Genomic DNA, 57,671 nt, shown 5'->3' with positions numbered 1-57,671 from the left:
ATCCCGGCCCGGGTGAGCAGCTTCACGGTGCGCACGTCGCCCGCCCCGAGGTCCAGGGCGTCGCGCACGGCACCGGCGGTGACCTCCTCGCAGCGGCAGACCACGGTGTCGTCGGTGATCTGCTCGGGCCAGTGCGCGGGCGGCGCGTAGGCGGCGTCGAGAGCGGCGGCGGATCTCCCGAGCTTCGTACGGGCCTTGAGAGCGGCGGGCGCCGGGTCGGGGGCGGTGCCGTGCAGGTGCGCGGCGGCGGAGCACCCGGCGATGTGGCCCTCGGCGAGCGCGAGGGCAGCGCCGCCGATGCCGGTGGCCTCACCGGCCGCCCACACGCCGGGCACGTCCGTGCGCTGCTCGGTGTCGACGGCCACGGTGAGCCCGTCGAGGCCGCAGCCGAGGCCCTCCGCCAGGTCGGTGTGCGGGAGCATGCCGTGCCCGACGGCCAGGGTGTCGCAGGGCAGGTGCCGCTCGGTGCCGGTCCTGACGCGTCCGTCGCTGTCGAGGGCGGCGACGGTGACGCCGCTCAGCCGGTCGTCGCCGTGGGCGCGGACGACGGTGTGCCGGGCGAGGAACGGCACGCGGTGGCGCAGCAGCCGGGCGGCGTATCCGGCGCCCTCGGGGAGCTTGCCGGCCAGGGCCGGTCCGTGGCGGGCGAGGCGCCCCGGGTCGACGGCCTCGACGAGCGCGGCGACCTCCACCCCGGCCGCGGCGAGCCCGGTCGCCACGGGCAGCAGCAGCGGCCCGGTCCCGGCCACGACGGCTCGGCGCCCCGGCACCACCAGGCCGCCCTTGAGCATGGCCTGGGCACCCCCGGCGGTGACGACGCCCGGCAGGGTCCAGCCGGGGAAGGGCAGCACCTGCTCGTAGCCGCCGGTGGCCAGCAGCACGGCGCGGGCCCGCACCTCGGCCGGCTCCTCCTGCTCCGGCCCGAGCAGCGCGTGCACGAGGAAGCCGTCGGACACCTTTTCGACGCACCACACATGATGATCGGTCAGCACCCGTACGGCACTGGCGGCGAGTCCGTCGCGCAGCCGCTCCCAGGTCCGCCACTGATGGTGGAGCGCCTCGGGGCGCCCGGCGCCGAGTCCGGCGGCGGGCTGCCGGTAGAACTGCCCGCCGGGCTCCGTCGCCGCGTCGACGAGCGCGACCCGCGTGCCCCGCGCGGACGCCGCCAGGGAGGCGGCGAGGCCGGCCGGTCCGGCCCCGATCACGACCAGGTCAGTCCGCATGGCGCACCCCCTCATGGCCCGTCCCCTCCTGGGTGCCGATCACGTCCCCCGGCCGTACCGGCACCAGACAGGCACGTCGGTTGGGGCGGCCGTTGACGGTCACCAGACAGTCGAAGCAGACGCCGATCCCGCAGAACACCCCGCGTGGACGGCCCTCGGCCCGGGTGGCGCGCCAGGAGGTGACGCCCGCCGCCCACAGCACGGCGGCGACCGTCTGCCCGGGCAGCGCCTCGACGGGGCGCCCGTCGAACGTGACCGTGAAGGCGGGGCCGGGCCTGGCCCCCGCCAGCTCCAGCGGATTCACTCGGCCTCCTCGGTGAAGCGGTCGGGCCGGAACGGGCCGAGGTCCAGGTCCGGCGCCTGCCCGGTCAGCGCCTGGGCGATCAGCCGGCCCGTGCCGGTGGCGAGACCGATGCCCGCGCCCTCGTGCCCGCAGGCGTGGAGCAGCCCGGGTGCCCGGGGGTCCGGGCCGATCGCGGGCAGATGGTCCGGCAGATACGGCCGGAAGCCCACGTACGTGCGCAGGGCCCGGACTTCGGCGAGGAAGGGGAAGAGGTCGGTCGCGCCCGCCGCCAGCGCGCGCAGTGCCGGGAGCGACAACGACCGGTCGAAGCCGACCCGTTCGCGGCTGGCGCCGATCAGGACCGGCCCGGCGGGTGTGCCCTCCACCACCGGGGAGGTCTGCAGCGCCGACGAGTCGCTCGCGACATCGCCCACGTAGTCGGCGGCGTACACCTTGTGCCGGATACGGGGCGGCAGCGGCTCGGTGACCAGGACGAAGCCGCGCCGGGGCAGCACGGGCAGGGACACGCCCGCGCGGGCCGCGACCTCGCCGCCCCAGGTGCCGGCCGCGTTGACGACGGCCGGGGCGTGGAGGTCGCCCCGGTCGGTCCGCACGCCGCGCACGGCACCGCCGGGCCCCCGCAGCACCGCGGTCACCTCCCGGCCGGTGAGCAGCCGGGCGTTCGAGGCGCGCAGCAGGTGCGCCGCCGCGAGGGCGGGCATCACCTGGGCGTCCTGCGGGTAGTGCATGCCGCCCGCGAGGCCGGGGGCCAGGTACGGCTCCAGGTCGGGAAGCCGGTCGGGCGGCACGGGGACGGCCTCGACCCCGGCCGCGCGCTGCCCGGCGGCGAGTTCCTCGAGACCGGCCAGTGCCCCGTCGGTGCCGGCGACGACGACACCGCCCTTGGCCTCGTACTCGACCGCCTTCCCCAGCCCCTCCCGGGCCAGTTCGGCCCAGAGCCGGGCGGACAGCAGGGCGAGTTCGAGCTCCGGTCCGGGTTCCTTGTCGGAGACGAGGAGGTTGCCCTCCCCCGCGCCGGTCGTGCCGCCGGCCACCGCGCCCCGGTCCACCACGACGGCATCGAGGCCGGCACGGGCCGCGTACAAGGCACAGGCGGCGCCGACCACTCCGGCTCCGACCACCACGACATCGCAGGTCAGCGACTCGCTCACGCCAGTACTATGTCACACATCACATCGTCTGGGAATGGGGCGAACGCCGGTCGGGCGAGGCCGGAAGCGCTCAGTCGGCCGCCGGTACGACCCTCAGGTGGGAGGCGGTACGACGGGTCCCGCGCTCCCTGGACGGGGTGCGGCGGGTCTCGCGCGGCACGAACGTGAACCGGGTGCAGCCCAGTTCCTCGAGCGTCCTGGACGTCTCGACGACGACCCGGCACTCGGTGGCACCCCGGCGCGGGTCCGGGTGCAGCAGCGGGCGTACGGCACCGTCGTGCTCGACGGCGCCCTCGCCGACCGAGCGGATCCAGTGCGGCAGGCCCTGCCGGTACGCCGCCTCCATGATCGGGTCCTGGGCGATGTCACGGCGGATGGCCTGGAGCCCGTGGTCGGGGCCGTGGCTCTCCACGGTGCGCGCGAAGTGCGCGAGCATCGGCAGACACCAGCTCGACTCGTGCTCGCCGAGCACCGTGGGGGCGTCGGGGTGGAACAGCACGAACCTGAGGAAGTTGTCGCCCGGCATGGCCGTCGGGTGCGGACCCACGCCGACGAAAAGTGACCGGAACGCGCTATTGGTCAGCGCCACGTCCCAGCCGTGGTCGACGACGAGCGAGGGGGAGGAGACGGCCTCCAGAAGCCCGGCGTAGTCCTCCAGATAGGCCTGGGCCTCTGGAGTCTCGGCGACGGGCCGCGGTGCCGGCCGCTGCCCTCCTGCCTGATATGCCATCGGGAGGTCACCCCTCTTGCCTGTGCGGCCTTGACGCGGCGCCCCGATCCTGCTGCCCGGAGCTGAGGCGTGTCAACTATCGTGGCATTTCGTGCCTGTTGACGGCTGAAATTGGCCACAGTTGTGGCGAGACCTGGATGTGAGTTCGAAGCACCGGCTACGCTCCGGGAAGTTCACGCCGGGGAAAGTCACGGCATCCACTTGTGAGAAGCCTGTGAGAGACGTAGGAGATCTGTCGGTGACGGGTGGCTTCGTCGAAAGTCCGGGCGCCACGCAGACGGCCGTGCTACCGGCCGTCGCCTCCCGTGTCACCGCGCTCGCGGACCGGCTCGGCGTGCCGCACGCCGAGGTCTTCGGCATCGGCCGGCTGTCCGTCGCCTCCGGGGTTCCGGAGCCGGTGGTGAAGGCCCTGCTCTGCGGCAGGCCCGCGGGCGAGCCCGATGTGCAGGCCCGGTTCCTGCAGCGCCTGGACCTGCTGCGCCGGACCCGGCTCAAGCCCACCGGCCGCAGGTACACCCAGCAGGAGATCGCCGACGGCGCGGGCATGTCCCGGCAGCAGGCCGGCGCCCTCATCAACGGCGACCGGCGGCCGACCATGGAGCACTGCGACGCCCTCCAGCGGTTCTTCCGGGTGCACGCCGGTTTCCTGACGGCGGAGGACCCCGAGGCGCTCGTGAGCGCCCTCCAGCACATCGAGCAGGAGCTGTTGCAGAAGCTCGCCGACCGCGAGCGGGAGGCGGCCGCGGCGGCCGACGACCCGCTGGAGCGGCTGTTGCAGGACCACGGCGTGCGCGGCATCGCCTGGCGGGCCGCGCAGCTGCCCACCGACCAGCACCGTGACAAGGTCGCGGAGTGGCTGGACATGCTCCTGGAGAGCGTCAAGCGGCCCGATTCGTGACCGTGGGGAGAACTGTGGGCATCGGTAAGGAAATGCGCCGCCTGTGCGGCGAGCTGGTCGCGGAGCTGACCCTCCCCGCGCCGGCACGGCCCGACGACCTGTACGCCGCGCTGTGCGACGCCATGAGCAGACGCCGCGGCCGGCCGGTCCACTTCCGTACGGCCGCCTTCCCGATCGGGACCGCCAGCGGGCTGTGGCTCGACATGGCCGAGCAGGACCTCGTCGTGATCGAGGAACGCACCGCGCCGGACCACCAGTTGGTGATCCTGGGCCACGAGCTGTGGCACATGAACGCCGGGCACTGCTCCCACCACGTCGAGGGCGCCGCGGTCGCGGCCCGGCTGCTCGACGACACCGCCGATCTCCAGGCGACGGTCCTGAAGGTCGCGGCACGCACCCGCTTCGACCAGGACGAGGAGAAGGAGGCCGAGAGCTTCGGTCTGCTGCTGGCCAGCAAGTGCCGTGCGTGGCTCGCCGGTTCGTCGTCGCGGGGGCCGGTGCAGCGGGATCATCTGGCGGGGCGGATCGAGGCGTCGCTGGGGTACCGGGGACCGCAGGGCTGACGGGGCGTCCGGGTTCTTCCGCCGAGCGGGCGAACCGGGGGGCGGCGGGGCCGGATTGTCAGTGGTGGACGGCAAGCTGGAGGTGCGCCCTTTCTGTGCGGGGCGTGCGTGCCGCATGGCGCGGGACCGATGACGCCGACACGGGGAGAGCCGACCGATGCAGACCGCCGTACTGACCGACCGTGAGCGCACCGCCGTCCAGGCCTATCTGCGACTGCTGCACACCGTCCGGGCCGCGTTCGACCTGGAGACCGGCAGCCGTCCCGCGATGGTGCCGCCCGCCGTTCTCGCCGAGGCGGAGGCGGCTCTCGAGCGGGCGGGGCTGACCGGGAACGAGGAGGAGTTCTTCCGGCTGCTGCGGAGTTGGTGTCCCGAGTCGTAGCAGGTGCGAGGTGCGGGCTGTTCGGGGTTGTTCGCGCAGTTCCCCGCGCCCCTGAGAGGCTCGCGGCGCCTCAGGGGTGCGGTACCGCGACGGCCGTTGCCACCAGGCCGCGAGACGTCGTCCAGCGGCCCTCGAAGCGGTCGACTCGGCGGCCGCCCACCAGGGGCCCGGGGACGAGGAGTGCCGCGCTGAAGCCGCCGTCGACGGAGATCTCGATGTCCGCCTCCATGAAGTCCAGCCACTTCCCGGTGAGGGGGAACCACGCCTTGTAGACGGACTCCTTCGCGCTGAACAGCAGCCGGTCCCAGTGGACGTCGGGCCGCTCGGCCGCCAGCCGGCGCAGCCGCTCCGCCTCGGACGGCAGGGACACCGACGGCAGGACCCCCTCGGGCAGCGGCCCGTGGAACTCGGCGTCGATACCGAGGGAGGCCAGGTCGGCGGCGCGGACCAGGGCGGCGGCACAGTAGCCGTCGCAGTGCGTCATGCTGCCGGCCAGCCCGGCCGGCCAGCCCGGGGCGCCGCGCTCCCCGGGCAGGATCGGCTGCGGCGGCACACCGAGCTTCTCCATGGCGCGCCGGGCGCAGGAGCGTACGACGGCGAACTCCCGCCGGCGCTTGGCGACCGCCCGCGCCACGAGCGCCGCCTCCTCGGGGTACAGCGGGGTGTCCGCGCCGTCCTGGCCGTAGGCCTCGACGGTGACCACGCTCGCGGGCAGCAGTTCCTCGATCACCTCTCCTCGCCCTCCCTCGGCAGGATGCGCCGCAGCCGCCCCGGCGGCTCGGACCGCTTGCGCCACTCGCGGGGATAGCCCACCGACACCTCCTCGAAGCGCACGCCCTCGTGCCAGGTGGTGCGAGGGATGTGCAGGTGGCCGTAGACCATCGTGTGGACGCGGAACCTGCGGTGCCAGTCGGCGGTCAGGCCGGTGCCGCACCACATGGCGAACTCGGGGTGCCACAGGACGTCCATCGGGTGCCGGTCCAGTGGGTAGTGGTTGACGGGGATCACGGGCAGGTCGACGGGCAGCTCGGCGAGTCTGCGCTCGGTCTCGGCGACCCGGGCCCGGCACCAGGCCTCCCGGCTCGGGTACGGGTCGGGGTGCAGCAGATACTCGTCGGAGCACACGATCCCCGTGCCGTGGGCGTACTCCAGGCCCTGCTCCTTGGTCGTGCACCCGGCCGGCAGGAACGAGTAGTCGTACAGGAGGAACAGCGGGGCGACGGCCACCGGGCCGCCGGCGCCCTCCCAGACGGGATAGGGGTCCTCGGGGGTCGTCACGCCGAGTTCCCGGCACAGCTCGACCAGATACTCGTATCGGGCGACGCCCCGCAGGGTGACGGAGTCGCTCGGATGGGTCCACAGCTCGTGGTTCCCGGGCACCCAGACGACCTTGCGGAAGCGGCCCGCGAGTGTCTTGAGGGTCCAGCGGATGTCGGCCACGGTCTCCGCGACGTCACCGGCCACGAGCAGCCAGTCGTCGTCCGTCACGGGCGCCATGCGCTCGACCAGGGCGCGGTTGTCCGGATAGCCGATGTGCAGATCGCTGATGGCCAGCAGCTGTCCGGCACCACCGGCCGTCGATGTCACCCTTCATCCCCCTCCGCACACACGAACGCCACCAAGAGATCACATCCCGGCGTCCGGGGACAAGACCGGCCGGATGGCCGCGCCGGGAGGAATCCTTCACACGCGCGTTGCACGGGAGAGCCCGCCGAAGCCGTATGATCGGCCGCAACACCACCGCTGAGAACATCCCTTCACAGGGGCGGTTTGGTGTACCCACATTCCTCCTGCCCGGGCACGGGCTGCTCAGCCCTGCCCGCGAACCGTGAAAGGCGGCCTGCATGGTCTCTCGCGTACGCGTCTGGCTCAACCGCACGTACGCGGAGAACGTGTTCTTCATGGATCAGCTGCGGAGAAATCCCAGCGACCGGGCCGTCGAGATCCATGCCACCCACGGCGACCCCGACTCCCCCGTGCTGGCCGCCGCCGACACCGCCGAGCTGGAGCCCGAGGGCCTGTCCCCGGCCGGGTACGTCGAGTACGCGCTGGCCCAGTGCGCGCGGCGCGGCATCGACGTGTTCGTGCCCCGGCTGCACCAGTCGGCGATCGTGGCCCACCGCGCCGAGTTCGAGGCGGCCGGCACGGCGGTGCTGGCGCCCCCGCCCGAGGCGGTGGCCGTCTTCCACGACAAGGTGATCGCCTACGAGGCGGTCCAGGCGATCGGCGTGCCGGTGCCGCCGTGGTACCGGGTCCGCTCGGAGGACGAACTGGTCGCCGCCGTCGAGGAGTTGGAGGCAGGCGGGCACAAGGCGTGCTTCAAGCCGGCGTCCGGAGCGGGCGGTGTGGGCTTTCGCGTGATCACGCGCTCGTCCTTCTCGCTGTCGCAGCTCGACGGGTTCCCCAGCCCGTACGTGCCGCTCGATCTGGTGCTGGAGGCGCTGCGGCAGGCCGAGGAGCCGGTGGACTGGCTGGTGATGCCGCGCCTGGAGCAGCCCGAGGTCTCCGTGGACTGCCTGACCGGTCCGGACAACCGGGTCCGTATGGCCGTGGGCCGCACCAAGAACGGCCGCCGCCGGGGCTTCACGCTGCACGAGCAGTGGCTGGACCCGGCCCGGCGGCTCGCGGAGAGCTTCGGTCTGCACTACCTGTCCAACATCCAGTTCCGGATGTTCGGCGACCGTCCGGTCCTGATGGACGTCAACACCCGCCCGGCCGGCGGCCTGCACCAGCTGTCCCTGTGCGGGATCAACGCCCCCTGGGCGGCTGTGCGGCTGGCGCTCGGCGAGGATCCGGGCGAGGTGGTTCCGCCGTTCCTGGGCCAGGACTACACGGTGGTGTCGGGGCCGCGCCCGCTCCGTCCTGTGGCGCTGCCGCAGCAGCGGGCGGAGGCGGCCGAGCCGCTGCCGCCGGTGCCGGTCGACTCCGTCGGGGCGGCCCCACAGGCCGCGGTCGGGGCGCTGCCCCTCTAGGCCCCGCCGGCTTCCGCTACGCGCTGTACCCCCATGCCTGGGCCAGTTCCTGCAGGCGTGGGGGCAGTTCGACGTCCGGGTCGGCGGTGCGGGCCGTCTGGATGCGGCCGGACTTGATGGTGCTGGACCAGTCGCCGAGCTGGGGGCGGAAGGTGCCGTGGTCCTTGCTGCCGTAGTCGAGCATGCCGGGCTCCCAGGACACGCCGAGGTGGTCGCAGATGCCGCGGGTGACCTGCTCCGGTTCGGCGGTCAGCTCCTCGTACGTGATCACGTGCGGGTCGAGGTTCCGGCGGGCCTCCTCGAGCTTCTCGCTGTACTCGAGGACCTCGGCGCGGACGGCCTCGTGATCGGGGTCGGCGCGGCGGCTGGTGAGGGAGGCGACGACCGCGCCGGGGTGGCGGAGCAGCAGGATGTAGCGGGCGTTGGGCCAACATCGGCGCAGGCGGGGCCAGATGAGAGTGTTCGGCGGGGTCTTGTCGACGATGACGTCCTTGCCGCTGCGGGTGAGTTCGAGGTGCAGCACCCGGTCCCACAGCACGTGTTCCAGTTCGTCCTTGTCGAGGTGCAGTGCCTGCATGGCGTCCGCCGTGAAGTCGCGGGACAGGCTGACGTGCACGGTGCGCAGATGCATCTCGTGCGGGGCGCGGATGCGGCTGTGGCTGTTCAGCAGGACGCGCAGCAGGGTCGAACCGGAGCGCACCGACGACAGCACGAAGACGGGCGAGTCCACGAGCCGGGGAGCGGTCGGGGCGGTGTAGGTGTCGGTGTCGGTGTCCGGGCGGGGGCCGGGGATGGCGTCGAGGTTCCGGCGCGGGGGACTGACCGCCTCTATCACCAGCCTTCCGCGACGCTTCAGTCCCTTGCCGATGACGGACATACGCGGGTCTCGCACGGTGACACCTTTCTTTCGCTGTACGTTCCGATCCCAGGGGGACCGGGCGAACCGCAGGTGTCGGGCAGGCGAACCGGCCTGCTCGGGGACGTCCACATACCGTCCGTGAGCAGGCCTTTTACAGCTTTCTTAAACTTTCGTCAGAACCGGCCAGCACCGCGGTACAGCTCCAGTTCCCCTTCCAGTTCGACGGCCAGCACCGTGGCGTACGGGTCGAGGTCCGCGGCCGCCGGAGGTTCGATCCAGAGGATGCCGGGTGTCTCGTGCAGGCCGCCGGTGACGCGGTGGGGCAGTTCCGTGCCGCTGCCCAGGACCGAGACCCGGCGGACCTTGCTGAGCAGACCGCGGACGTTGATCTCGGCGCGTGGGGCGTCGAACACGGTCAGGTAGAGGGTGCGGCGGTCCGGGGAGAGGGTGCTCGGGCCGTAGTGGTGGCCGGGCGGGAGCCCCCGGACGGTGCCGTACACCGCTTCGGCGTGCCGGGCGATCCAGGCGCCGAGTCCTTCCAGCCGCTCCGCCTGCTCGGCGGGGATGGTGCCGTCCTCCCGCGGGCCGACGCTGAGGAGCAGATTGCCTCCGCCGCCGATGGTCTCGGTGAAGTAGCGGATCAGCTGGTCGACGGACTTGTGGTGGTGGTCGTGGTGCTGGTGGCCCCAGGAGTCGTTGATCGTGAGGCAGAGTTCCCAGGGGCCCTCCGGCGGGATGACGGGCGCGCCCTGTTCGGGGGTGGCGTAGTCGCCCTCGCTGAGCATGCGGGCGTTGAAGACGACGTCCGGGACCTCGGAGCGGATGAGGGCGGCGAGTTCGGGGATGCGCCACTGCTCCTCGCTGCGGTCCCACTCGCCGTCGAACCACAGCAGGTCGGGCTTGTAGCGTGACGTCAGCTCCCGCAGCTGGCCGTCCCGGTAGGCGAGGAAGCGTTCCCAGGCGTCCAGGTCCTCGAACTCGGCGGCGACCTCGGAGTAGCGGTTGTCCTCCAGCTCCGGCGGGCGGCCGGGCTTGCGGGTGGAGGCGTAGTCGGGGTGGCTCCAGTCCGAGTGCGAGTAGTAGAGGCCGACCTTGAGACCCTGCTCGCGCAGGGCGTCCGCGTAGCCGGCGATCAGATCGCGGCCCACGTTCAGGTCGCCGTGGGCGCTGTCCCACAGGGCGACGCCGTCGTGGTGGCGGCTGGTCAGCACGGCGTACCGGGCACCGGCCCGCGCGAAGAGCCCGGCCCAGTCGCGCGGGTCGTAGCGGGAGGCCGTGAAGCGGCCGAACTGGGACATGTACCGGTCGTAGGGGACGATGTCGTCGTAGAACGACCAGGACTCCTGCACGCCGTCGACGGCGTAGATGCCCCAGTGGATGAAGATCCCGAGCTTGGCGTCGCTGAACCAGGGTTGTATGGCCATGGGTCAGCCCCTGCGCAGACGCAGTGTGAGGATCTGGAAGGGCCGCAGGGTGACGGAGACACCGCCGTCGGCGAGGTCCGCGTCCTCGGTCGGCCGCTCCAGCAGGTCGGTGATCTGTGCGCCGGCGAGCGGGAAGCCGGTGCGCAGGACGCCCTGGGCGCGGCCGCCGCGGGACTCGTAGAGCCGTACGACGACGTCGCCCGAGGTGTCGTCGGCGAGCTTGACCGCCTCGACGGTCACGCCCTCGCCCTCGACGGAGACGACCGGTGCGGGGGCGCCCTCCGCTTCGGCCACGCGGAGCGGCAGGTTGAGGGCGTAGCCCTCGGCGACGGCGTCCTCGATGGTCGCGCCGGGCAGCAGCGCGTAGGTGAAGCGGTGGCGGCCCTGGTCGGCCTCGGGGTCCGGGATGCGCGGGGCGCGGACCAGGCTGAGGCGGACGGTGGTCGTGGTGCCTCCCCCAGCCTCCGGCCGGGGGGACCCCCAACTCGCTTCGCTCGCCTCGCGGACCGTGCGGGAGACGTCGTGGCCGTAGGTCGAGTCGTTGATGACGGCGACGCCGTAGCCGGGTTCGCCGAGGTGCACCCAGCGGTGACCAGAGACCTCGAAGCGGGCCGCCTCCCAGCTGGTGTTGGTGTGGGTGGGCCGCTGGATGTGGCCGAACTGGATCTCGGCGGAGGAGTGCGGGGCGCGGATGTCGACCGGGAAGGCCGCCTTGAGGATCTTCTCGGTCTCGTGCCAGTCGATGTCCGTCTCGATGTCGATCCGGGGGCTGCCGGCGCGGACGGTGATCGTCTGGGTGATCGTGGAGCCCTGGCCGAAGGACCGCTCGACGCGGACCGCGCCGACCAGCGGGTCCTGCTCGACGACCGTGACGGACGAGGCGTCGAGGAGGTCCGTGTAGCGGTTCTGGTAGTGCTTGTCGATGTCCCAGGCGTCCCAGTAGTTGGGCAGGTCGGTGTGCAGGCGCAGCAGGTTGCCCGCATCGGCCAGGACCTCGCGGTTCGCGCGCAGGTCGCGCACGGACGACAGGGTGCCGTCCTCGGCGATCTCCACCCGGACCAGCCCGTTGTCGAGCACCCGGCCGCTCACCGTCACGGGCTGCGCGGGCCGGGCGTCGGCGAGGGGCGCGGAGCCGCTCGCGGGGACCTCCACGTACACCGGCGTGCCGTCGGCGGTGCGGACCACCTCGGCACGGTCGTAGGGGCTGGTGTTGAAGGCACGGGGTCCGCCGGCGCCGAGGGCGGCGAGGGCCGCGGCCGTGAGCTCCTTGAGCTCACCCGCCACACGGGCGTACTCGGCCTCGGCCTCGCGGTGTACCCAGGCGATGGACGAGCCGGGCAGGATGTCGTGGAACTGGTGCAGCAGCACCGTCTTCCAGAGCCGGTCCAGCTTCTCGTGGGGGTAGGCGTACCCGGGTGCGTGCAGGGCGGCCGTCGTCGCCCACAGTTCGGCCTCGCGCAGGAGGTGCTCGGAGCGGCGGTTGCCCTGCTTGGTGCGGGCCTGGGAGGTGTAGGTGGCGCGGTGCAGCTCCAGGTAGAGCTCGCCGACCCAGACGGGCGCGTCGGGGTACTCCTCGCGGGCCTTGGCGAAGAACTCGTCGGGGTGTTCGACGACGACCTTCGCGGAGCCCTCCAGGTCCGCCAGCCGGCGGGCGCGTTCCATGATCTCGCGGGTGGGGCCGCCACCGCCGTCGCCCCAGCCGAAGGGGGCCAGGGAGCGGGAGGCGCCGCCCTTCTCCGAGTAGTTGCGGACCGCGCGGGACATCTCCTCGCCGCTGAAGCGGGCGTTGTAGGTGTCGACGGGCGGGAAGTGGGTGAAGATGCGGGTGCCGTCGATGCCCTCCCACCAGAAGGTGTGGTGGGGGAACTTGTTGGTCTGGTTCCAGGAGATCTTCTGGGTGAGGAACCACTCGTTGCCGGCGAGCTTGGCGATCTGCGGGTAGGCCGCGTTGTAGCCGAAGGAGTCCGGCAGCCACACGCCCTTGGTCTCGATGCCGAAGTGGTCCATGAAGAACCGCTTGCCGTGGACGAACTGGCGGGCGACGGCCTCGCCGCCGGGCAGGTTGCCGTCGGACTCGACCCACATGCCGCCGACCGGCGCCCACTGGCCCTTCTTGACCGACTCCTGGATGCGGGCCCACACCTTGGGGTAGTTGTCGCGCACCCATTCGTACTGCTGGGCCTGGGAGCAGGCGAAGATGAAGTCGTCGTACTCGTCGGCCAGGGACGTGACGTTGGAGAACGTGCGGGACGTCTTGCGCTTGGTCTCGCGGATCGGCCAGAGCCAGGCGGAGTCGATGTGGGCGTGGCCGACGCCGGAGATCGTGTGCGCGCTGGCGTGCGCGGGCCTGGAAAGGACCGGCTGCAGCGCTTCACGCACCGAAGAGGCGGAGCCGGAGACGTCGTCCAGGTCGAGCAGGTCCAGCGCCCGGTCGAGCGCGTGGGCGATCTCGTGCCGGCGCGGGTCGTGCTCGCCCAGCTCCAGCATCAGCTCGCGCAGCACCTGGACGTCGAGGTCGAGGTGCCAGACCTCCTCGTCGAGGACGGCGATGTCGGCGGCACGGAAGGTGTAGAGCGGCTTGTCGCCGGCGGTCAGCTTGTCGCCGAGCGGGGTGATCTTCGAGAAGTTGTCCGCGAGGATGTCCGGGTTGGAGGCGGCCTCGACGAGGTAGTCGACCGTCTCCCCGCCCGTCGCCGGGTTGGCGATCGCCACGTACTGGTTGAGCGGGTTGACGGCCTTCAGCGGGGTGCCGTCCGTGAGGTGCACGAGGGCCTCGGCCTGGTTGCCGGGCCAGTCGCCCACGAACCCGAGGTCGATGACGGCCTCGACGCGCTTGCCGGCCCACTCGGCGGGCACCTCGCCGCGCATGCGGAACCAGGTGGTGCCCCAGGGCGGGCCCCAGGGGGTGCCCATGGCGAAGGGCTCGTAGGAGGCGGCGGCGGCCTCCTCGAACGGGACCGGCTCCCCCGGTGCCTGCCAGGCCTCCACCTCGAAGGGGACGGTGGCCGCGTAGATCGCGGTCTTGATGCGCTGGTCGTGGAGGCGCTGCACGCGCTCCTCGATGCGGCGGCTTTCGTCGTGCATGAAGTGTCTCCAGGAAGCGGGAAGAGCGGGAGGGAAAGCGCTTACCGAACGGCTCTCACCTAAGGTACGTGAGCCCCGGGTGGACCTCGGTGTAGCCCTCGACCAGCCGGCGGGCCACATTGACGGAGTCGACGAGCGGGTGCAGCGCGAAGGCCTTCACGGCGCTCGCCCGCGAGCCGGAGTCGGCGGCGGACAGCACCTCGCGCTCGACGGCCTTGACCGCGCAGACCAGCCCGGTGGCGTGGTCGGGCAGCGGCTCGACGGTGACGGGGTGGGCGCCGTTGGCGTCGACGAGGCAGGGCACCTCGATGACGGCGTCGGTGTCCAGGACCGACAGGGTGCGCCGGTTGCGGACGTTGAGGATCAGGGTGGTGCGCTCGTCCCGGGCGATGGCCCGCATCAGGGCGAGGGCCACCTTCTCGTAGCCGCCGGACAGATCGTCCTCGTCGCGTTCGCCGGCGCCCGCCGTCTCACGGTTCTCGGCCATGTAGGTGGCCTCGCGTTCGGCGCGGGTGTCGTCCCAGACCTTCCACGCGGGGGCGTCCGGGTTCCTCATCTCGGCGTAGAAGCGGGCCTGCTGGTCGCGCAGGAAGGCGCCGCGGGTCTTCTCGGCCTGCTGGTAGGCCCGTACGGCCTCACGGTTGAAGTAGTAGTAGTGCAGGTACTCGTTGGGGATCGCGCCCAGGGACCGCAGCCAGTCGGGGCCGAAGAGCTTGCCCTCCTCGAAGGAGCCGAGCAGGTCGGGGTCGGCGAGCAGCCGTGGGAGTTCGTCACGGCCGGCCACGTGGAGGCCGCGCACCCAGCCGAGGTGGTTGAGACCGACGTAGTCGATCCAGGCTTCCTTCGGGTTCGCGCCGAGCACGCGGGCGATGCGGCGGCCGAGGCCGACCGGGGAGTCGCAGATGCCGATGACGCGGTCGCCGAGGTGGCGGGACATGGCCTCGGTGACCAGGCCGGCCGGGTTGGTGAAGTTGATGACCCAGGCGCCCGGCGCCAGGCGGGCGACCCGCCGCGCGATGTCGACGGCGACCGGGACCGTGCGCAGGCCGTAGGCGATGCCGCCCGCGCCGACCGTCTCCTGGCCGAGGACGCCCTCGGCCAGGGCCACCCGCTCGTCGTTCGCACGGCCCTCCAGGCCGCCGACGCGGATCGCGGAGAACACGAAGTCGGCGCCGCGCAGGGCCTCGTCCAGGTCGGTGGTGGCGGTCACCTCGGGCGCGTCCTGAACACCTGCGGCCTGCTCGGCGAGCACGCGGGTCACCGCGGACAGCCTGCCCGCGTCCAGATCGTGCAGGACGACGTGCGTCACCCGGCCCTCGGCGTGGTCCTGGAGGAGCGCCCCGTACACCAGTGGCACGCGGAATCCTCCGCCGCCCAGAATCGTCAGCTTCACCCTTGCACCTTTCCCGCCACGACGACCTCGACGCCCGCCTCCTGCAAGGAGGCCCGCGTCGCCGTGTCGACCGGCGCGTTCGTCACCACCACGTCCAGGTCCTCGGGACCGCAGACCTTCGCCATCCCGTGTCCGGGGAACTTCGCCGTGTCCGCGAGCAGGGCGACCTTCTCACTGGCCTTGATCATGGCTCGCTTGACCGGCACCTCCACGACCGTCGTGTCCATGACCTGCCCGCCGGGCCGTACACCGCTGGTGCCGAGGAAGAGCCAGTCGGCGTGCAGCTGGCGCAGGTTGTCCTCGGTGAGGAAGCCGACCAGGGAGCGGTACTCGCGGCGGACCATGCCGCCGAGCAGGACCAGTTCGATGCCCTCGTCGTCGGCGAGTTCCTCGTAGACCACCAGGTTGCTGGTGATCACGGTCAGCCGGCGGCCGTGCAGTTGCCGGGCCAGGCGGTAGGCGGTCGTCCCGATGTCCAGCAGGACCGACTGGCCGTCCTCGACGAGCGCCGCGGCGCGCTCGGCTATGGCGTCCTTCTCGGACACGCGCACCTCGGCGACCTCGGCGAAGGGCTGGTCGCCCTCCTCCACCACGGCGCCTCCGTGCACGCGGGTGAGAAGACCGTCTTCTTCCAGTTTGACCAGGTCACGCCTGATAGTGGCGGGGCTCACACCCAGCCGCTCGGAGAGGTCGGTCACAGCCGCGGGGCCTCCGGAGCGAAGGGCCCGCAGGATGAGTTGGTGTCGTCGTTCTGCCAGCACGGCCGGAACACTACTCGTCATCTTCAATCATTTCCATGCTCAGTTCTGCTCGGGTATTGACCAATCTCCCGGAGCAGCGCACGATTCCGGTCACGGAAATGAAGAGTTTTGACGATCTCCGTCGAACTCGAGCGAGAGGACACATCCGTGGACGACGACCGGCCCGATGTGCTGCTGACCGGGCTGCTCTTCTACGACCTCGTCCTCACGGGGCTCGGCAAGCCGCCGACGCCCGGCGAGGAGATCTGGACCGAGGGCATGGGCTGCGGCCCGGGCGGCATCGCGAACCTCGCGGTGGCGGCCTCCCGCTTCGGCCTCAGGACGTCCCTCGCCACCGTGTTCGGCGACGACTTCTACGGCGAGCACTGCCGTGACGTCCTGTGCGACCAGGAGGGCATCGACCTCTCGCTCTCCCGGACGGCGGACGGCTGGCCGACCCCGGTCACCGTCTCCGTCGCCTTCGGCCACGACCGCGCCCTGCTCACCCATGGCCAGGAGCCGCCGTACTCGCAGGACGTGCTGATGGGCGACCCGCCCGCGGCGCGTACCGCCCTGGTTCACCTCGAGGCCGAGCCGCGCGAGTGGCTCGCCAAGGCCGCCGCGAACGGCACGCAGGTCTACGCCGACGTCGGCTGGGACCCCACCCAGGAGTGGCCGACCGCTCTCCTGGAGCAGCTGGCCCTGTGCCACGCCTTCCTCCCGAACGAGACGGAGGCCATGGCCTACACCCGCACCGACAGCGCGGTGGCCGCGCTCGGCACGCTGTCCGAACTGGTGCCGGTCGCCGTGGTCACCCGGGGCGGGGACGGCGCGCTGGCCGTCGACCAGATCACCGGCGAGTACGCGGACGTGCCCGCCCTCGACGTCGACGTGCTCGACGCGACGGGTGCCGGGGACGTCTTCGGCGCCGCCTTCGTCACCGCCTCGCTCGGCGGCTGGCCGCTGGCGGAGCGGCTGCGGTTCGCGGTCCTCGCGGCCGGGCTGTCCGTCGGACACCACGGCGGGGCGCTGGCCGCCCCCGGCTGGTACGGCGTGCACCGCTGGTGGCACTCCCTGACCGATCCCGAACTGAAGCGGTCGTACGGCTTCCTGGCCGACCGGCTCCCGGTGAACCCCGGGCCGGCGGTCGCGTACGCCCCCCTCACCCCGCCGGCCCCTCACACGTCCGTCGGCCCACGCGCCTCCGAACGGCGGCACTGATCCCCGCACCCCTCTCCACGTCGAACAGCAACAACAGGAGTGACCCGTGGACCTTTCCCGCAGACGCTTCCTCCAGGCCGCCGCGTTCACCGCGGCCGCCTCCGGTCTGACCGTGGCATGCGGCAACGGCTCGGATTCGGCCAGCGGCAAGAACGGCAAGAACCTCACCTTGTGGTACTGGGGAGGCGGGCTCAGCGACAAGGTGGTCGCCGAGGCGAAGACGCACTTCGGCAAGGAGGTGAAGCTGACCGTCGCCTCCATCGGCGGCGACTTCAAGTCGAAGCTCACCACCACCCTCGCGGCGGGCACCTCCGTGCCCGACATCACCGGCGTCAAGGGCGAGGACATGGCGTCCTTCCTGCCGAACGCGGGCCGCTTCCTCGACCTGAACGACCTGGGCTTCAAGGACGTCTCGTCCCAGTACCTGGACTGGAAGACCAAGCTCGCCCGGACCGAGGACGGCAAGCAGATCGGCTTCCCGATCGACATCGGCCCCACCGCGCTCTTCTACCGGGCGGACCTGTTCGACAAGGCCGGGCTGCCCACCGACCCCGACAAGGTCGCCGCTCAGGCGGGGACCTGGGAGGACTACTTCGCGCTCGGCACCGAGCTGAAGAACAAGCTGCCGGGCATCTACCTGGTCAACAACATCAGCTCAGTGTTCGACATGGTGGTCGGGCAGGGCACCGAGCGGTTCATCGACAAGGACAACCGCTTCATCGGCGACCAGGACCACATCCGCAAGGCGTGGACGACCGCGGTCCGCCCCTACACCCTCGGGCTCGACGCCAAGATCAACGACAACACCTGGAACGCCGCCGTCGGCAAGAGCCTCGGCACCGAACTCGGTGCGGCCTGGCACGCGCTGGACATCGAGCAGGCGGCCCCGAAGACCAAGGGCAAGTGGCGGGTCTGCGCGATGCCCGGCGGTCCGGCCAACCAGGGCGGCTCCTACCTGGCCCTGCCCAAGCAGTGCCGGAACCCCGAAGAGGCGTTCAAGATCATCAGCTGGATCCTCAGCCCGGAGAACGACGCCCGCGGCTTCGCCGACGCCGCGATCTTCCCCGCCGCGCCGGCCGCGTACTCCATGCCGGCCATGACGGGCGGCGACCCCTTCTTCGGCGGGCAGAAGGTCATCGAGGTGTTCGGCCCGGCCGCCAAGGCCATACCGGCCAGCTACGAAGCACCCGCGGACGCCGCCGTCATGGCTCCCTTCAAGACCGAGCTGACCAGCATCGAGGCCAAGGGCAAGAAGCCCGACGCCGCCTGGCAGGACGCGGTCAGCCAGGCCAAGCAGATCGCCCGCCGCCAGGGGGTGAGCTGAGCGATGGCCTCACCTCCGGTCACCGGCCCCGCTGCGGTGCCCCGGCGCCACGGCGGGCCGGGCCCGGCCCGCTTCCGCCCCCGGCGCACCCCGCCGGCGGGCGCCGTACGGCCGAGACGTCGCGGTGTGCTGTCCTACTGGCGGCAGTACCTGGCGATCTCGCCCTTCTTCCTGATCTTCGGCGTCTTCTCGTTCGTCCCGGTCTTCTACTCGCTGTACCTGGCCTTCCAGCGCTGGGACGGCCTGGGCACCATCCAGTTCGTCGGTCTTCAGCAGTTCCGTTTCCTCTGGGACGACCCGGTCTTCTGGATGTCGATCCGCAACACCCTGGTGATCTGGGTGCTGTCCACCGTCCCCACCCTGTTCGGCGCCCTGGTGCTCGCGACGCTGCTGCACTCGGTGCGGCGCTTCAAGGGCTTCTACCGCATCGCCCTCTACATCCCGAACGTCACCTCGATCGTCGCCGTGTCGATCTTCTTCGGCGCGGTGTTCAGCAACAACTTCGGCCTGGTCAACGCCATTCTGGGCACGGTCGGCATCTCACCCGTGCCGTGGCTGAGCAATCCGTGGCTGATCAAGCTGGTCATCGCACTGCTGATGACCTGGATGTGGACCGGCTACAACATGATCATCTACCTGGCCGGCCTCCAGGCCATCCCCACGCAGATCTACGAGGCGGCCAGGCTGGACGGCGCCGGTCCGATCCGTACGTTCTTCCAGATCACCATGCCGATCATGCGGCCCATCATCCTGTTCACGGTCGTCATCTCGACCATCAACGGCCTGCAGAGCTTCAGCGAGCCCCAGGTCCTGTTCGGCAGCAACGCCGCCAACCCGAACCTCGGCGGCCCGGGCCAGGCGGGCCTGACCACGCTGCTGTACTTCTACCAGTCGGCCTTCGTCAACAACGACTACGGCTACGGCGCGGCCATCGTGTGGGCCTTCTTCGTACTGATCATGGTGCTGGTCGTCATCAACTGGCGCGTCGTCCAGCGCGGGAGGAAGTCATGACCGCAGTGGTCAAGAGGCGGTCCCCGCGTCCCAAGGGGCTGACCGCGCACATACTCCTCGGCCTGGCCGTGCTGATCTCGGTCTTCCCGTTCATCTGGACGATCGTCATGGCGACGAACACCACCGAGGACATCTACAAGAGCCCGCCGAAACTGACATTCGGATCCCATCTGCTGGAGAACGTCCGGCACGTGCTCGACACCATCGACTTCTTCGGGTCGATGCTGAACACGGTCCTCGTCGCCTCCGTGACCACTGTCCTGGTGCTGTTCGTCGACTCCCTGGCGGCGTTCGCCTTCGCCAAGTTCGACTTCCCCGGGCGCAGGGTGCTGTTCGCCATGCTGGTGGGGTTCATGATGCTGCCGCTCCAGCTGGCCGTCCTGCCGCAGTTCATCCTGATATCCGACATCGGCTGGGTCGGCACCCTCAAGGCACTGGTCCTGCCCGCTCTCGCCAACGCCTTCGGCATCTTCTGGCTGCGCCAGTACATCGAGAACGGCGTCCCGGACGAACTCCTCGACGCCGCGCGCATCGACGGCGCCGGCTTCTTCCGCCAGTACTGGAACATCGTGCTGCCGATGATCAAGCCCGCGCTGTCCTTCCTCGCGATCTACGCCTTCGTCGGCGCCTGGAACGACTACATCTGGCCCCTCGTCGTGCTCACCGACCCCAGCCACCTCACCCTCCAGGTGACGCTCGCCCAGCTCCACGTCGGCCACACGACCGACTACAGCATGGTCATGGCCGGTGTGCTCATGGCGTCGCTCCCGCTGGTCGTGGTGTTCACCATCTTCGCCCGCGGGTTCATCGCGGGCGCCACGGAGGGAGCGGTCCAGGGAAGCTGAGGGCCGCGCCCCCCGAAGGGGCGCGGGGAACTGCGCGACAAGCCACAGCGGGCGCGCAGCCGAGAACCGGCAGTCGGTCCCGAGCTCATAGGAGAGGCCCCGTGACGGAAGTCAACGCCAAGGTCCTCGTCGTCGGCATGGACGGCCTGCGCTACGACCGGCTGACCCGCTCCCCTTCCACCGCACCCGTGCTGCACGACCTGATGGCCACGGGTGCCCACGGCACGAGCCTGCTGCCCTACGGCCGGGCCGACGACGAGCCCTCGTCCGGCACGGCCTACACCGACTCCGGCCCCGGCTGGTCCAGCATCCTCACCGGGGTGTGGCCCGACCGGCACGGGGTCACCGGCAACGACTTCAAGGGCGCCGACTACTCCCGCTACCCCGACTTCCTGACCCGCGCCGCAGCCGTACAGCCCGATCTGCGCACAGCGGCCGTCGTCTCCTGGCCCGCCCTGGTCCGGCGCGGCACCCTCGGCCGGGGCATCGGCCGACGGGTACGCCACAACGGCGAATTCTGGGGGTACGGAACCGCGGACCGCCGCGTCGCCCGCACCGCCCTCCGCTGGCTCACCACGTCCGGCCCGGACGTGCTGTTCGTGTACTTCGGCGCCACCGACGAAGCCGGGCACTCCACCGGCCCCCTCTCCCCCGCCTACGACGACGCCCTCCTGGCCCAGGACGCCCACCTCGGGCGGCTCCTGGACGCGATCGACGCGCGGCCCGCCCCCGAGCGCTGGACCGTGCTGATCACCACGGACCACGGCCACCTGGACTCCGGTGGCCACGGCGGCGGCACACGCGCCGAGCGGGAGGTCTTCGTCATCCTCGCCGAGCCCGGCATGACAGGGGGCACCCGGCTCGACACACCCCGCCTCGTCGACATCGCCCCCACCGTCCTGGACCGGCTCGGCATCCCCCTCGATCCCGCCTGGGAGCTGCCGGGCCGCGTCCTGCCCCGCCCCACCGCACCGACTCCGGAATGGCCATGACCGACGCATCTCTCGATCCCCTGCTCGCCCTGCGCCCCTGGGAGGCACCCGAGGTCACCTCCTGGGGACGTCTGCCGATGAACGCCGTCGACCGGCGGGCGGGAGCCGTCTCCCTGGACGGCGACTGGCGCTTCCAGCTGCTGCCCGCGCCGGACGCCCCGCTCGGGGAGGTCTGGTCGTCGTCGTACGTACCCGGCGTGTGGACCATGCAGGGCACGGACGACCTTCCCCGGTACCTGAACATCCGCATGCCGTTCGCCGAGTTCCCGCCTCAGGTGCCCGCCGCCAACCCGACGGGCGTGTACGAGCGGGCGCTGGACGTGCCGGCCGAGTGGGCCGGGCGACGGATCGTGCTCCAGGTCGGGGCCGCCGAGAGCGTGCTGCTGGTCCATGTGGACGGGCGGCCCGTCGGCATCTCCAAGGACTCCCATCTGGCCGCCGAGTTCGATCTGACGCCGGTGCTGCGCCCCGGCGAGCGAAGCGAGATGGGGGTCCCCCCGGCCGAAGGCTGGGGGAGGGCCACTCTGCGGCTGACGGTCGTGAAGTGGTCGGACGCCTCGCACATCGAGGACCAGGACCACTGGTGGCACGGCGGGATCACCCGCTCGGTACTGCTGTACGCGCGGGAACCGCTGCATCTCGCGGACGTGGCCGTGCGGGCCCGGCGGGACGGTGACCTGCGGGTGGACTGCCGGGTGCGGGACACGGGAGGGGCCCTGCCCGAGGGCTGGTACGTCAGCGGGGAGCTGGACGGGCACCTGCTCACGCAGGACACGGAGTTCGACCACGCCAACGCCGAGGACGAGCGCGTCTCCGACTTCCTCGGCGAGGCCCGGCTGCGGACCGCCGTGCCGGACGTGCGCACCTGGACCGCCGAGACGCCCGAGCTCTACGGGCTGACCGTACGGCTGCACCGCGCCGACGGCACGGTCGCCGACACCTCGCACCACCGCATCGGCTTCCGCGACGTCGAGATCTCCGGCCGGGACCTGCTGGTCAACGGCGAACGCGTGTTCATCCGGGGCGTCAACCGGCACGACTTCCATCCGCTGACCGGCCGGACGGTGTCGTACGACGACATGCGCGCGGACCTCGTCCTGCTGAAGCGGTTCGGCTTCAACGCGATCCGCACCGCGCACTACCCGAACGACCCGTCCCTGTACGACCTGGCCGACGAGCTCGGCTTCTACGTCGTCGACGAGGCGGACCTCGAGTCCCACGACCACGCGCACGAGATCGCCGACGACCCGCGCTATCTGGGCGCCTTCGTCGACCGGGTCGCGCGGATGGTGCTGCGGGACAAGAACCACCCGTCGGTCATCATCTGGTCGCTGGGCAACGAGTCCGACTACGGGGCGAACCACGACGCGGCGGCGGGCTGGGTGCGCCGGCACGACCCGGCCCGGCGGCCGGTGCAGTACGAGGGCGCCGCCAAGCTCGGCTGGGCCGATCCGGACCTGGCCTCCGACATCGCCTGCCCGATGTACGCACCCCTTCAGGAGTGCGTCGCGCACGCCATGTCCGGGACCCAGACCAAGCCGCTCATCCAGTGCGAGTACTCGCACGCCATGGGCAACAGCAACGGCACGCTGGCCGACCATTGGGAGGCCATCGAGGCCACCCCGGGTCTTCAGGGCGGGTTCATCTGGGAGTTCTGGGACCACGGCATCCTCCAGCGTGTGAACGACGGCAGACCGGCCGGGCGTGGGGGCGCCGGGCTCTATGACAACGGTGTCGCCGCGCCCGGGCATCGCTGGGCGTACGGCGGCGACTTCGGCGAGAGCGACCACGACGGCGCCTTCATCGCCGACGGGGTGGTCTTCCCCGACCGCACCCCCAAGCCCGTGATGTTCGAGCACCGGGAGATCGCCGCGCCGGTGCGGATCGAGTGCTTCCGGCACGAGGGCATCGTCCTCGGCAACCACCAGCACTTCCGCGGCCTGGGCTGGCTGTCCGGCGAGTGGGAGCTGTCCCTCGCCGACGGCGGCACCCTCACCGCTCCCGCCGAGCTGCCCGATCTGCGGCCGGGCGAGACGGCCGCCGTGCCGCTGCCGTTCGACCTGCCGGAGGACGGCGGCGAGGCCTGGCTGACCCTGCGCGTCACGACGGCCGGGGACGAGACCTGGGCGCCGCGCGGCACGGTCGTGTGCCTGCCGCAGGTGCGGCTGCGGGCGGCGGAACCGGCACGGCACACCCCGGTCGCGAACCGCCCGGTGGAAGTCGACGAGGACGGGCTGCTGGTCCATCCGCTGCTGGCGGCCGCGCCCACGCTGTCGCTGTGGCGGGCGCCCACCGACAACGACGAACTGGGCGGTATGGCGGGCCGCTGGCGGGACTGGGGGCTGGACGCGCCCGCCCGGAAGCTCGTCGCCGTACGGCGTGACCCGGGCCGGGTGGCCGTCGTCGCCGACCTTCTCTGCCCGGGCGGGACGGTCCGGCACGAGCAGGTGTTCACGGCCGTCGAGGGCGGGCTGCTGGTGGAGGAGAGCGCCGAGCTGCCCGAGGCGCTGGACGACGTGGCACGGGTCGGGTCGGTCTTCGAGACGGTTCCCGGGCTGAACCTGCTGGAGTGGTTCGGGCAGGGCCCCTGGGAGTCGTATCCGGACCGGGGCGCGGGCGCGCCCGTGGGCCACCACGGTCTGCCGGTGGACGAGCTGTTCACGCCGTATCTGCGGCCGCAGGAGAGCGGCGGGCGGCACGGCGTAAGGCGGTTCACGCTGTCCGCGCCGGACGCCACCGGGCTGGCGGTGCGGCTGGACCAGCCGTGCCAGGTGTCCGTGACCCGCCATCGCGCGGCCGACCTGGCTTCGGCGGCGCATCACGACGAACTGGTGCCGCGTGCCGGGTGCGTGGTGCACATCGACGCGGCGCACCGGGGTCTCGGCACGGCGTCGTGCGGGCCCGACACCTTCGCTTCCTATCTCGTCGCGGCCGGAGTCCATCGCTGGAGCTGGACGCTGCGCGTTCTCTGAGTTCCTCTCCCTGTCTCCCCTTCTCTCTGTCACCTCATGGAGCACCCGTGTGCACTTCGCATGACCACGACCTGGGCGAGGCGCCCCAGGCCGGTGCCGGAAGACGCAGTTTCCTCCGTGCCACGGCGCTGCTCGGCGCGACCGCCGGGGCGGTGGCCGCGCTGCCGGCCGTCACCGCCGCTGCGGCGCCGTCGAGTCGGCGTCCCGATCCGCACAGCCGCCGCTTCACGCTCGCCGTGATGCCGGACACCCAGTACCTCTTCGACGGACCGAGCATCGACAAGGCACCGGTGGAGGCGTCGCTGCGCTATCTGCTGGAGCACGGCAAGGAGGAGAACCTCGTCTTCCTGTCGCATCTCGGGGACCTCACGCAGAACGGCGCGAAGGCGGAGTTCGCGGCGATCGGCGAGGCGTTCCGGCTGCTGGACCGGCGGGGCGTCGGCTACAGCGTCCTGGCCGGCAACCACGACGTGAAGTCGTCGACGACCGACCAGCGCGGAGCGACGCCGTACCTGGACGCCTTCGGTCCGCGGCGGTTCCAGGGGAAGCCGACGTTCGGCGGCGCCTCCCCGGACGGCTACAACACCTTCCACCTGTTCACGGCGGGCGGCCGGGAGTGGATGGTGCTGGCCCTGGACTGGCGGCTGTCGCCGCAGGGCTACGCGTGGGCGAAGCAGGTGCTGGCGAAGCACCCGAAGACGCCGGTGATCCTCACGACGCACGAACTGGTCGTCGAGGACGACTCCCTGTCGGAGTACGGGCAGCAGCTCTGGGACCAGCTCGTCGAGGAGCACGACCAGATCTTCCTCACCCTCAACGGGCACTACTGGCCCGCCGCCCGCGCGACGCGGAAGAACGCGGCCGGGCACGACGTCCATCTGCATCTGACGAACTACCAGAACCGCTACTTCGGCGGCGCGGCCATGATCCGCCTCTACCGCTTCGACCTGGACCGGAACGTCATCGACGTGGAGACGGTCTCCCCGTGGATCCTGGGCCGGGCCGGGAAGGGGCTCAACGAGCTGGAGCGGCAGGAGATGGAGCTGAGCGGCGACGCCGACCGGTTCTCCGTCGAGATCGACTTCGAGAAGCGCTTCTCCGGCTTCGCCCCGGTGCCCGCACGACCGGCCAGGCCCGCCGCGAAGCTGCTGGTCCCGGGCACGATGGCGTACTGGCGCTTCGAGAAACCGGTGAACGGCACGGTCCGCGACCTGTCCGGGCGCGGCAACAACCTCTCGCTCGTCACCGTGGGTGGCGGCGCGCTGGGCTGGTCGGCGGACCACCACCCCGACCAGCCGGGCCACGGCAGCCTGGAGTTCCAGGGCTTCAAGTCACCGCTGAAGGGCGCCTATCTGCGCACGGTCGACGGCGCCCCGCTCAACGCGGCCACCTTCGAGGACGGCTACACCATCGAGGCGTTCTACCGGCTGCCCGCCGACTGGGACCCAAACCACAACGCCTGGTCGGGTCTGGTCTCGCGCACGGGTACGGGCGGCGCCGCCGGCAAGACCGCCGACGACCCGGACGAGCCGCTGGCCACCCTGTCGCTGTCCAACGACCGTGAGCCGCAGTGGGCGATGCGCCCGCTCAACCAGCAGGGCATCGCCACCAACTGGGCCCAGGAGACCCCGCTGGAGACCTGGTGGCACCTCGCGGTCGTCAACGACGGCAGGCACAGCACGCTGTACGTCGAGGGCTGCCCGGTGCTGCGCAACCCCAAGGCGGCCTCCGTCGGCATCACCTCCGTCGGTCTGCCGTGGCTGCTGGGCGGCTACGAGTACGGCGGCAAGATCGACCAGATCTTCCACGGCCGGCTCGGCGACGTCCGGATCGTCGCCCGGGCGCTGCCCGTCACCTCGTTCATGAACCACTGAGATCCCGAAGGGCTTGTCGATCATGTCCGAGCAGCAGTTGCCCGCCTGGGCCGATCCGTCCGTCTCCCCCACCGTCCTCGATCCGCAGGGCGTCTCCCGCCGCGGGCTCCTGCGCCGCGCGGGCCTGTTCGGCGCCGCGTTCGCCCTGGGCTCGGCGGCGAGCGCGCAGACCCCCGCCCTGGCCGCCGGTGACAGACGGCTGGGCGGCGAGGACCCCCGCCTCGCCTACCTCGTCGGCGACCATCACATCCACACCGTCTACAGCCACGACGCCAAGTACACGTTCTCCCAGCTCGCCGCGGCGGGCGCGAAGTACGGCCTGGACTGGATGGTGTTCACCGAGCACTCCAACTTCGGGCACGCCGACTTCGGGGCCTCGCTGGAGCACAAGGAGATCCTGAGGGCGCGGGCCGAGAACCCGCGGCAGCTCATCTTCCAGGGCCTGGAGTGGTACATCCCGGCCGCCGAGCACTGCACGGTGTTCACCACGCCCGGCCGGCACGAGGTCGACCTGCTCACCCGCTTCGAGCGCGCCTACGACGGCAAGCTGCTCGGCTACGACAAGGGCGGCCCCGCCGACGCGGACACCGCCCGCAACGAGGCCCACGCCGTCAAGGCGCTCAAGTGGCTGGCCCAGCAGCGTCGTTCGGGCTACGTCGACGACGTGCTGGTCCTCGCCAACCACCCCCTGCGCCTGGGCATCGACTCCCCGCACGAGATGCGCGCCTGGCGGGACGCGGCCCCCGAGATCATGATCGGCATGGAGGGCGCGCCGGGCGCCCAGGGCGCCGCCATCCCCGGCTGGCGGGGTGCCACCTCGATCCGCGGCGAGTACGAGAACAAGCCGTCCGCGCAGTCCTGGCCCGGCTACCCGGCGGAGGCCTATCTGACGTACGGCGGCTTCGACTGGGCGACCGCGACCGTCGGCGGCCTGTGGGACTCGATGCTCGCCGAGGGCCGGCTGTTCTCGATCACCACCAACTCCGACGCCCACCGGATCGTCTTCGACACCTGGAAGAACGGCGACTGGCCGGCCGGGCAGAACTTCGACAGCACCGGCAGGCTGCCCGACCCGGTGAACACCGACACCCCGCAGCCCGGCAGCGACTTCTGGCCCGGGCAGTTCAGCCGCACCCACGTGGGCGTGACCCGCTACGGCTACCGCGCGGTCATGGCGGGCCTGCGCGCGGGCCGGGTCTGGCTGGACCACGGGCATCTGCTCGACGGGCTCGACGTACGGCTGACGCGGGACCGCGACCGGGGCCGGGGCGTGACGCTCGGCGGCCGGCTGCGCGTCCGCAAGGGCGAGAGGCTCACGCTGCACATCACCGTGACGACCGCCTCGCGGCCCAACCCCCAGGGCATCCTGCCCGAGTTGGCGCACGTGGACGTCATCCGCGGGGCGGTGCGCGGCCCGGTCGGCGACCGCGACACCTGGAAGGCCCCGGACACCCGCGTCGTCCGGTCGCAGGACGTCTCCGGCCGCAAGGGCACCTACACCCTGCGCGTCCCGCTGACGGCGGGCGAGGAGTCCTTCTACGTCCGGCTGCGCGGCAGCGACGGCAACCGGAACGGCACCGGCTACCTCGGTGCGTCGGTCGACCCGCACGGGCCGGTCCCGCACGCGCCCGGGGACGGTGACCCGTGGGCGGACACGTGGTTCTACTCCAACCCCGTGTTCGTCGACGTGGCAGGCTCCTGACCGGACGACACGTCAATTAGGCGCCGTACATGCCTCATCGCTGGGCGCCGGCAGGGCCTCGGCCGCCGGCGCGCAGCGGTGGGACGCCTCGGGCAGCCCCCTCCCGGCGCTCCGGCCGCTCCTCCAGGTCGGCCCGTCCGGCGTCCGCTCCGTGACGACGGCCTTCACGCGTACCAGCAGGTCACGGACTGATCCGGCGGAGGTACGGTGGGCCGCGTGACCGGTGAAGAGGCGCTGCGGCCCCAGTCCCTCATGCTGACCTTCCTGGGCGACCAGGTGCTCGGGCGTGAGGTGTGCGTGTACTCGGGCAGCGTCATCGACGTGTTCGCCCGCGCCGGGATCGGCGAACAGGCGACCCGCTCGACGCTGACCCGGATGGTGGGCCGTGACCTGCTGCGCCGCCAGCGCGAGGGCCGCCGGATGTACTTCGGGCTGACGGAGCGCTCGGAGGCGGTGCTGCGCGACGGCGAGCGGCGCATCTGGCAGACCGGCGCCGTCAACCGGCACTGGGACGGCACCTGGACCCTGCTCGGCTTCTCCCTGCCGGAGTCCTGGCAGCGCCAGCGCCACGACCTGCGCTCCCAGCTGACCTGGAGCGGCTTCGGACCGCTGTTCAACGGCCTGTGGATCGCCCCGGGCGAGGTCGACGTGTCGGCGCTGGTCGCCGAGCTCGGCCTGTCCGCCCATGTGAAGGTCTTCCGGGCCCACGCGGACACCGGCATGGACATCGGCCAGATGATCGAGGAGACCTGGGAGCTGTCCGACCTGGCCGGGCAGTACGAGGCGTTCGTACGGCGCTGGCAGCCCTGGGAGGACGACCTGCCGGACGCCGACGACGCGCTCGTCCTGCGCCTGCGGCTCCAGACCGAGTGGCTGCGCATCGTCCGGCGCGACCCGCGCCTGCCCGTCAGGCACCTCCCGGACGACTGGCCGGCGGACCGGGCCGAGAAGACGTTCCGGTCCGTGCACGACCGGTTGTCACCGCTCGCGCGCGACGCCTCGGAACGTCTGCTCGACCTGGTGCCCGCGCGGCCTCAGGCGTAGAAGCGCGACAGGCTCTGCAGCACCGCCGCGGGCTTGGCGCCGCCCTCGATCTCGATGGCGCCCTCGACGGTGATCTGTACGCCGCCGGGCACCTCCTCGACCTCGGCGAGCCTGGCCGTCAGGCGGATGCGGGAGCCCACCTTCACGGGGGAGGGGAAACGCACCTTGTTGAGCCCGTAGTTGACCTTCGTCGTCACGCCCTGGACGTCCAGCAGCTCGGTGAACAGCGGGATGAAGAGGGAGAGCGTGAGGTAGCCGTGTGCGATGGGGGCGCCGAAGGGGCCCTCCTTGGCCTTCTCGGGGTCCACATGGATCCACTGGTGGTCCCCGGTCGCGTCGGCGAAGGTGTCGATCCGCTCCTGGGTGACCTCGATCCACTCGCTGGTGCCGAGGTCGCTGCCCGCGAGCTTCTTCAGTTCGCCGAGACCGTTGACGGTGATGCTCATTCAGCTTTCCTTCGCTAGGAGTCGGTGCCGTAGCGCTTGCGCACGCGGGACTTGAGGAGCTTTCCGGAGGCGGTGCGCGGGAGTTCGTCCGCGACGACGACCGACTTCGGGATCTTGTACTTGGCGAGGTGGCCCGCGAGCGACGCGAGCACCTCGTCGGGGTCGAGGTCGGAGCCCTCGCGGGGGACGACGACCGCGCGCGGTACCTCGCCCCACTTGTCGTCCGCCACGCCGATGACCGCGCACTCGACGATGTCCGGGTGGGCGAGGAGCCGGTCCTCGATCTCGGCGGGGTAGATGTTCTCCCCGCCGGAGATGATCATGTCCTTGATGCGGTCGACGATGTGGACGTAGCCGTCCTCGTCGACCTGGGCCGCGTCGCCGCTGCGGAACCAGCCGTCCGCGAAGGACGCGGCCGTCTCCTCGGGCAGCCCCCAGTAGCCGGGCATGACATGCGGTCCGCGCACCACGACCTCCCCGACCTCGCCCACGTCGGCCGGCCCGAGGTCCGGCCGTACGACCCGTACGTCGCTGAAGAAGTGCGGCACGCCCGCCGAACCCGCCTTGCTGACGGCGTGCTCGGCGTCGAGGAACAGCGTGCCGGGCGCGGCCTCGGTCATGCCGTAGCCCTGGAGGAAGGTCAGTCCGCGCTCCTGGTAGGCCGCGATCAGCGGGGTGGGGACCGGGGAGCCGCCGCAGGTCAGGATCCGCAGCGAGGAGAGGTCCGCCGCCGGCCAGCGCGGGTGCCTGGCCACCTGGTCGAACATCGTCGGCACGCCGAACATGAAGGTGATCCGGTGCCGCTCGATCAGATCGAAGGTGGCGTCCGGGTCGAAGGCCTCGACCAGGACGCAGGCGCCGCCCTTCAGCAGGACCGGGAGCGTCAGCATGTTCAGCCCGGCGGTGTGGAAGAGCGGGGCGGAGACCAGGGCGCGTTCGTCGGCGATCAGATCGGTGTCGACGAGGACGTTGACCGCGTTCCAGGTGAGGTTGCCATGGGTGAGCATGGCGCCCTTGGGGCGGCCGGTCGTGCCCGAGGTGTACATGATGATGCAGGTGTCGTCCGGAGTGACCGGTGTGTCGATGGGCTCTTCGGAGGCCGACGCCAGCGCCTCCTCGTACTCGGCGCCCACCTCGGCGTACGTACGCACATCCGTGCTGCCCGGGAGTCCCGCGACCAGACCGGCGTGCGAGGGGCCGTAGACGAGGGCCTTGGCGCCGGAGTCGGCGAGCTGGTAGGCGATCTCGGGGCCGGCCAGGCGCGTGTTGAGGGGGACGAAGACCGCGCCGAGGGTGCCGGCCGCGAACAGGGTCTCCAGATAGGAGGGGTGGTTCGGGCCGAGGTAGGCGATGCGGTCGCCGCGCCGGATGCCCCGCTCGCGCAGGGCGTGCGCGAGGCGGGTGGTGCGCTCGTACAGACCGGCGTAGGTGCGGGTGGTGTCGCCGTGGATCAGGGCGGTGCGGTGCGGGGTCTTGCGGGCCCGGCGTGCGGGCCATGACCCCAGTCCCTCGTTGCGCATGTCACGCCCCTTACGGTTTCGTCAGCCCGAGCAGGCGGGCGGCGTTCTCCTTGAGGATCTTCGGCCGGACCTCTTCCTTGATCGTCAGCTTGTCGAAGTCGGCGAGCCAGCGGTCGGGAGTGAGGACGGGGAAGTCGGAGCCGAAGAGGACCTTGTCCTTCAGCAGCGTGTTCGCGTACTGCACGAGCTGCGGCGGGAAGTACTTCGGCGACCAGCCGGACAGGTCGATGTGCACGCCCGGCTTGTGTGTGGCGACGGCCAGGGCCTCGTCCTGCCAGGGGAAGGACGGGTGCGCCAGGATGATCTTCAGATGCGGGAAGTCGGCGGCGACGTCGTCCACGTGGAGGGGGTTGGAGTACTTGAGGCGGATCCCGCCGCCGCCGGGCACACCGGCGCCGATGCCCGTCTGGCCGGTGTGGAACAGGGCGATGGTGCCGGTCTCCTCGATGACCTCGTAGAGGTCGTAGGCCACCGAGCGGTCGTTGGGGAAGAAGCCCTGGATGCTGGGGTGGAACTTGAAGCCCTTCACCCCGTACTCCTCGACCAGGCGGCGGGCCTGCCTGACGCCCGCCTTCCCCCGGAAGGGGTCGATGGAGGCGAAGGGGATGAGGACGTCGGCGTTGGCGGCGGCGGCCTCGGCGACCTCCTCGTTGGGGACGGGCGGGGTGCCGGTGGCGGACTCGGCGTCGACCGTGAAGATCACGGCGGCCATCCTCCGCTCGCGGTAGTACGCGGCGGTCTCCTCCAGGGTCGGCTTCCGCTTGCCCTCGACCTTGAAGTAGGCGGAGGAGGCGTCGTGCAGGTCGTCGTCCAAGGAGGAGTGGCCCTTGGAGGACACCTCCGCGTGGGTGTGGACGTCGATCGCGACGAGGTCGTCTGCGTTCATCGAGGGGGCCATCACGCCTCCGGGAACTTCGGCGCCGGGATGCCGACCGACTGGGGTTCGGCACCGACCGAGGTGGGCCAGGCGTCGGCCAGGGCGCCGGGGGTCCAGCCGCCGTCGGCGTACGCCGCCCTGATCTCCTGCGGATGCGACCAGAGTGCCACCTTGTCGCCGCCGATGCCGATGGCCTGGCCGGTGACGCCCCGGGCGGCCTCGGAGGCGAGGAAGGGGACCAGGGCCGCGCAGTCCTCCGGGGTGCCGAAGCCCTCGCCCTTGCGCAGGAAGTCCGGCAGCGGCTCGCCGCCGCGCATGGCGTCGATGTACGGGGCGAAGGCCGGGATCGTCTCGGTCATCGCGGTCGCCGCGACCGGCACGATCGCGTTGACGGTGATGTTCGCGCGGCCCAGCTCCATGGACCAGGTGCGGGCCATGGCGGCGATGCCGGCCTTGGCGGCGGCGTAGTTCGTCTGGCCGAAGTTGCCGCGCTGCCCGGCCGGGGAGCCGACCAGGATCAGCGAGCCGCCCTCGCCCTGCTCGCGCATCCGGACGGCGGCGGCGCGGGCGCAGGTGAAGGTGCCCTTGAGGTGGGTGGTGATCACCGCGTCGAAGTCCTCGTCGGTCATCTTCCACAGCACCTTGTCGCGCAGGATGCCCGCGTTGGTGACGAGGACGTCCAGCCGGCCGAACTCCTCGACCGCGCGGTTCACCAGCCGCTCCGCGGCCTCGGAGGTGCCGACCGGGACGACCTCGGCGACGGCCCGGCCGCCCGCTTCCGCGATGGACTTCACGGCCGCCTCGGCCACGGCCTCGTCGACGTCGTTGACCACCACGGACGCGCCGTGGGCGGCCAGGGCATGCGCGTAGGCGAGGCCGAGGCCCCGGCCGCTGCCGGTGACGACGGCGACCTTGCCGGAGAGATCGATGCTGGGCACGGGTGGGTCCCTTCACGAGCTGATGCGGGGTGGTGCGGCTTCCTGACGCGAGTGGTGCGTCTTCGAGATCGAAGCTAAGAGCAATAATTGTTGACGTCAATAGTTGTTGATGACCCACGGGTGCGAGATGCTGGAATCCCAGGAAGCACCGAGCACAGGGAGCCCGCCATCGCACGCCAGAACGTCACCCCGAAGCCCATCGACGCGCACGAGCCGTGGATGCGCGGGCTGCACGCCGACACGGGCTACCTGCTGTACCGCCTGGGCCTGCGCTCGGGGCAGCTCTTCAACGCCTGCCTCCAGGAGTCGGGCGTGCGTCTGCGCCACTACGCGGTGCTGCGCTTCCTCGCCACCACCGAGGGCGCCCTCCAGCGCGAGCTGAGCACCCGGCTCGGCTACGACCCGAGCGCCATCGTCGGCCTGGTCGACGACCTGGAGAAGCTGGGTTTCGCCGAGCGCCGCCCCTCCCCCGACGACCGCCGCAGCCGGATCGTCGTGCTGACCGAGAGCGGCCGCGCGTTCCTGCGCGACACCGACGAGGCCGGACTGAGAGTGACCAACGAACTGCTGGGCCCGCTGGAGGAAGCCGAGCGGGAGGCGCTGCACGCGCTGCTGCTGCGGATCGCGGAGGACGGCCTGAACTGATGTTGTGCAAATGATTGACTGCTGCACGATGGATGCATAACTTCACGGGCTATCCGAGACCCGTCCCCAGGGAGCTCCCCGTGCAGCCATCCCCCTCAGCCGCTCAACCCGCCCCGGATTCAAAGCAGTTGCGCCGTGTGGCCGTCTCCGGCCTGCTCGGCACGACCGTCGAGTTCTACGACTTCCTCGTCTACGGCACGGTCGCCGCGCTCGTCTTCGGCGACCTGTTCTTCCCCCAGGCCGACCCGGCCGTCGGCACCATCGCGGCGTTCGGGACCTTCGCCGCGGGCTATCTCGCCCGTCCGCTCGGCGGCATCGTCTTCGGCCACTTCGGCGACCGGATCGGACGCAAGTCGATGATGCTGCTGACCATGGTCCTGATGGGCCTGGGCAGCTTCCTCATCGGCCTGCTGCCCACCTACGACGCGATCGGCGTCTGGGCCCCGGTCCTGCTCGTCGCCCTGCGCGTCGTGCAGGGCATCGCGATCGGCGGCGAGTGGGGCGGCGCCATGCTGATGGTCGTCGAGCACGCCGAGAAGACGCAGGGCTCCCGGCGCGGTCTGTGGTCCAGCTTCACCCAGCTCGGCGCCCCGCTCGGCTCCGTGCTGTCGGCCGGTGTGGTCACCCTCGTCGCCGGCCTGCCCGACGACGACTTCCGCTCCTGGGGCTGGCGGGTGCCGTTCCTGCTGAGCATCGTGCTGCTGGCCGTCGGTCTCTTCGTGCGCCTCAAGGTCGCCGAGAGCCCGCTGTTCGCGCAGGCCAAGCGGGAGCCCGTGGACAAGCCGCCGATCGTGGAGGTGCTGCGCCGCCCGAAGCCCGTGCTGCTCGCCGCCTGCGTCGGCATCGGCGCCTTCACCACCCAGTCGCTGCTGACGAGTTTCATGATCTCCTACGCCGTCGGCGAGGGGTACACCCGGCCGCAGGTGCTGACCGCGGTGACCGTCGCCTCCTGCGTGGCCCTCGCCGTCCTGCCCGCCGCGTCCGCGCTGTCGGACCGGGTCGGCCGCCGGCCCGTCGTGCTCGCCGGCGCCCTCGCCTCGGCCGCGCTCGCCTTCCCCGTACTGGCCCTGGTCGACTCGGGCTCCCCCGGTCTGCTCATCCTCGCGCTCGCCCTCGGTCACGGTGTCGCCCAGTCCACGATGTACGGGCCGCTCGGCGCGCTGCTCACCGAGATGTTCGGCACCCGCGTCCGCTACACCGGCGCCTCCCTCGGCTACCAGGCGGCCACCCTGGTCGGCGCCGGTTTCTCCCCGCTGATCGCCGGCAGCCTCCTCGCCTCGTACGGGGGTGGCAGCACGCCCGTCTCGCTGCTGCTGTGCGCGGGCGCGGCGATCACCGCCGTCACCGTGTGGCGGCTGCGCGAGACGCACACGGACGCCCTGGACTCCCCCGCCGCCACCCCCACTCTGGAAGGAACCCCGCGTTGAGGATCCGCCTCGCTCTACTGACCACCTGCCTGTCCCTGGCGACCGCCCTGCCCGCGCAGGCCGCCGACGCCACCGACAGTCATCTGGAGGGCAAGCTCCCCTCGGGCGCCGCGTACGTGATGGACGTACCGGCGTCCTGGAACGGCACGGTGCTGCTGTACAGCCACGGCTACTCCCCGGCCGGGGCCCCCAACCCGGCCCAGAACACACCGGGTTCCGCCGCCCGGGACAAGTTGCTGGCCGAGGGCTACGCGCTGATCGGCTCCTCGTACGCGACGAACGGCTGGGCCATCACCGAGGCGGTGCCCGACCAGCTCGCCACGCTGGACCTGTTCACCGAGAAGTTCGGGCAGGCCCGGCGGACGCTGGCCTGGGGCACCTCCTACGGCGGCTTCGTCACCACCATGCTCGCCGAGCGGCACGCCGACCGCTTCGACGGCTCGCTGTCGATGTGCGGGCTGGTGCAGGGCGGCGTCGCCAACTGGAACAGCACCCTGGACCCGGTGTTCGCGCTGCGCACGCTGCTCGCCCCGGGCTCCGGCATCCGGCTGGCGGGATTCGCGGACCAGGCCGAGGCGGTCGCCGCCGCGAAGTCGCTCACCACGAAGGTGGACGCCGCCCAGCAGACCCCGGGGGGCCGGGCGCGCATCGCCCTCGCAGCGGCTCTGCACAACATCCCCGGCTACAACGACGCCTCGCAGCAGAAGCCGGGCCCCACCGACTGGGGCACCCAGCAGTCCAACCAGTTCACTGCCGTCCGGGGGCTCATCCAGAGGCCCGCCTTCAGCTGGCGGCAGGAGGCCGAGAGCCGGGCGGGCGGCAACCCGTCCTGGAACACCGGTGTCGACTACACCGCCCTGCTCGCCCGGTCCCCGCTGTACAAAGAGGTGACCGAGCTCTACAAGGAGGCCGGACTGTCCTTGCGCGGCGACCTCTCGGCCCTCGGCCGGGCACCCCGGATCTCCGCCGACCCCTCGGCCGTGGGGTGGATGCGGAACACCAGCGTGCTCTCCGGCCGGCTCACCGACCCCCAGCTGAACATCCACACGACGGGTGACGCGCTGATCCCGGTGCAGGCCGAGAGCGCCTATCGGCGTGCGGCCACGGCCGGCGGCTCCGCGGGGCTGCTGCGCCAGGCGTACGTCGACGGCCCCGGCCACTGCACCTTCACCACCGGCGAGACGCTGGCCGCCCTGGACACCCTGGAGGACCGCCTGGACACGGGCCGCTGGGACGTGTCGCCCGGCACGCTCAACTCCCGTGCGGGGCAGGAGGACCCGACGACCGCGGCCCGCTACGTCCCCTACCGCCCGAGCGCCTACCCCCGTCCCCACGACCTCGCCCACCCGGGAGACATCCGGCCATGACCGGCCCCACCGCGCCCGACCGGCTGCTGTCCGTGCTCGCGGCCTTCGACCACGAGCACCCGGCGCTGTCCCTGACGGACATCAGCCGGCGGGCCGGGCTGACCCTGACCACCGCCCACCGGCTGGTGGGCGCGCTCACCGAGTGGGGCGCCCTGGAGCGGGACGACTCCGGCGTCTACCACGTCGGGCTCCGGCTGTGGGAGCTGGCCGCGCTGGCGCCGCGCGGCCTCGCCCTGCGGCAGATCGCGCTGCCGTATCTGGAGGACCTGTACGAGGCGACGCACGAGAACGTGCAATTGGCCGTGCGGGACGGGTCGGACGTCGTCTACATCGAGTGGCTGTCGGGCCGGTCGGCGGTCGGCGTGCACATACGCGTCGGCGCCCGCTGGCCGCTGCACGCCACCGGCGTCGGGCTCGCCCTGCTGGCCCACGGCGACCCGCGGTTCCAGACGGAGTACTGCGCGGGCGAACTCGCGTCCTTCACGCCGTACACGATCACCGATCCGGCGCGGCTGCGGCGGGAACTGGCCGAAGTACGCCGCACCGGCGTCGCGGTGAGCGACCGTCAGATCACGGACGACGCCCTGTCGGTGGCCGCCCCGGTACGGGCCGCGGACGGCACGGTGACCGCCGCCGTGTCCATCGTGGTCCCGCATATCGACGCCCAGGTTCCCGTACTCGCCCCCGCGGTAAGGGTGGCGGCGCGGGGGATCTCACGGGCCCTGGGGTGGCAGCCGGAGCGGGCCCGGGGCGGCGGGCTCCGCGATGTCGGAGAAAGCACTCGTGCGAGTGAACTTCCGTCCGCTCAGGGGCGATCGACCGCATAGTGAGGTGACAGGGAGGCGCGGAATCGGGACGCGACCAGTGCCCCGCCCTCCCGACGGGGGGTCACCATGGAGCCGCTCTTCCGCCTCGCCCTGCTGCGACCCGCGATCGCACCGGAACCCGACGACACCGGCATCGAACTGGCGCAGCAGACGGACTTCCAGCGTGCGCTGACCGCCGCGGCCGGCGCGGCGGACCCACGGACCGAACTGCGGCGCGTGGTGGGCGAGTACGTCGCAGGTCCGCTGTTCATCGGAAAGCCCGAGCAGGCTCCGCTGGCCAAGGAGACGGCCAGGTTCGTGGCCGCGCTGGACCGGCTGCCCGCTCTGGCGAGGGCTGTTGCCGGCACCCGCCCGGAAGCCGCCGCGCCTCCCCCGCCCTCGCTGCGGGACACGGTGATCGCCGCCGTCCGGGACGCGTTCGGCGCGGCCCCGGCCGATGTCGTGCAGGGCGCGCCGTACAAGGACGCGGTGGCCCGGCTCCGGGACAGCGTGCTGGCCGTCAAGTACCTGCCCGCCGAGCACACCAGGCCCCTGGAGGAACTGGTCCGCCGGCTGCGCCACCTGGAGATCGTCGCTCGCCTCGTGACGCACACCGCCTTCCCCGCCGCCCCGCGGGAGCTGCGGCGGGCCCGCAGGCGTCCCCTGCGGCTGCCGGGTGCCACGGGCCTCGAACCCGTGCTGTCCACCGTCGAGGCCGAGCGCCGGCGGCGGGAGAAGGAGGCCGAGGCGGCCGGGGAGCGACGGCAGCGCGCCGAGCGACTGCTCACCGTCTTCCGGCAGTTGCGCACCGCCATCGACGAACTGGCCGGACTCGGCGGTGAGCACTTCAGCATCTCCCCGCAGAACCGGTCGGAGCAGGTGCTGCCGCCGCCCGAGTACACCCCGCCCGCCGAACTGGCCCGCCAGATCACCTTCCACACGCTCCTCTCGGAGGCCAACCTGCGGGCCCTGGCCCCAGGCACCGGCACAGGCGGCGGCACGGGCGGCGGTACGGGCGGCGGTACTCCGGAAGCGGCGGCCGAGGAACCCGCTCCGAACCCCCCGGAGCCCACCGCCGTGGCGGGAGCCGCCCAACTCGCCGGGCAGGTCTTCGGGGCCAGGCCCGACCTCCTCGCCGGCACCCCCGGGTTCGTCCCGGCCCTGCTTGCAGATCTCGGTTTCCGGCTCCTGCCGGAGGCGGTGCAGCAACTGTCGGAGGCCACCCGGGCCCTGCTCACGGCACGCGGCGTCGACGTCACGGCCCAGCCCCTGGACCGTGTCGTCGCCCTCCTCCAGGGCGAGGCCGACCGGACGGCGGCAGAACTGGCGAGACTGTTCGGCAAGCCGGTCAAGCGCAGCGTGCGACGGCTCGGGGACACGCTGGTCACGACCTCCACACCGGTGCCGTCCGTCTGGAACGCGATCAGCATCGGGGACCTGGACCCGATCGAGCAGATCCCCCTGGAGGCCGACCCCATCCCCACCACGCGGGGCAGTGTGAAGCCGTCCGGGGTCGCCGACCTGCTCGTGGTCCGCCAGCAGCTGATCGGCTACGAGGGCGCCGACGTCGCCCACATCGAGAACGTCCTCAAGGGCGAGACCAAGCTGCGCGAGCACACCCGGCGTGAGGAGACCGAGCAGACCACCGTGACCGAGACGGAGACGATCACCTCCGAGGAACGTGAGCTGGAGTCGACCGACCGGTTCGAGATGACCAGGGAGGCCAGTGCCGTCATCAAGGAGGACGCGGCGCTGAAGGCAGGGCTGACCGTCACCGGCAAGTACGGCCCCACGGTGGAGTTCTCGGCCTCCGTCGAGGGCTCCGTCTCCCGGTCGAAGGAGGAGGCGACCAAGTCGGCGTCCACCTTCTCCCAGGACGTCACCCAGCGCAGCGCCTCCAAGATCTCCGAGCGGGTGCTCCAGCGCACCACCCTGCGGATCACCACCGAAGTCACCGAGAAGAACACCCACACCCTCGACAACAGCCCCGGCATCGACCACATCTCCGGGGTCTACCAGTGGGTCAACAAGGTCTACCGGGCGCAGATGTACAACTACGGGCTGCGCACCATGTTCGACTTCATGATCCCGGAGCCCGCCGCCTTCCTCATCCACACCCTGCAGTCGGCCCACGCGGGAGCCGTCCAGGTGGACAAGCCGCCGGCGTTCACGCTCCATGCCAACAAGATCGACGAGACCAACTACCACTACTGGGTGCAGGTGTACCAGGCCACGGATGTCACTCCGCCGCCCGAGATGTACCTGACCAAGTCCTTCGACTTCAAGGCGGGCGGCGGGGACAGCAGGACCAACTACAACCACTCCGGCCAGGTCACCCTCGACGAGGGCTACCAGGCGTTCCAGGCGTCCGTGGCCCGCCTGTGCAACATCTGGGAGGGCCACCACTCCCTCGACGTCGCCGTGGGCCGCCGGACGCATCGGTTCGGCCCGGACGACAACTGGGTGTGGATCACCATGCTGGACGAGGAGCAGAGTTCGATCCCGGTCGCCGTGGACAGCTTCCGCCTCTCCCAGGTCGCCGTCGCGATCGAGATCAAGTGCCGGCGCACCGAGCGCGCGATGGAGAAGTGGCGGGCGGAGACCCACGCCAAACTGACCACCGCCTACCGCGCCCGGCTCGCGGAGTACGAGGAGAAGGTCGCCGCTCTGACCTTTCAGGCGGGCGTCGCCATCGAGGGCCGCAACCCGCTGGCCAACCTGGACCTGATCGCCCACGAACTGCGCAAGAGCTGCGTCAGCATCCTGACCAAGCAGCACTTCGACCTCTTCGACGCGATGAAGGGCGAGCCCGGCGAGGTCCCGCGGTTCGACATCGACGAGGCCGCGGCGGAAGGCGCCTACGTCCGCTTCTTCGAGCAGGCCTTCGAGTGGGAGCACCTGACGTGGGTCGCGTACCCGTACTTCTGGGGCCGTAAGAGCGAATGGGACGAGCGCCTCGCCTACGACGACCCCGACCCGTTGTTCAACCAGTTCCTCAAGGCCGGCTACTGCCGGGTCACGGTCCCCGCCCGCCTCGGCTTCGAAGGCGCCATCGACCACTTCATGCAGTTCGGCGAACTGTGGCACGGCGGCCCGCTCCCCACCGTCTCCAGCCCCCTCTACCTGCCGATCGCCGACGAGATCGCCGAGCGCCTCGACCGCCCCGGCGACGAGATCCCCCAGGGCGACCCCTGGACGGTACGCATCCCCACCAGCCTGGTGCGGCTGCGCGCGGACGACCGGTTGCCCCGGTGGGTGCAGAACGCGCAGGGCGAGTGGGTCGAGGACTGAGGCGATGAAGCGCTTCGTCCTGGTGGCGGGCTATGAGCAGCCGCCCCACAACCTGCCGTTCCGGGCCTACTGCGAGAACCGGGTCCGACAGCATGTGGCGGCCAACAAGGCCATGGAGGAACTGGTCTTCCAGATCTTCGACGTGGGGAGCGGGGAGGTCGTCGTCCGGACCTTCACCTATCCGGCGGGCCGGCGGACCGAGTCGGTCACCACGGCCCGCCCTTTCCACCGCGTCACCCGCGCCCACTACGACGGCAACGCCTTCAAGGACGGGGTGCGCGGCGTGATGTCGGTCCTGAACATCTACGCGGCGGTGCGGACCATCGGTGTGACCGCGCCCGGCACCCTGATGGAGCTCAGCTTCTTCTCCCACGGCTACGACGGCCCGGTCCTGGTCAACAGCTTCGACTACCGGCAGACCACCGACATGCTCCGTGATCCCGGCGACATGGATCCGCGCCCCAAGGACTTCCACACCGCGAACATGCCGCCCGCGGAGCTCGCCGCCTTCCAGGCCGCCTACCACCCCGACGGCATCAACTGGAGCTGGGGATGCAACTTCGAGGAGCCCTACCACCGCATCCTGACCAAGCTGGAACTCCATCCCGACTACCGGTCCCTGGGCCTTCCCGACAGCAAGGTCCTGGTCTTGCGGAACCTCGGCTCCGGTGACGCTTCCCTGCTCGGGGACCACCTGGGCAGGACCTTCCCGGACCACCGGACGGTGGAGGTGAGCTTCGGCGAGATGAAGTGGTTCTTCCGCAGGCACATCCTGGCCGGCTACTGCCACACCCTCGCGGTGAACTCCGGGCGGAAGACCTTCGGCGGACTCCTCGGCACCTACGCCGAGCGCGACACCACCGGCCCTCGCCCGCTCATGCACGTCAACAGAGGCTTCGGCAGGCATCTGACCTTCTACCGGAACTACTTCGGCTTCGCCCTCGACCCCGAGCGCCGGTGGTACGGCCTCTACGATCCGGCTTTCACCTGATTCCCCGCGCCGGTGACGGGTGGCGTCGCCGGCCCTCGTTCAAGCTGTGCACTCATCGACCGGCCCGTACTTTTCCCGGCTTTACCTCTTGACGACCTGAGTGACGTGGAGCACATTGGCGGCACTTTGAGAGCGCTCTCACCCCTCCACTCGAGAGGCATCCCCCCATGAGCGATACCTCCCGCACCTCCCCCAGACGCCGCCCCTTGCGGCGGGCGTTCGTCGCCGTCGTCAGCACGCTCGGCCTCGCGGCGGCGGCCACCACCGCCTCCGCCCCGGCCGCGAACGCCTCCGCCCCGCCGCCCCCGTCGGGCTGGACGCAGCTGTTCGTGGACGACTTCAACGGCGCCGCGGGCAGCGGCGTCAACACCTCCAACTGGCAGTACGCCACGGGCAAGGGCTATCCGGGCGGCCCGGCCAACTGGGGCACCGGCGAGATCGAGACGATGACGAGCAGCGCGGACAACGTCGCGCTCGACGGCAACGGCAACCTGCGCATCACCCCCCGGCGTGACGCCGCGGGCAACTGGACCTCCGGCCGCGTCGAGACCAACCGCACCGACTTCCAGCCCCCGGCCGGCGGCACACTCCGCGTCGAGTCGCGCATCCAGGTCCCGAACGTCACCGGGGCCGCGGCGAAGGGCTACTGGCCGGCCTTCTGGATGCTGGGCGCCCCCTACCGCGGCGACTACTGGAACTGGCCGGCCGTCGGCGAGCTGGACATCATGGAGAACACCCAGGGCATGAACACGGTGTTCGCGACCATGCACTGCGGCACCTCGCCGGGCGGCCCCTGCAACGAGACCAGCGGTATCGGCGGTTCGACCACCTGCCAGGGCACCAGTTGCCAGGCCGGCTTCCACACCTACCGGATGGAGTGGGACCGTTCGACGAGCGTGGAGGAGATCCGCTTCTACCTGGACGGCGCCAACTTCCACACCGTGCGCGCCAACCAGGTCGACGCGACGACCTGGCGGAACGCCACCGACCACGGCTTCTTCGTCATCCTGAACGTCGCGATGGGCGGCGGCTTCCCGGACGCGTTCGGCGGCGGCCCGGACGCGGGGACGCAGCCGGGCCACGCGATGGTCGTCGACTACGTCCAGGTGCTGTCCTCCGGCGGCGGCACCACGCCCCCGCCGACCGGGAACCGCGACGCCTACTCCGCCATCCAGGCCGAGTCCTACGACGGCCAGTCCGGGGTGAGCACCGAGACGACGACCGACTCCGGCGGCGGCCAGAACGTCGGCTCGCTGGCCAACGGCGACTGGCTGCACTTCAAGGGGGTGAACTTCGGCTCCACGGCGGCACGGCAGTTCAGCGCCCGGGTCGCGAGCGGTGCGACGGGCGGCGTCAGCGGGCTGGTCGAGGTGCGGCTGGACAGCCGGAGCAGCGCGCCGGTCGGGAGTTTCGCGGTGGGCGGCACCGGGGGCTGGCAGTCCTGGCGGACGATCCCGGCGAACATCAGCTCCGTGACGGGCACGCACGACGTGTATCTGACCTTCACCAGCGGTCAGCCGCAGGACTTCGTCAACGTCAACTGGTTCACCTTCGGGCGCTGACTATCCGCGACAGGGGGCTCCACATGCGCGTGGGGCCCCCTTTTCGCTGCCTTCAGCGCAGGTCCGCCCGGAAGACCGCCGGGGTCTGGTCCGTGTGCTGGTGGAAGAACTTGGAGAAGTTGGCGGCGTCGGGGAAGCCGACCGCCGCGCCGACCCGGCCGATCGGCAGGTCGGTGTGGGCGAGGAGCCGCTTGGCCTCCAGCACGACGCGCTTGTCGATGAAGGCCTTGGGGGTGTCGCCGGTGGCGGCGCGGACCGCGCGGACCAGGGTGCGCCGGGAGTAGCCGAGCGCGTCGGCGTAGGCGCTGACGCTGTGGTTGGTGGCGAAGTCCCGCTCCACGGCGTCCCGGAAGAGGGTGAAGGTGGAGTCCGACTGCCGGCGTACCGACTCCGCCGCACTCGCGGCCAGATGGGCGAGCCGCAGCAGAAACGCCGTCAGCGAGTGTCGCAGGACTGCGGTGTGCAGGCTGAGCGGCAGCGTGGCCGTGTCCTCGTACTCGCGCCGCAGGTGGTCGAGTGCGGCGCGCAGACCGGCGAGCTCGGCCGGGTCGGGACGGAGCAGCGGCGGCAGGTCGTAGCGGTACAGGCCGGTGGCCTCCACGGTCGCGCGGGGCAGGAAGCCCGGCTGCATGGTGAGCACCGTTCCGCGGTACTCGCTCGTCCGCGAGAAGCGGTGGACCTGCCCCGGGCGGATCCAGAGCAGGTCACCGGCGCCGGCCTCGTGCTCGGTGAAGTCGACCATGTGCCGGACCGGGCCCTCGGCGAACAGCATCACGACATGGAAGTCGATGCGGTGCACGCGCTCCAGCGGCGCGTCGGCGTGCCAGGTGCGGCCGGTGCCCATCGGGCCGACCTGCATGCCGACACCGCCGACGCTCAGCTCGACCGGAAAGGGGAACGTTCTGATCCCGTCGCCGTCTTCGATGGTTCTGTCCGCCATGTCCACCATGTCTGCCTCGTCTTGCCCCGTCCGCGCGCCGCGCTGCCGCCGGGTGTCCCACTTTCACCACACCCTGGCACACGGCGACCTTCCGTCGAAAAAGTCAGACTTTTAATTTTGAACACGTCAGACCAGCCCCTTCGCTCCTATCGAGGACTTCTTGAAGATGAGCACGCAGACAGCGGACAGCTTCGAATGGACCGAACTCGACCGGCGTGCCGTCGACACCGCCCGTCTTCTGGCGGCGGACGCCGTCCAGCGGGTCGGCAACGGCCACCCCGGCACCGCGATGAGCCTCGCGCCGGCCGCCTACACGCTCTTTCAGAAGGTGATGCGGCACGACCCCGCCGACCCGGAGTGGGCCGGCCGTGACCGCTTCGTCCTGTCCCCCGGCCACACCTCGCTGACCCTGTACACGCAGCTGTACCTCGCGGGCTACGAGCTGGAGCTGGGCGACCTGAAGGCGTTCCGCACGCACGGCTCGAAGACGCCGGGCCACCCCGAGTACGGGCACACGGCGGGCGTGGAGACCACCACGGGCCCGCTCGGCCAGGGCGTCGCCAACGCGGTCGGCATGGCGATGGCGGCCCGTTACGAGCGCGGCCTGTTCGACCCGGAGGCCCCGCAGGGCGAGTCGCCCTTCGACCACACCGTCTGGGCCATCGTGTCCGACGGCGACCTCCAGGAGGGCGTCTCCGCCGAGGCCTCCTCGCTGGCCGGCCACCAGAAGCTCGGCAACCTGGTCTTCCTCTACGACGACAACCACATCTCCATCGAGGGCGACACCGCGACCGCCTTCTCGGAGGACGTGCTGAAGCGGTACGAGGCCTACGGCTGGCATGTGCAGCGGATCGAGCCGCAGGAGGACGGCGACGTCGACGTGCGGGCGCTGCACGCGGCCCTGAGGGCGGCTCAGGCCGAGACCGGGCGCCCCTCGATCATCGCGATGCGCACGATCATCGCCTGGCCCGCCCCCAACGCGCGCAACACCGAGGCCTCCCACGGTTCGGCGCTCGGCGAGGACGAGGTCGCCGCGACCAAGCGCCTGCTCGGCTTCGACCCGGAGCAGACCTTCGAGGTCACCGACGAGGTGCTGGCCCACACCCGCGGGGCCCTGGACCGGGGCGCCGAGGCGCGCACCGCCTGGGACAAGCGGATCGCCGCCTGGCGCGGTGACAATCCGGAGCGCGCCGTCACCTTCGACCGCGTCAGCAAGGGCGAGCTGCCCGAGGGCTGGGAGGACGCCCTGCCGGTGTTCGAGCCGGGCAAGGGGGTCGCCACCCGGGCCGCGTCCGGCAAGGTCCTCCAGTCGCTGGGCACGGTCGTCCCCGAGCTGTGGGGCGGCTCCGCCGACCTGGCCGGTTCGAACAACACCACGATCGACAAGACGTCGTCGTTCCTTCCGAAGGGCAACCCGCTGCCGGAGGCCGACCCGTACGGCCGGACGATCCACTTCGGCATCCGCGAGTTCTCCATGGCCGCGGAGATGAACGGCATCGCCCTGCACGGCAACACCCGCGTCTACGGCGGCACCTTCCTGGTGTTCTCCGACTACATGCGCAACGCGGTGCGGATGTCGGCCCTGATGCAGCTGCCGGTGACGTACGTGTGGACGCACGACTCGGTCGGCCTGGGCGAGGACGGCCCGACCCACCAGCCGGTCGAGCACCTGGCCGCGCTGCGGGCCATCCCGGGCCTGAACGTCGTACGCCCCGCAGACGCGAACGAGACGGCGATCGCCTGGGCCGAGATCCTCAGGCGGCACACCACCGACCCGGCCCCGCACGGCCTCGCGCTCACCCGCCAGGGCGTGCCGACGTACGAGCCGAACCCGGACGCGGCGCGCGGCGGCTACGTCCTGGCGGACTCCTCGACCGAGGTGCCGGACGTGGTGATCGTCGCCACGGGCTCCGAGGTGCAGCTCGCCGTCGCCGCCCGCGAGGCCCTGGAGGCCGAGGGGGTCGGCACCCGGGTGGTGTCGATGCCGTCGGTGGAGTGGTTCGAGGAGCAGCCGCGCGAGTACCGCGAGCGGGTGCTGCCGCCGTCCGTGAAGGCCCGGGTCGCGGTCGAGGCCGGTATCGGCCTGACGTGGCACCGGTTCGTGGGGGACGCGGGACGCATCGTCTCCCTGGAGCACTTCGGCGCCTCCGCCGACGCCAAGACGCTGTTCGCCGAGTTCGGCTTCACCTCCGAGAACGTCGCCGCCGCGGCCCGCGAGTCCCTCGCCGCCGCGCGTGACTGATCCGAACGCCCGAAAGAAGATGATCACTGTGACCGAAGCCACCGCGAGCGCGGGAGCACTCAAGCGCCTGTCCGACGAGGGCGTGTCGATCTGGCTCGACGACCTGTCGCGCCGGCGGATCGAGTCCGGCAACCTGGCCGGGCTCGTCGCCACCCGGAACGTCGTCGGCGTCACCACCAACCCGTCCATCTTCCAGGCCGCCATCGGCTCCGGTGAAGGCTACGAGGCGCAGCTCGCCGACCTGGCGGTGCGGGGCGTCACCGTCGACGAGGCCGTCCGGATGATGACCACCGCCGACGTCCGCGCCGCCGCCGACGTCCTGCGGCCGGTGTACGACGCCACCGGCGGCCGGGACGGCCGGGTCTCCATCGAGGTCGACCCGCGCCTCGCCCACGACACGACGGCGACCGTCGCCGAGGCCCGGCAGCTGGCCTGGCTGGTGGACCGCCCCAACGTGATGATCAAGATCCCGGCGACGAAGGCCGGCCTGCCGGCGATCACCGAGGTGATCGGCGCGGGCATCAGCGTGAACGTGACGCTGATCTTCTCGCTGGAGCGCTACCGCGAGGTCATGGACGCCTATGTCGCCGGCCTGGAGAAGGCCCAGGCGGCCGGTCTCGACCTGTCGGCCATCCACTCGGTGGCGTCCTTCTTCGTCTCCCGCGTCGACGCCGAGATCGACAAGCGGCTGACGCTGCTGGGCACGGACGAGGCCCTCGCCCTGAAGGGCCGGGCGGCCCTGGCCAACGCGCGGCTCGCCTACGAGGCGTACGAGCAGGTCTTCGCCGGTGCCCGCTGGCAGGCGCTGGGCGGGTCCCGCGCGAACCGGCAGCGCCCCCTTTGGGCCTCCACCGGTGTGAAGGACCCGGCATACAAGGACACCCTGTACGTGGACGAACTGGTCGCCCCCGGCACGGTCAACACCATGCCGGAGGCCACGCTGAACGCCGTCGCCGACCACGGTGACGTCCAGGGCGACACGGTCACCGGCGGTTACGCCCAGGCCCGCGCCGACCTGGCGGCCGTCGAGCGGCTCGGCATCGGGTACGACGAGGTGGTGCGGCAACTGGAGAACGAGGGCGTGGCCAAGTTCGAGGTGGCCTGGCAGGACCTGCTGGACGCGGTCACCAAGTCCTTGAACGACAAGGGAGTTGACGCGGAATGAGCGAGGGCATCCCCCGTACGGCCATCCCCCAGACGGCCGAACAGGAGACCAAGGGGACCAAGGAGGAGAAGGAGGCCGTGGCGGCCCAGGAGGCGGCCGGGGTCGAGCGGACCGGGGTGAGCGGCACGGCCGGGACCGGCCCGCGCCCGGAGTTCACCGAGGCCGATTTCGTCAATCCCCTGCGCGACGCGCGCGACCGCCGGCTGCCCAGGATCGCGGGCCCCTCCGGGCTCGTCATCTTCGGCGTGACCGGCGACCTGTCCCGCAAGAAGCTGATGCCGGCCGTGTACGACCTGGCCAACCGCGGTCTGCTGCCGCCGGGCTTCTCGCTGGTGGGCTTCGCCCGCCGGGACTGGGAGGACCAGGACTTCGCCCAGGTGGTGCACGACGCGGTCCGTGAGCACGCCCGGACCCCGTTCCGCGAGGAGGTCTGGCAGCAGCTCGCCGAGGGCATGCGGTTCATCCCCGGCGACTTCGACGACGACATGGCGTTCAAGCAGCTGCGCTCCGCCGTCGAGGAGCTGGACGCGTCCCGGGGCACCAGCGGCAACTACGCCTTCTACCTCTCGGTGCCGCCGAAGTTCTTCCCGAAGGTCGCCCAGCAGCTCAAGAAGCACGGGCTGGCGAACGCCCCCGAGGGCTCCTGGCGCCGCGCGGTCATCGAAAAGCCGTTCGGGCACGACCTGGAGTCGGCCGAGGAGCTGAACACGATCGTGCACGACGTGTTCGACCCGGAGCAGGTCTTCCGGATCGACCACTACCTCGGCAAGGAGACCGTCCAGAACATCCTGGCGCTGCGCTTCGCCAACCAGATGTTCGAACCGATCTGGAACCGGTCATACGTCGACCATGTGCAGATCACCATGGCCGAGGACATCGGCATCGGCGGCCGCGCGGGGTACTACGACGGCATCGGCGCGGCCCGTGACGTCATCCAGAACCACCTGCTCCAGCTGATGGCGCTCACCGCGATGGAGGAACCGGCCGCCTTCGACGCGGCCTCGCTGCTCACCGAGAAGCTGAAGGTGCTCCGGGCCGTGCAGGTACCGGAGGACCTGGGGAAGAACACCGTGCGCGGCCAGTACGCGGCGGCCTGGCAGGGCGGTGCGAAGGTGCACGGCTATCTCGACGAGGACGGCATCGACGCCTCGTCGAAGACCGACACGTACGCCGCGATCAGGCTCCAGGTGGACAACCGCCGCTGGGCCGGCGTCCCGTTCTACCTGCGCACCGGCAAGCGGCTCGGCCGCCGGGTGACGGAGATCGCCGTGGTGTTCCAGCGGGCCCCGCACTCCCCCTTCGACTCGACCGCGACCGAGGAGCTGGGCGCCAACGCGATCGTCATCCGCGTCCAGCCGGACGAGGGCATGACGGTCCGGTTCGGCTCCAAGGTGCCGGGTACGTCGATGGAGATCCGGGACGTGACGATGGACTTCGCCTACGGCGAGTCGTTCACCGAATCGAGCCCGGAAGCGTACGAACGGCTCATCCTTGACGTCCTCCTGGGCGACGCCAATCTGTTCCCCCGTCACCAGGAAGTGGAAGAGTCCTGGAAGATCCTCGACCCGATCGAGCGGTACTGGGCCACGCACGGCAGGCCCGCGCAGTACACGTCGGGCAGCTGGGGACCCGCGGAAGCCGACGAGATGCTCGCACGAGACGGACGGAGCTGGCGCAGGCCATGAAGATCGACCTGACCGACACCACGGCAAGCAAGATCAACAAGGCGCTGGTGCAGGGGCGCCGGGCCATCGGCACTCCCGCCGTGGGCATGGTCCTGACGATGGTGATCGTCACGGACGAGGAGAACGCCTACGACGCGATCAAGGCGGCCGAGGAGGCCTCGCACGAGCACCCCTCGCGCACCCTGGTCGTCATCAAGCGGCAGGCCCGCACCCCGCGCGATCGCACCCAGTCCCGGCTGGACGCCGAGGTCCGGGTGGGCGCCGACGCGGGCACCGGCGAGACGGTGGTGCTGCGGACCTACGGCGAGGTGTCCGACCACGCCGACTCGGTGGTGCTGCCGCTGCTGCTGCCGGACGCGCCGGTGGTGGTGTGGTGGCCGGTGGAGGCCCCGGAGGTGCCTTCGAAGGACCCGCTCGGGGCACTGGCCCAGCGGCGGATCACCGACCTGTACGCCGTCGAGAACCCCCTGGCGACGCTCCAGAGCCGGGTCCGCTCCTACGCGCCCGGCGACACCGACCTCGCCTGGACCCGGCTGACGCCCTGGCGTTCGATGCTGGCCGCCGCGCTGGACCAGGCCCGGGCACGGATCACCTCGGCGGCCGTGGAGGCCGAGGCCGAGAACCCGGCCGCCGAGCTGCTGGCCCGCTGGCTGGAGGCGCGGCTGCACGTCCGGGTCGACCGTGTCGTCACGGCCGGGCCGGTCGTCACGGCCGTGCGCCTGGGCACCGAGAACGGCGAGATCGTCATCGACCGCCCCGAGGGCCCGCTGGCCACGCTGACCCTGCCGGGCCAGCCCTCCCGCACCCTGGCACTGAAGGTCCGTGCCACCTCCGAACTCATCGCCGAGGAGCTCAGGCGCCTCGACGCCGACGAGATGTACGCCATCGCCCTGAACGGCGAGGCCACCGAGGAGACCCCCGCTCATGTCTGACTCCCCCTCCGGCTCCCCCGAGCTCACCCGGCGGCCCGAGTGGACCGCCCTGGAGGACCACCGCACGGACACCCTGCCGCAGCCGGACCTGCGTGAGCTGTTCGCCGCGGACCCGGGGCGCGCCGAGCGCTACGTCGTGCGCGTGGGCGACCTGCGCATCGACTACTCCAAGCACCTGGTCACCGACGAGACGCTGGCCCTGCTCCAGGAGCTGGCCACCGCCACCGACGTGTTCGGGCTGCGCGACGCCATGTTCCGCGGCGAGCGGATCAACGTCACCGAGGACCGGGCCGTGCTGCACACCGCGCTGCGGGCGCCGCGGGACGCGGTGGTCGAGGTCGACGGCGAGAACGTGGTGCCGGGTGTGCACGCCGTGCTGGACAAGATGGCCGGCTTCGCCGACCGCGTCCGCTCCGGGGAGTGGACCGGCCACACCGGCAAGCGCATCCGCAACGTCGTCAACATCGGCATCGGCGGCTCGGACCTGGGCCCGGCGATGGCGTACGAGGCGCTGCGGCCGTACACCGCGCGGGACCTGACGTTCCGCTTCGTGTCGAACGTGGACGGCGCCGACCTGCACGAGGCCGTGCGCGACCTCGACCCGGCGGAGACGCTGTTCATCGTCGCGTCCAAGACCTTCACCACGATCGAGACGATCACCAACGCGACCTCGGCGCGCTCCTGGCTGCTGCAGGGCGTGGGGGGCGATGAGAAGGCGGTGGCCAAGCACTTCGTGGCCCTGTCGACGAACGCGGAGAAGGTCGCCGGGTTCGGCATCGACGTCGACAACATGTTCGAGTTCTGGGACTGGGTCGGCGGCCGCTACTCGTACGACTCCGCGATCGGCCTGTCGCTGATGATCGCCATCGGCCCGGACGGCTTCCGGGAGATGCTCGACGGCTTCCGCATCGTCGACGAGCACTTCCGCAACGCCCCCGCCGAGGCCAACGCCCCGCTGCTGATGGGCCTGCTCGGCATCTGGTACGGCAACTTCCTCGACGCCCAGTCGCACGCCGTCCTGCCCTACAGCCACTACCTGTCCAAGTTCACCGCCTACCTCCAGCAGCTCGACATGGAGTCCAACGGCAAGTCGGTGGACCGCGAGGGCCGTCCCGTCCAGTGGCAGACGGGGCCGGTGGTGTGGGGCACGCCCGGCACCAACGGGCAGCACGCCTACTACCAGTTGATCCACCAGGGCACGAAGCTGATCCCGGCGGACTTCATCGGCTTCGCCCGGCCCGTCGCCGAGCTGAGCGAGGGGCTCAAGGCGCAGCACGACCTGCTGATGGCCAACTTCTTCGCGCAGACGCAGGCGCTCGCCTTCGGCAAGACGCCGCAGGAGGTGCGGGCCGAGGGTGTGCCGGCGGAGCTGGTGCCGCACAAGACGTTCCAGGGCAACCACCCGACGACGACGATCCTGGCCACCGAACTGACCCCGTCGGTCCTGGGCCAGCTGGTCGCCCTCTACGAGCACAAGGTGTTCGTGCAGGGCGCGGTCTGGAACATCGACTCCTTCGACCAGTGGGGCGTCGAGCTCGGCAAGGTCCTCGCCAAGCGCGTCGAGCCCGCCCTGACCGAGGGCGCGGACGTCCCCGGTCTCGACCCGTCCACGGCCGCGCTGGTGGCCGCCTACCGCAATCTTCGGGAAGTGAACTGACATGCAGATCGGTCTTGTGGGTCTCGGCAAGATGGGCGGCAACATGCGCGAGCGCCTGCGCAACGCCGGCCACACCGTCATCGGCTACGACACCAACCCCGAGAAGTCCGACGCGACCAGTCTGGCCGACCTCGTCAACCAGCTGGAAGCGCCGCGCACGGTCTGGGTCATGGTCCCGGCCGGCGAGCCCACCCAGCACGTCATCGACCAGCTGGCGGGCCTCCTCAAGCCCTACGACACGGTCGTCGACGGCGGCAACTCCCGCTGGACGGACGACGAGAGGCACGCCGAGGAGCTGAGCAAGCGCGGTATCGGCTTCGTCGACGCGGGTGTCTCCGGCGGCGTGTGGGGCCTGAAGAACGGCTATGCCCTGATGGTCGGCGGCGAGAAGGAGTACGTCGACCCGCTGCTGCCGATCTTCGAGGCGCTCAAGCCGGAGGGTCCGTACGGCTTCGTCCACGCGGGCAAGGTCGGCGCCGGGCACTTCGCGAAGATGGTCCACAACGGCATCGAGTACGCGATGATGCAGGCCTACGCCGAGGGCTGGGAGCTGCTGGAGGCCGTGGACTCGGTCGACAACGTCCGCGAGGTGTTCCGCTCCTGGCAGCAGGGCACCGTCATCCGCTCCTGGCTGCTGGACCTGGCCGTGGACGCCCTGGACGACGACGAGCACCTGGAGGAGCTCCGGGGCTACGCCCAGGACTCCGGTGAGGGACGCTGGACCGTGGAGGCCGCGATCGACAACTCCGTACCGCTGCCCGCGATCACCGCCTCCCTCTTCTCCCGGTTCGCCTCCCGTCAGGACGACTCCCCGCAGATGAAGATGATCGCCGCGCTGCGCAACCAGTTCGGCGGCCACGCCGTCGAGTCCGCGAAGAAGGCGTGACACCGTGGGCGATCTGCTGATGGTCCGCCACGGCGAGACGGAGTGGAGCCGGAGCGGACAGCACACCAGCTTCACCGACCTGCCCCTCACCCCGCGCGGTGAGGAACAGGCCAAGTCGCTGGTTCCGCTGCTGGCGGGCCGCCCCTTCGCGCTGGTCCTCACGAGCCCCCTCACCCGCGCGGTGCGCACCGCCGAACTCGCGGGCCTGACGGGGGCCGTGCGGGACCCGGACCTGCACGAGTGGTACTACGGCGCCTACGAGGGCGTCACGACCGACGAGATACACCGCACCCGCCCGGACTGGGACCTGTGGACCGACGGGGGCCCGCCCGGCACCGACGGCAAGCCGGGCGAGTCCCCCGAGGAGGTCGGCGAGCGCGCCGACCTGGTCCTGTCCCGGGTGGCGGAGGCACTGCCCGGGGGCGATGTGATGCTGGTGGCCCACGGCCACTTCCTCCGCGTCCTGACGGCCCGCCGCCTGGGCCTGTCCGCGGCCGAAGGGCGACTGTTCCGCCTGGAGACGGGCACGGTCAGCCGGCTGTCCACCGAGCACGGCCAGCCCGTGATCGCGGAGTGGAACGCGCGGGCGTAACGCACTGAGGCCGGGGGCGAGTTGACAGCCCCCGGCCGGCGCGTCAGAGTCCCCGCTGATGGAGATCGACAATATGACATCCGCCGAAGAGCGGGTGTGGCGCGCCTTCTCGCGCGGTCAGGACGTGGACTTCCGGGAGTCCGCGGACGAGGATCCGGAGCGGGGCGCGGACTGGGGCCCCGAACGGACCGTACGCGCGAGCGTGTTGCGGGCCCTGCTGCTGAGCGCTCCGCAGGAGGACGGGGAGACCGCCGCCCTCAGACTGGGTGGTGCGCGGATCACCGGGGTACTCGACCTCAAGTACAGCGAGATCGATCACGCCGTGCGCCTGAGTCACTGCCACTTCGAGAAGGTCCCCGTGCTGTACGCGGCGCGCGTGCGCCATCTGAACCTGCGCGACTCCGTCCTGCCCGGCCTGGACGCCGCCACACTGCGGGTGGACGGCGTCCTGCGCATGTCGGACTGTCTGTTGGACGGGCCCGTGCGGCTGGGCGGCGCACAGATCGCCGGGGCGCTGTTCCTGGACCGGGCCGACATCGACGAACGGTCCGCCGGTCAGCCCGCGCTCCAGCTCAACCATGTGACCGTCGGGGACGGCCTTTCGGCGCCGGGCCTGCGGGCGCGGGGCGGGGTGCGCCTGACGGGCGCGTCGGTCGCCGGCTCCGTCGACCTGGGCCAGGCCCGGCTGGAAGGCAGCGGGGGCGAGGTCGTCCTCGACGCGGAGCTGGCCGCCGTGGAAGGCGACGTCCTGCTGCGCGGCGTGGAGGTGCACGGCTGGATCGGCCTGCGCGGCGCCCGGATCGGGGGCCGTCTCGACCTGTCGCACGCGCGCCTGTCGAACCCCGGTGACGCCGCGCTGCGGGCCAGCAGCTGCACCATCGGGGAGGTCTGGCTGCGCAAGAGCCCGCCCATGGAGGGCACGCTCAATCTGCGCCGCGCCCAGCTGGACGTCCTGTGGCTGGAGCCGGACGTGGTCCCGGAGGAGGTCCTGCTCGACAGCCTCGTCTACACCTCCCTCACCCCGCACGCGCCCGCCGAGCAGCGTCTTGCGATGCTGGAGCGCGACGGCGAGGGCTATGTCCCGCACGCCTACGAGCAGTTGACCGCCGCGTACCGCCGGATCGGCGACGACCACGCCGCCCGTCAGGTCCAGCTCGCCAAGCAGCGCCGCCACCGCGGCACCCTCCCCTGGTTCGGCCGGCTCTGGGGCTATGTGCAGGACGCCACCGTCGGCTACGGCTTCCGCCCGCTGTGGGCCGCGGGCTGGCTGGTGTCCCTGCTCGTGATCGGCTCCCTCGCGTACACGCTGCACCACCCCCAGCCCCTGAAGGCGGACGAGGCCCCGCAGTTCAACCCGGTGTTCTACACACTCGATCTGCTCCTGCCCGTGATCTCCTTCGGGCAGGAGGGGGCGTTCGCTCCCGCCGGCGGCTACCAGTGGCTGTCCTACGCCCTGGTCCTCACCGGCTGGATCCTCGCCACGACGGTCGTCACGGGCATCACCCGGACCGTCAGCCGCCAGTGAGGGCCCGCACCGCGTGCTGCGCCGCGAGCCGTACCGGGGCGTTGGCGGCGCCGTAGCCCCGGTAGCCGTCGTCGCGCTGGACCAGTTCGAAGAAGACGCGGCCGATGGTCCGGGTGTAGCAGTGACGGAAGACGCCGTGAGTGTCGCGGTCGTAGAGGATGCCGAGGTCGCGGTAGGTCTCCAGCTCGTCGTCGGCGAGTTCGAAGCGGGCGGCGAGGTCGTCGTAGTAGTTCGCCGGGACGGGCAGCAGCCGGCCGCCGGCCTCGCGGAAGCGGCGGCCCGCGGCGACCACGTCGTCGGTGGCGAGGGCGATGTGCTGGGCCTGGACGGTGTCGTCCGTGGGCGCGGCGCCGACGGTGAGGGCGATCCGGACGCTGCCGTCGGCGTTGGTGACGGCGCGGCTGCGCAGCAGTCCGTAGGGGTCGGCGACGTCCACGCTCTCCTGGCCGTGCAGACCGAGCACCCCGCGGTGGAAGAGGGCCGCCTCGTCGAAGTGGTGCCAGGGCTGGGTCAGGGCGAGGTGGTCGATACGGCGAACGCCCGTGGGGGCGGGAGCCGGCCCGGTGTCCTCGAAGTCGGCCCGCCAGTCGGGCAGGCCCGGGCGGCCGGTGGCGCAGAAGAAGAGTTCCGTGCCGTCGGGGGCGGCGACCGCGTCCAGCGGGGCGTCCTCGGGTGCGCGGCGGCGGGGCAGGACGGGGGCCAGCAGTGCCTCGGCACGCCGGGCCGCAGCGGCCGGGTCGGGTGACTCCAGCCCGATCGCGGCGAGCTGGGTGCCGTCACGGCGGACGGCCGGCCCGGTGTTGACGAGGATCCGGGCCTCGCCCTGCTCCCACAGGGCGACGGGCTTGCCGCGGTGCCGGGCGGTGCGGGTGAAGCCGAGGGAGCCGAGCAGGGCGGTGAGGGGCTCGGCGTCGGGCGTGACCAGCTCGGCGAAGGCGACGCCGGTGGGGACGACGGGGTCGGGCAGGGGTGCCCGGCCGACCGTCTCCTGGAGGACCAGCAGGGAACGCCGGGCGTCCACGGCGGTCGGTCCGGCGTCGGCCTGCCGGAAGACGTCGTTGAAGACCTCCAGGGAGAGCGGGCCGTCGTAGCCGGTGCTCAGGACGTGCCGCAGCAGCCCCGCGACATCGAAGCCGCCCTGGCCGGGGAAGCAGCGGTAGTGGCGGCTCCACTGGAGGACGTCCATGGCGAGCAGCGGGGCGTCGGCGAGCTGGAGGAAGAAGATCTTCTCGCCGGGGATGTCGGCAATGCCCTTGGGATCCGAGCCGCGCGAGAGGATGTGGAAGCTGTCCAGGCAGGTGCCGAGCGCCGGGTGCCCGGCCGCCTCGACGATGCGCCAGGCGTGGTCGTACGTACTGACGTGCCGCCCCCAGGCGAGCGCTTCGTAGGCCACCTTGACGCCGGACTCCCGCGCGAGGTCGGCGAGCCGGCTCAACTGCTCGGCGGCGAGGGCGTCGTCGTCCACCGCCTGCGGCGAGACGCTGGAGCAGACGAGAACGGTGTCGGCGCCGAGCCTGCCCATCAGCTCGAACTTGTGGCGGGCCCGCCGCAGGTTCCGGGCGAACTCGGCCTCGGGCACGGCCTCGATGTCCCGCATCGGCTGGAAGAGGTCGACGGTCAGGCCGAGATCGGCGCAGCGGGCGCGGATGTCCTCGGGGGTCAGGGGGCTGGCCAGCAGGTCGTTCTCGAAGATCTCCACCCCGTCGAAGCCGGCCCGGGCGGCGGCGTCGAGTTTCCCGGTGAGGGATCCGCTGAGGGAGACGGTGGCGATGGACGTACGCATGGATACTTGCTCCTTCGACATACCGCACTACAGCGCCCCCTAAGGGGCGCGGGGAACTGCGCGAGCAACCAAGGACGGCCCGCGGCCGTCACGCGGCCTAGCCCACCGAGCTCTCGACATCGCCGGCCAACTCCGCGATGTCCGCGAGCATCCGCGCACTGTCCGGCTCACACCCGGTGAACAGCCGAAAGGCATCCGCGGCCTGGAACACGGCCATACCGCCCCCGTCCAGAACGGCGCAGCCCACCGCACGGGCGGTGCGCAGCAGTTCGGTCTCCAGCGGGCGGTAGACCACCTCGGCGACCCACAGCCCGGGGTGGAGCAGGGCGGCGGGCAGGGGCAGGCCGGGGTGGGCCGCCATGCCGGTGGGCGTGGCGTGGACGATGCCGTCGGCGTGCGCGAGCAGCTCGGCCTGTCGTTCCGGGGGCGCGGCGGCGGCGCGGCCCTGGCCGAAGGCACGGTTCAGGGAGTCGGCGAGGGCCGCGGCCCGCTCGGGCAGCGCGTCGACGACGGTGACCCGCTCGGCGCCGAGGGTGAGCGTGGCGTGCGCGACGGCCGCGCCCGCACCGCCGGCACCCAGCTGCACGACGCTCTCCAGCGGTGCGTCGGGCAGTCCGCGCGCGAAGGACGCGGCGAAGCCGGTGACGTCCGTGTTGTGGCCGACGGCTCGGCCGTCCTCGAAGACGACGGTGTTGACCGCGCCCAGCGCCTCGGCCTGCGGGGCGAGCGCGTCCAGGTGCTCGATGACGAGCTGCTTGCACGGATGCGTGATGTTGAGCCCGTCGAAACCCAGGTCACGGGCGGCCCGCACCAGATCGCCCACGGCCTCGGGCGGCACCCCGAGCGGTTCGATGTCGATGAGCCGGTACAGCAGGCGCAGGCCCTGACGGTCGGCCTCCCGCTCGTGCAACGCCGGACTGAGCGAGGGGCCGATGCCGGAACCGATCAGTCCGACGAGATACGAGTCCTTGGGCACACGGGCCTCCCGAGCAGCTTCACTAATGTACGAACTAGTACGTTAGCTATATCAGCCGAGGGCAGGCTCGGGAAGACCCCACGGGCGGGCGCACCCCTGCTTCTACAATCACCGGCACCGGCCCCTCCGCCCGAAGGAACCTGATGACCAGCGTCGAAGAACCGGCACGCCCCGGCGAGCGCATCCGTGACGCCGCCCGCACCCGGGCCGAGATCCTCGACGTCGCCACGCAGGAGTTCGCACGGGCCGGCTACGACGGGGCCCGGGTGGACGAGATCGCCGCCCGCACCCGCACCACGAAGCGGATGATCTACTACTACTTCGGCGGCAAGGAACAGCTCTTCACCTCCGTGCTGGAGCGGGCGTACGGCGTGATCCGGGAGGCCGAACAGCAGCTCGACGTCGACCACCTGGACCCCGTGGCGGCGATCAGGCGGCTGGCCGAGGTGACCTTCGACCACCACGAGCAGCACCCGGACTTCATCCGCCTGGTCAGCATCGAGAACATCCACGGGGCCCAGCACATCGCCGCCTCGGAGAAGCTCGGCAAGATCGGCTCCCCCGCCCTGGACGTGATCCGCCGGATCCTGGCGTCGGGCCAGGAGTCGGGCCTGTTCACGGCCGACGTCGACGCCGTCGACCTGCACGCGATGATCTCCTCCTACTGCTTCTTCCGGGTCTCCAACCGGCACACCTTCGGCGCGCTGTTC

Annotated in this window: 47 protein-coding genes (2 of these 47 only partly in view); 29 read left to right on the top strand and 18 right to left on the bottom strand. The window is 71.4% G+C overall.

The genetic code is table 11. The features are described from left to right. The 4 genes from ACZ6I3_RS05410 to ACZ6I3_RS05395 form a co-directional block, all read right to left on the bottom strand. On the bottom strand, positions 1-1,223 hold the 5' portion of the coding sequence (locus tag ACZ6I3_RS05410) for an FAD-dependent oxidoreductase (RefSeq protein WP_469411938.1). Its footprint begins 142 nt before the window's first position; the window shows 1,223 of its 1,365 coding nt (coding positions 1-1,223); the start codon lies at positions 1,221-1,223; the stop codon falls past the left edge of the window. Then, entirely contained in the window at positions 1,213-1,527 is a 315-nt protein-coding gene (locus ACZ6I3_RS05405) for a (2Fe-2S)-binding protein (RefSeq protein WP_469411937.1), read from the bottom strand. The genes ACZ6I3_RS05410 and ACZ6I3_RS05405 overlap by 11 nt, the downstream gene beginning before the upstream one ends. After that, positions 1,524-2,678: an NAD(P)/FAD-dependent oxidoreductase gene (locus tag ACZ6I3_RS05400; protein ID WP_469411935.1), complete on the bottom strand. Its 1,155-nt coding sequence runs from the start codon at positions 2,676-2,678 to the stop codon at positions 1,524-1,526. The genes ACZ6I3_RS05405 and ACZ6I3_RS05400 overlap by 4 nt, the downstream gene beginning before the upstream one ends. Before the next feature lie 70 nt (positions 2,679-2,748). Then, entirely contained in the window at positions 2,749-3,408 is a 660-nt protein-coding gene (locus ACZ6I3_RS05395) for an MmyB family transcriptional regulator (protein ID WP_469411933.1), read from the bottom strand. A gap of 238 nt (positions 3,409-3,646) precedes the next feature. Here ACZ6I3_RS05395 and ACZ6I3_RS05390 point away from each other — a divergent pair, with 238 nt between their 5' ends. The 3 genes from ACZ6I3_RS05390 to ACZ6I3_RS05380 all read left to right on the top strand — a co-directional run bounded on the left by ACZ6I3_RS05390 (position 3,647) and on the right by ACZ6I3_RS05380 (position 5,251). Continuing rightward, positions 3,647-4,306, top strand: a complete 660-nt coding sequence (locus tag ACZ6I3_RS05390; protein WP_469411931.1) for a helix-turn-helix domain-containing protein — start codon at positions 3,647-3,649, stop codon at positions 4,304-4,306. Positions 4,307-4,338: 32 nt separating this feature from the next. After that, complete coding sequence (locus tag ACZ6I3_RS05385) at positions 4,339-4,869, top strand: toxin-antitoxin system, toxin component (RefSeq protein ID WP_469412470.1); 531 nt, start codon at positions 4,339-4,341, stop codon at positions 4,867-4,869. Positions 4,870-5,026: 157 nt separating this feature from the next. After that, positions 5,027-5,251 (top strand): hypothetical protein, encoded by a 225-nt coding sequence (locus tag ACZ6I3_RS05380; protein WP_469411929.1) that lies wholly within the window; start codon positions 5,027-5,029, stop codon positions 5,249-5,251. Positions 5,252-5,321: 70 nt separating this feature from the next. Here ACZ6I3_RS05380 and ACZ6I3_RS05375 read toward each other — a convergent pair whose 3' ends face one another. Together ACZ6I3_RS05375 and ACZ6I3_RS05370 are read right to left on the bottom strand one after the other, a co-directional pair. Next, positions 5,322-5,981 (bottom strand): 4'-phosphopantetheinyl transferase family protein, encoded by a 660-nt coding sequence (locus tag ACZ6I3_RS05375; protein ID WP_469411927.1) that lies wholly within the window; start codon positions 5,979-5,981, stop codon positions 5,322-5,324. Further along, positions 5,978-6,838 carry a metallophosphoesterase family protein gene (locus tag ACZ6I3_RS05370; protein ID WP_469411924.1) on the bottom strand — a complete coding sequence of 287 codons (861 nt, stop codon included), beginning with the start codon at positions 6,836-6,838 and terminating at the stop codon, positions 5,978-5,980. The genes ACZ6I3_RS05375 and ACZ6I3_RS05370 overlap by 4 nt, the downstream gene beginning before the upstream one ends. 257 nt (positions 6,839-7,095) lie before the next feature. Between ACZ6I3_RS05370 and ACZ6I3_RS05365 the strand changes: the two genes are divergently transcribed. Further along, positions 7,096-8,223 (top strand): ATP-grasp domain-containing protein, encoded by a 1,128-nt coding sequence (locus ACZ6I3_RS05365; protein ID WP_469411922.1) that lies wholly within the window; start codon positions 7,096-7,098, stop codon positions 8,221-8,223. Between the two features lie 16 nt (positions 8,224-8,239). On the opposite strand, the gene ACZ6I3_RS05360 is transcribed toward ACZ6I3_RS05365, so the two are convergent. The 5 genes from ACZ6I3_RS05360 to ACZ6I3_RS05340 form a co-directional block, all read right to left on the bottom strand. After that, positions 8,240-9,115, bottom strand: a complete 876-nt coding sequence (locus ACZ6I3_RS05360; protein ID WP_469411920.1) for a sulfotransferase family protein — start codon at positions 9,113-9,115, stop codon at positions 8,240-8,242. 140 nt (positions 9,116-9,255) lie between these two features. Then, positions 9,256-10,506 (bottom strand): alpha-L-fucosidase, encoded by a 1,251-nt coding sequence (locus ACZ6I3_RS05355; protein WP_469411918.1) that lies wholly within the window; start codon positions 10,504-10,506, stop codon positions 9,256-9,258. Between the two features lie 3 nt (positions 10,507-10,509). Next, the gene (locus ACZ6I3_RS05350; protein WP_469411916.1) at positions 10,510-13,590 is read right to left on the bottom strand and encodes an alpha-mannosidase; all 3,081 of its coding nucleotides are present in this window, start codon (positions 13,588-13,590) and stop codon (positions 10,510-10,512) included. 55 nt (positions 13,591-13,645) lie between these two features. Then, on the bottom strand, positions 13,646-14,983 hold the full coding sequence (locus ACZ6I3_RS05345) for a 6-phospho-beta-glucosidase (protein WP_469411914.1): 1,338 nt from the start codon (positions 14,981-14,983) through the stop codon (positions 13,646-13,648). Further along, entirely contained in the window at positions 14,980-15,744 is a 765-nt protein-coding gene (locus tag ACZ6I3_RS05340) for a DeoR/GlpR family DNA-binding transcription regulator (RefSeq protein ID WP_469412468.1), read from the bottom strand. Before ACZ6I3_RS05340 ends, ACZ6I3_RS05345 begins: the two co-directional genes overlap by 4 nt. A gap of 147 nt (positions 15,745-15,891) precedes the next feature. Between ACZ6I3_RS05340 and ACZ6I3_RS05335 the strand changes: the two genes are divergently transcribed. The 9 genes from ACZ6I3_RS05335 (at position 15,892) to ACZ6I3_RS05295 (ending at position 28,708) form a co-directional block, all read left to right on the top strand. Further along, a complete protein-coding gene (locus ACZ6I3_RS05335) occupies positions 15,892-16,944 on the top strand; it encodes a carbohydrate kinase family protein (RefSeq protein WP_469411913.1) in 1,053 nt (350 codons plus the stop codon). 46 nt (positions 16,945-16,990) lie between these two features. Then, the gene (locus ACZ6I3_RS05330) at positions 16,991-18,268 is read left to right on the top strand and encodes an ABC transporter substrate-binding protein (RefSeq protein WP_469411911.1); all 1,278 of its coding nucleotides are present in this window, start codon (positions 16,991-16,993) and stop codon (positions 18,266-18,268) included. Positions 18,269-18,394: 126 nt separating this feature from the next. Further along, positions 18,395-19,279, top strand: coding sequence for a carbohydrate ABC transporter permease (locus tag ACZ6I3_RS05325; RefSeq protein ID WP_399017283.1), 885 nt, complete (start codon positions 18,395-18,397; stop codon positions 19,277-19,279). Continuing rightward, entirely contained in the window at positions 19,276-20,124 is an 849-nt protein-coding gene (locus ACZ6I3_RS05320) for a carbohydrate ABC transporter permease (RefSeq protein WP_469411909.1), read from the top strand. The genes ACZ6I3_RS05325 and ACZ6I3_RS05320 overlap by 4 nt, the downstream gene beginning before the upstream one ends. Positions 20,125-20,261: 137 nt before the next feature. Continuing rightward, positions 20,262-21,116: an alkaline phosphatase family protein gene (locus ACZ6I3_RS05315; protein ID WP_469412466.1), complete on the top strand. Its 855-nt coding sequence runs from the start codon at positions 20,262-20,264 to the stop codon at positions 21,114-21,116. After that, positions 21,113-24,088: a glycoside hydrolase family 2 TIM barrel-domain containing protein gene (locus ACZ6I3_RS05310; protein ID WP_469411907.1), complete on the top strand. Its 2,976-nt coding sequence runs from the start codon at positions 21,113-21,115 to the stop codon at positions 24,086-24,088. The genes ACZ6I3_RS05315 and ACZ6I3_RS05310 overlap by 4 nt, the downstream gene beginning before the upstream one ends. A 47-nt stretch (positions 24,089-24,135) precedes the next feature. Beyond that, a complete protein-coding gene (locus tag ACZ6I3_RS05305) occupies positions 24,136-25,962 on the top strand; it encodes a LamG-like jellyroll fold domain-containing protein (protein WP_469411905.1) in 1,827 nt (608 codons plus the stop codon). 22 nt (positions 25,963-25,984) lie between these two features. After that, positions 25,985-27,664, top strand: a complete 1,680-nt coding sequence (locus ACZ6I3_RS05300) for a PHP domain-containing protein (RefSeq protein ID WP_469411904.1) — start codon at positions 25,985-25,987, stop codon at positions 27,662-27,664. Between the two features lie 216 nt (positions 27,665-27,880). After that, positions 27,881-28,708, top strand: coding sequence for a PaaX family transcriptional regulator (locus tag ACZ6I3_RS05295; protein WP_469411902.1), 828 nt, complete (start codon positions 27,881-27,883; stop codon positions 28,706-28,708). Here the strand turns inward: ACZ6I3_RS05295 and ACZ6I3_RS05290 are convergent. From ACZ6I3_RS05290 to ACZ6I3_RS05275, 4 genes are read right to left on the bottom strand one after another with little or no spacing between them, the layout of a single operon-like run. Next, positions 28,699-29,154 (bottom strand): MaoC family dehydratase, encoded by a 456-nt coding sequence (locus tag ACZ6I3_RS05290; protein WP_469411900.1) that lies wholly within the window; start codon positions 29,152-29,154, stop codon positions 28,699-28,701. The two genes, ACZ6I3_RS05295 and ACZ6I3_RS05290, sit on opposite strands and share 10 nt — an antisense overlap. A gap of 14 nt (positions 29,155-29,168) precedes the next feature. Then, positions 29,169-30,674: an acyl-CoA synthetase gene (locus ACZ6I3_RS05285; protein ID WP_469411898.1), complete on the bottom strand. Its 1,506-nt coding sequence runs from the start codon at positions 30,672-30,674 to the stop codon at positions 29,169-29,171. 10 nt (positions 30,675-30,684) lie between these two features. After that, the gene (locus tag ACZ6I3_RS05280) at positions 30,685-31,560 is read right to left on the bottom strand and encodes an amidohydrolase family protein (protein ID WP_469411896.1); all 876 of its coding nucleotides are present in this window, start codon (positions 31,558-31,560) and stop codon (positions 30,685-30,687) included. 11 nt (positions 31,561-31,571) lie between these two features. Beyond that, positions 31,572-32,489 (bottom strand): SDR family NAD(P)-dependent oxidoreductase, encoded by a 918-nt coding sequence (locus tag ACZ6I3_RS05275; RefSeq protein ID WP_469411894.1) that lies wholly within the window; start codon positions 32,487-32,489, stop codon positions 31,572-31,574. 219 nt (positions 32,490-32,708) lie between these two features. On the opposite strand from ACZ6I3_RS05275, the gene ACZ6I3_RS05270 reads away from it, so the two are divergent. The 7 genes from ACZ6I3_RS05270 to ACZ6I3_RS05240 all read left to right on the top strand — a co-directional run bounded on the left by ACZ6I3_RS05270 (position 32,709) and on the right by ACZ6I3_RS05240 (position 42,578). Continuing rightward, complete coding sequence (locus tag ACZ6I3_RS05270) at positions 32,709-33,134, top strand: MarR family winged helix-turn-helix transcriptional regulator (protein ID WP_399017280.1); 426 nt, start codon at positions 32,709-32,711, stop codon at positions 33,132-33,134. Between the two features lie 137 nt (positions 33,135-33,271). Next, entirely contained in the window at positions 33,272-34,561 is a 1,290-nt protein-coding gene (locus tag ACZ6I3_RS05265; RefSeq protein WP_469411892.1) for an MFS transporter, read from the top strand. Further along, entirely contained in the window at positions 34,558-35,928 is a 1,371-nt protein-coding gene (locus ACZ6I3_RS05260) for an alpha/beta hydrolase family protein (protein ID WP_469411890.1), read from the top strand. The genes ACZ6I3_RS05265 and ACZ6I3_RS05260 overlap by 4 nt, the downstream gene beginning before the upstream one ends. Further along, positions 35,925-36,755 (top strand): IclR family transcriptional regulator, encoded by an 831-nt coding sequence (locus tag ACZ6I3_RS05255; protein ID WP_469411888.1) that lies wholly within the window; start codon positions 35,925-35,927, stop codon positions 36,753-36,755. The genes ACZ6I3_RS05260 and ACZ6I3_RS05255 overlap by 4 nt, the downstream gene beginning before the upstream one ends. 66 nt (positions 36,756-36,821) lie before the next feature. Further along, the gene (locus tag ACZ6I3_RS05250; protein ID WP_469411886.1) at positions 36,822-40,025 is read left to right on the top strand and encodes a hypothetical protein; all 3,204 of its coding nucleotides are present in this window, start codon (positions 36,822-36,824) and stop codon (positions 40,023-40,025) included. Positions 40,026-40,029: 4 nt separating this feature from the next. Further along, entirely contained in the window at positions 40,030-41,016 is a 987-nt protein-coding gene (locus ACZ6I3_RS05245) for a hypothetical protein (protein WP_469411884.1), read from the top strand. Between the two features lie 167 nt (positions 41,017-41,183). Further along, positions 41,184-42,578 (top strand): glycoside hydrolase family 16 protein, encoded by a 1,395-nt coding sequence (locus ACZ6I3_RS05240; protein WP_469411882.1) that lies wholly within the window; start codon positions 41,184-41,186, stop codon positions 42,576-42,578. Positions 42,579-42,630: 52 nt separating this feature from the next. Here ACZ6I3_RS05240 and ACZ6I3_RS05235 read toward each other — a convergent pair whose 3' ends face one another. Further along, entirely contained in the window at positions 42,631-43,518 is an 888-nt protein-coding gene (locus tag ACZ6I3_RS05235; protein ID WP_469411880.1) for a helix-turn-helix domain-containing protein, read from the bottom strand. A gap of 166 nt (positions 43,519-43,684) precedes the next feature. On the opposite strand from ACZ6I3_RS05235, the gene tkt reads away from it, so the two are divergent. Genes tkt through ACZ6I3_RS05195 form a run of 8 tightly spaced genes read left to right on the top strand, consistent with a single transcriptional unit; the run spans position 43,685 to position 54,202 of the window. After that, positions 43,685-45,760: a transketolase gene (gene tkt / locus ACZ6I3_RS05230; protein WP_469411878.1), complete on the top strand. Its 2,076-nt coding sequence runs from the start codon at positions 43,685-43,687 to the stop codon at positions 45,758-45,760. A 19-nt stretch (positions 45,761-45,779) separates the two neighbouring features. Then, the gene (gene tal / locus ACZ6I3_RS05225; protein WP_469411876.1) at positions 45,780-46,925 is read left to right on the top strand and encodes a transaldolase; all 1,146 of its coding nucleotides are present in this window, start codon (positions 45,780-45,782) and stop codon (positions 46,923-46,925) included. Then, the gene (gene zwf / locus ACZ6I3_RS05220) at positions 46,922-48,610 is read left to right on the top strand and encodes a glucose-6-phosphate dehydrogenase (RefSeq protein ID WP_469411874.1); all 1,689 of its coding nucleotides are present in this window, start codon (positions 46,922-46,924) and stop codon (positions 48,608-48,610) included. Before tal ends, zwf begins: the two co-directional genes overlap by 4 nt. Further along, on the top strand, positions 48,607-49,542 hold the full coding sequence (opcA, locus tag ACZ6I3_RS05215) for a glucose-6-phosphate dehydrogenase assembly protein OpcA (protein ID WP_469411872.1): 936 nt from the start codon (positions 48,607-48,609) through the stop codon (positions 49,540-49,542). Before zwf ends, opcA begins: the two co-directional genes overlap by 4 nt. Further along, positions 49,535-51,199: a glucose-6-phosphate isomerase gene (gene pgi / locus ACZ6I3_RS05210; RefSeq protein ID WP_469411870.1), complete on the top strand. Its 1,665-nt coding sequence runs from the start codon at positions 49,535-49,537 to the stop codon at positions 51,197-51,199. The genes opcA and pgi overlap by 8 nt, the downstream gene beginning before the upstream one ends. Position 51,200: 1 nt before the next feature. Then, positions 51,201-52,085 carry a phosphogluconate dehydrogenase (NAD(+)-dependent, decarboxylating) gene (gene gnd / locus ACZ6I3_RS05205; RefSeq protein WP_469411868.1) on the top strand — a complete coding sequence of 295 codons (885 nt, stop codon included), beginning with the start codon at positions 51,201-51,203 and terminating at the stop codon, positions 52,083-52,085. A 4-nt stretch (positions 52,086-52,089) separates the two neighbouring features. After that, complete coding sequence (locus ACZ6I3_RS05200; protein ID WP_469411867.1) at positions 52,090-52,677, top strand: histidine phosphatase family protein; 588 nt, start codon at positions 52,090-52,092, stop codon at positions 52,675-52,677. 58 nt (positions 52,678-52,735) lie between these two features. Beyond that, positions 52,736-54,202 carry a membrane-associated oxidoreductase gene (locus tag ACZ6I3_RS05195; protein ID WP_469411865.1) on the top strand — a complete coding sequence of 489 codons (1,467 nt, stop codon included), beginning with the start codon at positions 52,736-52,738 and terminating at the stop codon, positions 54,200-54,202. On the opposite strand, the gene ACZ6I3_RS05190 is transcribed toward ACZ6I3_RS05195, so the two are convergent. Both ACZ6I3_RS05190 and ACZ6I3_RS05185 read right to left on the bottom strand, forming a co-directional pair. Next, complete coding sequence (locus tag ACZ6I3_RS05190; RefSeq protein WP_469411863.1) at positions 54,189-55,985, bottom strand: bifunctional sugar phosphate isomerase/epimerase/4-hydroxyphenylpyruvate dioxygenase family protein; 1,797 nt, start codon at positions 55,983-55,985, stop codon at positions 54,189-54,191. The two genes, ACZ6I3_RS05195 and ACZ6I3_RS05190, sit on opposite strands and share 14 nt — an antisense overlap. A gap of 97 nt (positions 55,986-56,082) precedes the next feature. Next, the gene (locus ACZ6I3_RS05185; RefSeq protein ID WP_469411860.1) at positions 56,083-56,961 is read right to left on the bottom strand and encodes a shikimate dehydrogenase; all 879 of its coding nucleotides are present in this window, start codon (positions 56,959-56,961) and stop codon (positions 56,083-56,085) included. Between the two features lie 143 nt (positions 56,962-57,104). Between ACZ6I3_RS05185 and ACZ6I3_RS05180 the strand changes: the two genes are divergently transcribed. Continuing rightward, positions 57,105-57,671: the 5' portion of a TetR family transcriptional regulator gene (locus tag ACZ6I3_RS05180; protein ID WP_469411859.1), read on the top strand. The gene runs 99 nt beyond the window's last position; the window shows 567 of its 666 coding nt (coding positions 1-567); the start codon lies at positions 57,105-57,107; its stop codon lies off the right edge, out of view.

This window comes from Streptomyces sp. NPDC041940 (genome assembly GCF_055589465.1).
Note: the sequence above shows the minus strand (reverse complement) of the source record. Positions and strands in the feature narration are given on the sequence as shown.

What these genes read in the sequence shown, in the direction of transcription:
- ACZ6I3_RS05395 (WP_469411933.1), bottom strand. Translation starts at nt 3,408, where the DNA reads ATGGCATATCAGGCAGGAGGGCAGCGGCCGGCACCGCGGCCCGTCGCC.
- ACZ6I3_RS05385 (WP_469412470.1), top strand. Translation starts at nt 4,339, where the DNA reads ATGCGCCGCCTGTGCGGCGAGCTGGTCGCGGAGCTGACCCTCCCCGCG.
- ACZ6I3_RS05380 (WP_469411929.1), top strand. Translation starts at nt 5,027, where the DNA reads ATGCAGACCGCCGTACTGACCGACCGTGAGCGCACCGCCGTCCAGGCC.
- ACZ6I3_RS05365 (WP_469411922.1), top strand. Translation starts at nt 7,096, where the DNA reads ATGGTCTCTCGCGTACGCGTCTGGCTCAACCGCACGTACGCGGAGAAC.
- ACZ6I3_RS05355 (WP_469411918.1), bottom strand. Translation starts at nt 10,506, where the DNA reads ATGGCCATACAACCCTGGTTCAGCGACGCCAAGCTCGGGATCTTCATC.
- ACZ6I3_RS05350 (WP_469411916.1), bottom strand. Translation starts at nt 13,590, where the DNA reads ATGCACGACGAAAGCCGCCGCATCGAGGAGCGCGTGCAGCGCCTCCAC.
- ACZ6I3_RS05320 (WP_469411909.1), top strand. Translation starts at nt 19,276, where the DNA reads ATGACCGCAGTGGTCAAGAGGCGGTCCCCGCGTCCCAAGGGGCTGACC.
- ACZ6I3_RS05315 (WP_469412466.1), top strand. Translation starts at nt 20,262, where the DNA reads ATGGACGGCCTGCGCTACGACCGGCTGACCCGCTCCCCTTCCACCGCA.
- ACZ6I3_RS05310 (WP_469411907.1), top strand. Translation starts at nt 21,113, where the DNA reads ATGACCGACGCATCTCTCGATCCCCTGCTCGCCCTGCGCCCCTGGGAG.
- ACZ6I3_RS05300 (WP_469411904.1), top strand. Translation starts at nt 25,985, where the DNA reads ATGTCCGAGCAGCAGTTGCCCGCCTGGGCCGATCCGTCCGTCTCCCCC.
- ACZ6I3_RS05290 (WP_469411900.1), bottom strand. Translation starts at nt 29,154, where the DNA reads ATGAGCATCACCGTCAACGGTCTCGGCGAACTGAAGAAGCTCGCGGGC.
- ACZ6I3_RS05285 (WP_469411898.1), bottom strand. Translation starts at nt 30,674, where the DNA reads ATGCGCAACGAGGGACTGGGGTCATGGCCCGCACGCCGGGCCCGCAAG.
- ACZ6I3_RS05280 (WP_469411896.1), bottom strand. Translation starts at nt 31,560, where the DNA reads ATGAACGCAGACGACCTCGTCGCGATCGACGTCCACACCCACGCGGAG.
- ACZ6I3_RS05270 (WP_399017280.1), top strand. Translation starts at nt 32,709, where the DNA reads ATGCGCGGGCTGCACGCCGACACGGGCTACCTGCTGTACCGCCTGGGC.
- ACZ6I3_RS05255 (WP_469411888.1), top strand. Translation starts at nt 35,925, where the DNA reads ATGACCGGCCCCACCGCGCCCGACCGGCTGCTGTCCGTGCTCGCGGCC.
- ACZ6I3_RS05250 (WP_469411886.1), top strand. Translation starts at nt 36,822, where the DNA reads ATGGAGCCGCTCTTCCGCCTCGCCCTGCTGCGACCCGCGATCGCACCG.
- ACZ6I3_RS05245 (WP_469411884.1), top strand. Translation starts at nt 40,030, where the DNA reads ATGAAGCGCTTCGTCCTGGTGGCGGGCTATGAGCAGCCGCCCCACAAC.
- ACZ6I3_RS05240 (WP_469411882.1), top strand. Translation starts at nt 41,184, where the DNA reads ATGAGCGATACCTCCCGCACCTCCCCCAGACGCCGCCCCTTGCGGCGG.
- ACZ6I3_RS05235 (WP_469411880.1), bottom strand. Translation starts at nt 43,518, where the DNA reads ATGGCGGACAGAACCATCGAAGACGGCGACGGGATCAGAACGTTCCCC.
- tkt (WP_469411878.1), top strand. Translation starts at nt 43,685, where the DNA reads ATGAGCACGCAGACAGCGGACAGCTTCGAATGGACCGAACTCGACCGG.
- tal (WP_469411876.1), top strand. Translation starts at nt 45,780, where the DNA reads ATGATCACTGTGACCGAAGCCACCGCGAGCGCGGGAGCACTCAAGCGC.
- zwf (WP_469411874.1), top strand. Translation starts at nt 46,922, where the DNA reads ATGAGCGAGGGCATCCCCCGTACGGCCATCCCCCAGACGGCCGAACAG.
- opcA (WP_469411872.1), top strand. Translation starts at nt 48,607, where the DNA reads ATGAAGATCGACCTGACCGACACCACGGCAAGCAAGATCAACAAGGCG.
- pgi (WP_469411870.1), top strand. Translation starts at nt 49,535, where the DNA reads ATGTCTGACTCCCCCTCCGGCTCCCCCGAGCTCACCCGGCGGCCCGAG.
- gnd (WP_469411868.1), top strand. Translation starts at nt 51,201, where the DNA reads ATGCAGATCGGTCTTGTGGGTCTCGGCAAGATGGGCGGCAACATGCGC.
- ACZ6I3_RS05195 (WP_469411865.1), top strand. Translation starts at nt 52,736, where the DNA reads ATGGAGATCGACAATATGACATCCGCCGAAGAGCGGGTGTGGCGCGCC.
- ACZ6I3_RS05190 (WP_469411863.1), bottom strand. Translation starts at nt 55,985, where the DNA reads ATGCGTACGTCCATCGCCACCGTCTCCCTCAGCGGATCCCTCACCGGG.